Raw genomic sequence first — 55758 nt, forward strand, 5'->3', positions numbered from 1 at the left:
GTGCATGTCGTGGGCGCGGGCGTCATGGGCGGCGACATCGCCGCGTGGTGCGCGCTGAAGGGCATGACGGTCACGCTGCAAGACCAGGACATGGCGCGCATCGCGCCCGCCCTCGGGCGCGCCGCCGCCCTGTATGCGCGCCGCCTCAAAGACCCGCGCGCCGTCCGGGCCGCGCTCGACCGCCTCGTCCCCGACCCGCAGGGCGCGGGCGTGCCGCGCGCCGATCTCGTCATCGAGGCCATCAGCGAGAACCTGCAGGCCAAGCGCGCGCTCTACGCCGCGCTGGAGCCGCGCCTGAAAGACGACGCGCTGCTGGCCACCAACACGTCCAGCCTGTCGCTCGAGGCCCTGCGCGAGGGACTGGCCCGCCCGGAACGGCTGGTCGGCATTCACTTCTTCAACCCCGTGGCCAAGATGCCGCTGGTCGAAGTCGTGCATGCCGGCGAACCCGGCCCCGCGCATGCGCGGGCCTGCGCCTTCGTGGGGCAGATCGACAAGCTGGCCCTGCCCGTGCGCAGCGCGCCCGGCTTCCTGGTCAACGCAGTGCTGGCGCCGTACCTGCTGCAGGCCATGCGCGCCGTGGACGAAGGTCTGGCTCCCGAAACCGTGGACGCGGCCATGACGCGCTTCGGCATGCCCATGGGGCCGCTGGAGCTGGCCGACACGGTGGGCCTGGACATCGCGCAGGCGGCCGGCGCGCAGCTCGCCGGGGGCGCCGGGCCGCCGCGCTGCCTGGCCGAGCGGCTGGCGCGCGGCGACCTGGGCAGGAAGTCGGGCAAGGGTTTCTATGGCTGGAAAGACGGCAAGCCGGTCAGGAGCGCGCGGCCGGGCCAGGCCGCGCCGGCGGGCCTGGCCGAGCGCCTGATCCAGCCGCTCATCGACGCCACGCGCCGGCGCATGGACGAAGGCGTGGTGGCCGATGCCGACCTGGCCGACGCGGGCGTCATTTTCGGCACGGGGTTCGCGCCCTTCACGGGCGGCCCCTTGCATTACCAGCGGCGCGCCGAGCGGGGCGCCCAGCGCGGCGCCGCCGCGCGCCAGCCAGAATAAACGGCCCATGCACGCCTTGCGGATGGCACGAGCCCACAAGACCGGAACCCGAAACCGGCAACACCAGAAAACCACTCCGTTCCCAACACGAGGAGGCAGTACCATGAGCAGATGCACATTGACCCTGGGCACCTTGTCGGCCGTCATCGCTGGCCTCGGAGCGTGCGCGGGAGCGCACGCGGCGGGCTTCCAGCTCCTGGAGCAGAACGCCAGCGGCCTGGGCAATGCCTACGCCGGCTCGGCCGCCAATCCCGAAAACGCCAGCATCATCTACTACAACCCCGCCGGCATGACCTACCTGCCCGGCTTCAACATTTCCGCCGGGGTCAATCTCATCAAGCCATCGTTCAAGTTTTCCGACAACGGCGACAGCCGTAATCCCAGCGTGCCGGGGCTGCCGGGCACGGGGCTGGGCGGCGCGCGCCCCACCGGCGGCGAGGGCGGAGACGCCGGCAATCTCGGCGTGGTGCCCAATCTGTACGCCTCGTGGCAGCTCAACGAACAGTGGTACCTGGGACTGGGCGTGGGCGCGCCTTTCGGCCTCATGACGGAGTACGACGACGACTGGGTGGGCCAATACCACTCGAACAAATTCGAGATCAAGACCATCAACGTCAACCCGTCCATCGCCTACAAGGTCAACGACCAGTTCTCCATGGGCTTCGGGCTGAACTGGCAGCACATCGACGCCAACTACAAGAAAAAGACCGTGGTGCCGCTGCCCGGCCTGCCCCTGGCCAGCACCGGCGACGCCGACCTGAATCTCAAGGGCGACGCGTGGGGCTGGAACGTCGGCTTCATGCTGCAGCCCACCGAAGACACGCGCATCGGCCTGTCGTACCGCTCCAAGATCACCCACCGGGCCAAGGGCGATACCGACATCACCAGCATCTACCCGACCGGCAGCTCGGTGTCCTTCGACGCCAAGACCCGCGTCACGCTGCCCGATACGCTGGTGCTGAGCGCCACCCACCAGCTCAACGAAAAATGGGAACTGCTGGGCGACGTCTCGTGGACGGGCTGGAGCAGCATTCCCGACCTGAAGATCCGCAACTCGGGCACGGGCGCGCGCGACGACGACCTGCCGCTCAACTTCCGCGATACCTGGCGCGTGGCCATCGGCGCCAACTACAAGTTCGCGCCGGCCTGGAAATGGAAATTCGGCCTGGCCTTCGATCAATCCCCGGTGCACCACGCCGAAGACCGCCCCACCTCGCTGCCGGACAACGACCGCTACTGGTTCTCCACCGGCGTGCAGTGGCAGGCCACCAAGAACACCACGCTGGACGTGGGCTATACCTATCTCTATCTGCGCAAGACCGACATCGACACCACTTCGGGCAACCAACTAACCAAGGGCCGCGTGGCGGGCACTTACGACAGCAGCGGCCACATCTTCGGCCTGCAGGTGTCGTCGCGCTTCTAAACGTCCCCGGGCGGCGGCCGGCGCCGCCCGCATTCTCAGGAGACAAACGTGAGCAAGTTCGCCGTCAAACACGTCGCCGTACTCGGCGCGGGCGTCATGGGCGCGCAGATCGCCGCCCATCTGGCCAATGCCGGGGTGCCGGTCCTGCTGTACGACCTGGCCGCCGCCGAGGGCGACCGCAACGGCGCCGTCAGGAAGGCCATGGCCGGCCTGGCCAAGCTCGAACCCGCGCCCCTGGCCGGGGCGGCCCGGCTGGCCCTGATCACGCCCGCCAACTACGACGACGACCTGGAGCGCCTGCGCGGCTGCGACCTGGTCATCGAAGCCATCGCCGAGCGCATGGACTGGAAAACCGCGCTGTACGAACGCATCGCGCCGCACGTGGCCCCGGACGCCATCGTGGCCTCCAACACCTCGGGCCTGTCCATCGACGCCCTGGCCCATGCCCTGCCCGAGAGCCTGCGCGAGCGGTTCTGCGGCATCCATTTCTTCAACCCGCCCCGCTACATGCGGCTGGTGGAAATCATCGCCGCCCCGCATACCCGGCCTCCGGTGCTGGACGATCTCGAAACCTGGCTCACGACGCGCCTGGGCAAGGGCGTGATCCGCGCGCTGGACACGCCGAACTTCGTCGCCAACCGCATCGGGGTCTTCTCCATCCTGGCGGCCATGCACCACACCGAGCGCCTGGGCCTGGGCTTCGACGAAGTGGACGCCCTCACGGGGCCGCGCATCGGCCGGCCCAAGAGCGCCACGTACCGCACCGCCGACGTGGTGGGGCTGGACACCCTGGCCCACGTGGTGGGCACCATGGAGCAGAACCTGCCCGACGACCCGTGGCACCGGTATTTCCGCCTGCCCGGCTGGCTGTCGGCCCTGATCGCGCGCGGCGCGCTGGGCCAGAAGAGCGGCGCCGGCGTCTACCGCAAGGCGGGCCGCGAGATCCAGGTGCTCGACCTCGCCGCGCAGGACTACCGCCCCAGCGCGGGCAAGCTGGCCGACGAGGTGGCCGCCCTGCTCAAGGAGCGCGACCCCGGCAAGCGGTTTGCCGCGCTGCGCGCCAGCGCCCATCCGCAGGCCCGGTTCCTCTGGAGTCTGTTCCGCGACATCTTCCACTATTGCGCGGCGCAGCTCGGCAGCGTGGCCGGCAACGCGCGCGACCTCGACCTGGCCATGCGCTGGGGCTTCGGCTGGTCGCAGGGCCCCTTCGAGACGTGGCAGGCCGCCGGCTGGCAGGCCATTGCCCAGGCCGTGGCCGAGGACATCGCCGCCGGCCGCGCCATGAGCGACACGCCGCTGCCCGCCTGGGCGACCGACCCGTCGCGCCAGGGCGTGCACACGCCCGAAGGCTCGTACTCGGCGCGCGACGGCAAGCTGCATCCGCGCTCCGCGCTGCCCGTGTACCGCCGCCAGCTCTACCCCGAGCGGGTCTATGGCGAAGCCCCCGACTCCCGCGGCGAAACCCTGTGGCAGAACGAGGGCGTGCGGCTGTGGCGGCTGCCCGAGGCCGACCCGGGCATCGCCATCCTGTCGCTCACCTCCAAGATGCACACCATCGGCGGCGAGGTGCTCGACGGCATCCAGCGCGCCATCGCGCTGGCCGAGCGCGACTTCGACGGGCTGGTCATCTGGCACGAGGCGCCCTTCGCCGTGGGCGCCAACCTGGAGCAGGTGTCGCAGGCCTGCGCCGCCGGCCAGTGGGACATGCTGGAAGCCATGGTCGAAAAATTCCAGCGCACCTCGCTGGCCTTCAAGTACGCGCAGATTCCCACCGTGGCCGCCGTGCAGGGCATGGCGCTGGGCGGGGGCTGCGAATTCCTGATGCACGCCTCGCACCGCGTGCTGGCGCTCGAAAGCTACATCGGGCTGGTGGAGGCCGGCGTGGGCCTGATCCCGGCCGGCGGCGGCAGCAAGGAGTTCGCCGCCCGCGCCGCCGCGCTGGCGGCCCGCACGGCCACGCCGGCCGAGGTGTTTCCCTACCTGCAGCCGGTGTTCCAGACCATCGCCATGGCGCAAGTGGCCAAGAGCGCGCTGGAAGCGGTGCAGGCCGGCTTCGCGCGCGAACACGACATCGTGCTGTTCCACCCCGACGAGCTGCTGCACGTGGCGCTCGCGCAGGCCCGCGCCGCCGCCGATGCCGGCCATGCGCCGGCGCCGCCGCTGACCGGCGTGCCGGTGGCCGGCCGCGCCGGCATCGCCAACTTCGAGATGATGCTGGTGAACATGCGCGAAGGCGGCATGATCAGCGCTCACGACTACCGCGTGGCCCGCAGCGCCGCCGTGGCGCTGTGCGGCGGCGAGGTCGACGCCGGCACGCGGGTGGACGAGGAATGGCTGCTGGCGGTGGAGCGCCGCGAGTTCATGGCGCTGCTGCGCACGCCCGAAACGCAGGCACGCATCCGCCACACCCTGGATACCGGCAAGCCGCTGCGGAACTGACACCGTCCCGCGGCCCCATGGACGCATGAGGAATGATATGAACACGCAGATTCAAGACGCCTACATCGTCGCCGCCACGCGCCTGTCGGTCGGCAAGCGCAACGGCGCCTATGCCCACACCCGGCCGGACGACATGCTGGCGGCCGCCCTGCGCGGCGCGCTGGCCCAGGCGCCCGGCCTGGACGCGGCCCGCATCGACGACGTGATCACCGGCTGCGCCATGCCCGAGGCCGAACAGGGCATGAATGTCTCCCGCATCGGCCTGCTGCTGGCCGGCCTGCCGCAAAGCGTGGCGGGCGTGACCGTGAACCGCTTTTGCGCCTCCGGGCTGCAGGCGGTGGCCGACGCGGCCGCGCGCATCCGCATGGGCGAGGCCGACATCATGATCGGCGCGGGCGCCGAATCCATGAGCGCCATGCCGCAGATCATGGGCAACAAGGTCGCCATGAACCCCGCCATCTTCGAGCACGAGGAAAACCTCGGCATGGCGTTCGGCATGGGCCTGACGGGCGAAAAAGTCGCCGAGCGCTGGAACGTATCGCGCGAGGACCAGGACGCCTTCGCGCTGGCCTCGCACCAGAAAGCCTGCGCCGCCATCGCCGCGGGGCATTTCAAGGCCGAGATCACGCCCTATGAAACGCTGCGCCGCCAGCCCGGGCCCGGCGGCGCCGTCGCCGAAACGCGGCGACTGGTCGAGGTGGACGAAGGCCCGCGGCCGGACAGCACGGCCGAGGCCCTGGCCAGACTCAAGCCCGTGTTCGCCGCCCGGGGCAGCGTCACGGCGGGCAACAGCTCGCAGATGTCCGACGGCGCGGCCGCCGTCATCCTCGCCTCGGAGCGGGCGGTCAAGGAGTTCGGGCTCGCGCCGCTGGCGCGCTTCCTGGGCTATGCGGTGGCGGGCGTGCCGCCCGAGGTCATGGGCATCGGCCCCGTGGCGGCCATTCCGAAGGTGCTGCGGCGCGCGGGCATCGCGCAGGACGCGCTGGACTGGATCGAGCTCAACGAGGCGTTCGCCGCGCAATCGCTGGCGGTGATCCGCGAACTCGGCCTGGATCCCGCCAGGATCAACCCGCTGGGCGGCGCCATCGCCCTGGGCCACCCGCTGGGCGCCACGGGCGCGATCCGGACCGCCACGCTGGTGCACGGCCTGCGGCGCACCGGCGGCAAGTACGGCATGGTCACCATGTGCATCGGCACCGGCATGGGCGCCGCCGGACTGTTCGAGGCGCTGTGAAACCGCACTGGCTCACGCGCGTTCCGCCGGCGTGGCGCGCGCGCCTGATGCGGGTGGGGTTCAACCTGCATCCGGCGTTCCGCGCCACCGGCGGACGGGTGCAGTACGTGTCGCCCGACTTCCTGCACGTGCGGATCAAGCTGCCCCTGCTGCGGCGCACGCGCAACATCGTGGGCTCGATGTACGGCGGCTCGCTCTTCGCGGTGACCGACGGCGCGCACCCGACCATGCTGATGGCCGCGCTGGGCCCGGATCACATCGTCTGGGACAAGGCCGCGTCCATCCGCTTCCGCAAGCCCGCCTACACCACGCTGTATGCCGATTTCCGGATCGAGCCCGGCGAAATCGCAGAAATCCGCCGCATTCTGGCGCGCGATCACGAAACCACCCGCAACTACACGGTGGAACTGAAGGACAAGGACGGCGTGGTGTACGCCGTCGTCGAACGCACCATCTACATCGCCGACAAGGCTCATTACAAGCGCAAGACCCAAGGAGGAGACTCATGCCAGTCTATTTCGGACGAAGGCTCGCGGCGCTGACCCTGCTGCTGTCCGCCGCGCTCGCCGCTCCCGCCTGCGCCGCGGCGGAGGTCGCGGGCGTGGCCGTTGCGCCTGAGGTGCAGGCGCAGGGCCAGACCCTGGCGCTGGTCGGCGCGGGCCTGCGCAGCAAGTTCATCGTCAAGGTCTACGTGGCGGCCCTCTATGCCGCCCGGCCCGGCCGCGACGCGCGGGCCCTGATCGAGAGCCCGGCGCCGCGCCGCCTGCGCCTGCAACTGCTGCGCGACGTCGATGCCGCCACGCTGGACGAGGCGCTGCAGGAGGGCCTGCGCGACAACACCGCCGCAAACGAACTGGCCGCGATGCAGCCCTCCGCCCGGCGCCTGACCGGCCTGCTGACGGCCCTGGGAACGCTGCGCGAGGGCGACGTGATCGACCTGGACTTCGACGCGCGGGGCGTCGAGGCCGCCCATGGCGGCAAGCCGCTGGGCCGCATCGACGACCCCGCGTTCGCGCGCGCCCTGCTGCGCGTCTGGCTGGGCGACAAGCCCGCCCAGTCCTCCCTCAAAAAGGCCCTGCTCGGCGGCTAGGGCCGGCCGACACTAGGAATCCGCGCCCCATGGAAAGAATCTGGCTCAAGAGCTATCCGCCCGGCGTTCCCGGCGAGATCGACCTGGACCCGGCCGCCACCCTGGTTTCGCTCGTGCGCGACAGCTGCGCGCGCTTCGCGGCGCGGCCGGCGTACCTCAGCATGGGCCGCACCCTGACCTATGCCGGGCTCGACGGGCTCACGCGCGATTTCGCGGCCTGGCTCAGGCAGCAGGGATTGCGCAAGGGCGACCGCGTGGCCCTCATGATGCCCAATCTGCTGCAGTATCCGGTCTGCCTGTTCGGCATATGGCGCGCCGGGTGCGTGGCGGTCAATTGCAATCCGCTCTACACCGCGCCCGAGCTGCATCACCAACTGGTCGATTCGGGCGCCCGCGTCATCGTGGCGGCCGAGAACTTCGCCGCCACGCTGCAAGCCGCCTTGCCCGGCACGGCGCTGGAGCGGGTGGTGCTCACCTCCATCGGCGAGCTGCTGGGGCCCGTCAAGGGACGGCTGGTGGATTTCGCGGTGCGCCGTGTCAAGCGCATGGTGCCGCCCTTCCACCTGCCCGAAGCGGTGCGCCTGCGCACCGCGCTGCGCGCGGGCGCGGCCGCGCCTTTGCGCGAGCCCGAGCTTGCCCAGAGCGACCTGGCCTGCCTGCAATACACGGGCGGCACCACCGGGGTTGCCAAGGCGGCCATGCTGTCGCACGGCAATCTCATGGCCAACGTGAGTCAGGCTCATGCCTGGGTGGCGCCCCTGGTCCGCGAAGGCGAGGAATGCATCGTCACGGCGCTGCCGCTCTATCACATCTTCGCGTTGACGGCCAATTGCCTGACTTTCCTGAAAATCGGCGCCAGCAATCTGCTCATCGTCAACCCGCGCGACATCTCCGGCCTCATACGCGAAATGTCCAGGACGCCCTTCAGCGCGTTCACGGGCGTGAACACGCTCTTTAACGCGCTCCTCAACCATCCGCAGTTCGCCAGCCTGGACTTTTCGCGCATGCGCCTTTCGATGGGCGGCGGCATGGCCGTGCAGCGCGCCGTGGCCGAACGCTGGCGCGCCGTCACGGGGCGCTCGCTGGCGCAGGCTTACGGCCTCACCGAAACCTCGCCGGCGGTGACCATCAACCCGCTGGACGTGCAGACGTTCACGGGCTCCGTGGGGCTGCCCGTTCCTTCCACCGACCTGTCCGTCCGCGACGACGAAGGACGCGAGCTCGGCATCGGCGAATGCGGCGAAATCTGCGTGCGCGGGCCGCAGGTCACGCGCGGCTACTGGAACCGCCCCGACGAAACCGCCCTCGTCATGCATCCCGACGGCTATCTGCGCACAGGCGACGTGGGCTATGTGGACGAGAACGGCTACGTCTTCCTGGTGGACCGCAAGAAAGACATGATCCTGGTGTCGGGCTTCAACGTGTACCCCAACGAGGTGGAAGATGCCGCCGCACTGCATCCCGGCGTGCTCGAGGTGGCGGCCGTGGGCGTGCCCGACGAGCGCTCCGGCGAGGCGGTCAAGCTCTATGTGATCCGCCGCGACCCGGCGCTGGACGCGGAAACGCTGATCGCCCACTGCCGCACCCAGCTCACCGGCTACAAGGTGCCCAAGTACGTCGAGTTCCGCGACGCGCTGCCGCGCTCCAGCATCGGCAAGATCCTGCGCCGCGAGCTCAAGCCCGAAGCCGCCGGGTCGGCCGCCCGACCCTGATCGCCGGGGCCCCGGCAGCGTCCGACGCGCCGCGCCGTCCCGCGGCCGGGCGCTGTCGCATCCGCCCGACAGTGGGGCGCGCGCCAGCACCCGGCCGCGGGACGGCGCAAGCCCTTGAAAGACAATCGCTTTCATCCCCCGGACCAGGCGGACCGGCGGTTTTTTTTACATCTGCTTGCCCGGCCGGAACGCCGCAATGATTCCTTCTACGGTTGAGACTCATTACGATTGCCATTCGCAATAATTTCAGATTATTCCGAAGGCAACACCGCTTCTGGAGCTCCCCATGCCGTTTTCCTCCCATCCCTCCCCGCGCGGGCTGCAATGGGCCGCGCTGGCCGCCTGCCTGGCCGCCGCGCCCTTGCGGGCGCAGACCGCCGCCGACGCGACCACCGTGCTGCCCGCCGTGCAGGTGACCGCCACGGGCGAAACCGCCACCGGCCCGGTGCAAGGCTATTCCGCCTCGCGCAGCGCCGCCGGCACCAAGACCGACACGTCCCTGGCGGAAACCCCGCAGGCCATTACCGTCATTCCCCTGGACCAGATCGTCGACCAGGGCGCGCAGAACGTGCAGGACACCATGAACTACGCGGCGGGCGTGCGCCCCAATGCGTATGGCGTGGACAACCGCGGCGACTATGTGCGGGTGCGCGGCACCGAGCCGGTGCAGTACCTGGACGGCCTGCGCCAGTACATCGGCAGCAACAATCCGCGCACCGAGGTGTACGGCCTGGAGCGCGTGGAGATCCTGCGCGGGCCGGCCTCGATGCTCTACGGCCAGGGCAGCACCGGCGGCGTGGTGAACCTGGTCAGCAAGCGCCCCCAGCCCGAGGCCATGCGCGAAGTCGGCGTCAGCGTGGGCAATTACGACCGGCGCGAGATCCGCGCCGACCTGACCGGCCCGCTGACCGAGGACGGGCAGTGGCTCTACCGCATCGTGGCGCTGGGCCGCGACAGCGGCACGCAGATGCAGCATACCGACGACGACCGCCTGTACGTCGCCCCTTCCCTCACCTGGCGGCCCAGCGCGGCCACCTCGCTCACACTGCAGGCCAGCTGGCAGAAAGACCGGCTGGACTCCACCCAGGGATTCCTGCCCTGGGACGGCACCGTGCAGGAAAACGTGAACGGCCGCATTCCGACCCGCCGCTTCACCAGCGAGCCCGGCTTCGACAAATACGACACCGAGCAATTCAACGTAGGCTGGCTCTTCGAGCACAAGTTCAACGACAACTGGACCTTCCGCCAGAACTTCCGCAATAGCGTCAGCCGGGTCGATTACGAAAGCATGTACCCGAACGTGTACGGCGCGGCCCGCGGCAACCCGTATATCGACGCGGCGCAGCAGACCGTGGACCGCTACTTCTACATCAACAGGCCGCACATGCGCACACTGCTGGCCGACCAGAACGTGGAAGGCCGGGTGCGCTGGGGCGCCACCGAGCACACGGTGCTGGTGGGCCTGGATTACTCCCGCTTCCGGCAGACCAGCCAGAGCGCGAGCGGCCTGGGCACGCCGCTCAATCTCTACCACCCGGTCTACGGCAACCTGCCCGATTACGCGCTGTCGGACGCGCCCAAGCAGAAACAGCAGCAGATCGGCTTCTACGCCCAGGACCAGATCCGTTTCGGCCGCAACTGGATCGTGGTGGCGGGCATTCGCCGCGACCGCGCCGACAGCACCACCGAAGGAGAAAACCGCGAAACCGACTTCGCCACCACCAAGCGGTTCGGGATCATGTATGCGGCCGACAACGGCTGGTCGCCCTACCTGAGCTACAGCGAATCGTTCACGCCGATCGCGGGCGCGGACTTCTACAACCAGCACTGGAAGCCCATGCGCGGCAAGCAGTACGAGGCCGGCATCAAATACATGCCCGCCGACGGCGCGCTGTCGTTCACCGCGGCCGCCTATGACCTGCGCGAAAAGAACCGCCAGACCAACGACCCCGACAACCCCCAGAACCAGGTCCAGACCGGCAAGACCCGCACGCGCGGCGTGGAACTGGAACTGCGCGGCCGCGTCACCAAGTCGGTGGACGTGATCGCAAACTACATCTACACCGATATCGACCCGCAACTGGAAAGCCTGCCGCGCCACATGGCATCGGTATGGAGCAAGTACCGCTTCAACGTGGCCGGCATGGAAGGCTTCGCCGTGGGCGCGGGCGTGCGCTGGCTGTCGGCCTTCCGCGACGGCGGCGCACCGGAAACGCCCTCGGTCACGCTGTTCGACGCCATGGTCAGCTACGACCACGGCCGGTGGCGCTATGCGCTCAACGTGAACAACATTGCCGACCGCAGCTACGAAACCGTCTGCCTCGACCGGGGCGACTGCTTCTACGGCGCGCGCCGCACGGTGATGCTGAGCGGCGCCTATCGGTTCTAGGCGCGCCATCTTCCGGGCCGGAACGCCGCGCGGCGTCCCGGCCCCGCCTACCACTGTCCGAAAAACACGCCCGCCCGCTTGTGGGCGTTGGTGCCGCCCGCCACCGCCTCGTCGCTGATGGTGGTGCGGACGCGGCCGCGCAGCATCCATTCCAGCAGGCGGTGGCGCAGCTCGTCGCGCACGCCGGCGTGCGCCGAGCTCGCGCCCAGGTCCTGGAACTCTTCCGGGTCGGCGTGCAGGTCGTACAACTGCTCGGGCTCGTCCAGCCAGTACACGTAGCGCCAGCGGTCGGTGCGCACCGACCAGGCCCGCGCGTTGCGCGGCGTCTTGCCGCGGGCCAGCCGCGCCTGCCGGAAGCTGTAGTCCAGCTCCGAGAACACGCAGTCGCGCCAGCCCTGCGGCTGCGCGCCGCCGTGCAGCAGGTCCTGCAGTTCGCGCCCTTCGAGCCGGTGCCAGGGCCGGGGCACGTCCAGCGCGCGCAGCACGGTGGGCGCCAGGTCCACGCTCTCGACCATGTCGTCCAACGCCCGGCCCCGCGTGGCGTCGGCCGCCGCCGAGGGGTCCATCACGATGAAGGGCACGCGCTGCACCGTGTCGTAGAACAGCTCCTTCTCGCCCAGCCAATGGTCGCCCAGGAAATCGCCGTGGTCGGCCGTGAACACGATGAGCGTATTGCGCATCAGCCCCGCGCCCTCCATGTAATCGAACAGGCGGCCCAGGTGGTCGTCCAGCTGCCGGATGAGGCCCTGGTAGGCCGGCCGCACCGTGCGCACGCACTCGTCGCGGGAAAAGCTGACGCTCTCCTCGTGCTGGCGGTACGCCGCCACCACGGGATGGGCCTGCTCCAGCTCGGCGCGGTTGCGCCGCACCGGCAGGCACTGGTCGGCCGTGTAGCGCCGGTGATAGGGATCGGGCGCCATATAGGGCCAGTGCGGCTTCACGTAGCTCAGGTGCAGCACCCAGGGCTGCGAACCGCGGCGCTTCATGAAATCCAGCGCCTGGCCGGTCATGTAGGCCGTCTCCGAATGCGCCTCCGCCACGCGCGAGGGCAGATGCACGTTGCGCATGTTCCAGCCGCTGACCACCTGGCCCGAGGCGTCCACGCCAGCAATGACGTAGTCCGTCCATGGGTCGGAACTGTCGTAGCCGTGCCGACGCAGATAGGCCGGATAGCCGCTCTCGGCGCCGGGCTCGTGATGGCCGTCGTAGCGGTCCAGCTCCACGAAGCCGCCGCGTTCGAGCAGCACGCCCAGCTCGGAAGCGCCGTCGATCGACAGGCGCTCCATGCCCGCCCGGTCCGGAATCACGTGGGTCTTTCCGGCCAGGGCCAGCTCGCGCCCCTGGCCCGCCAGGTATTCGCCCAGCGTGATTTCGTTGATCGACAGCGGCACGCGGTTCCAGGTGGCGCCATGGCGCGAGGGATAGCGGCCGGTGTAGAAGCTCATGCGCGACGGGCCGCAGACGCCCGAGTTCACGAAAGCGCGGTCAAAGCGCACGCCGCGCGCCGCCAGCGCGTCCAGGCTGGGCGTTTCCAGATAAGGATGGCCATAGCAGCTCAGGTGGTCGGCCCGCAGCTGGTCGGCCATGATGAACAGCACATTGCGCACCTCGCTCATGCCCGTCCCCTCATTGCTCGGCCTTGAAACCGGATGCCCGCACGACCGGCTCCCATTGCTTGCGGTAAGCCTCCAGCGCGGCGGCGGTGTCGGCCGGGCCGGCCGACACCGGCTCCAGGTACGCGGCCCGCACCACCTCCTGCAGGGCCGGCTCGCGCAGCGCCTCGGCGATGTCGCGGCCCAGACGCTCGACCTTGGCCTGCGGCATGGCGGCCGGCGCGAAAAAGGCGTTCCAGCCGTCGGCGGCCAGGTCCACCCCGGCCTCGCGGAACGTGGGCACGTCTTCGAGATCGGGGTCGCGCGTCTGGCCCGAGGTCGCGAGAATGCGGATCTTGCCGGCGCGGTGCTGCGGCAGCAGCGTGTCCAGCGTGTCGATGCCCTGCGGCAGGATGCCGCCGATCAGCTCGGAAATCAGGGGCGCGGACCCGCGGTAGCCCACCACTTCCGGCGTCTGGCCGAGCGCGCGCCCCAGCATCAGGGCGAAGAAATGCGGCAGGCTGCCGGTAGCCGGCACGCCCACGGCGAACTCCCCAGGGTGGGCCTCGAGCGCCCGCCGCAAGCCGGCCACGTCCTTCACCGGCGAGCTGGCCGCCACCGCCAGCGCGAACTTGTACCGGCTCACGAGCGAAACCGGCTTGAAGTCGGCCCTGGCGTCGTAGCCGGGCTTGTCGTAGACCAGCGGCGCCACCACCATCACGGCCGGATTGGCGAGCATCAGCACGTTCTGCCGCGCATCGGCCGCGCGCAGCCCCTGGGCGGCGATGCGTCCGCCCGCGCCGGTCTTGTTCTCCACCACCACCGACACGCCCACCCTGTCCTTGAGGCGCTCGGCCACCAGCCGCGCAATGCGGTCGGAGCTGCCGCCCGGCGGGTAGCCCACCACGATGGTCAGCGGTCCGTCCAGGGGCGGGGACGACGCCTGGGCATGGGCCGCGGGCGCGGCGGCCAGCAACGCCAGCGCACAGGCCGCGGCCCATTTCTTCATACGTTCTTGCATGGTCTTCTCCTTGGGGGCCGCGCCGTCCGGGCCGGCAAGCGGCTTATCGTTCCGGCATGGGCGCGATGGCTTTGTCCATGCCTGGCCCATTCGCAAATAGGCAAAATGAATTTAGCAATGCGGGCTTTTGTTGATCTAATCCAGTACTTTCCATAACGACATGCATGCCTGCCCGCCGCCGGCGCGGCCCCATGCGCGACGGGAGCGCCCAGGGCGGCGCGATCCGAGAGGAGACGCCATGACCTCGCCCTCCCAACCCTGCCTGTCCGACATGCTGATGTACCGGCTGTACCAGGCCTGGTCCCAATCCAACCCGGTATTCGTGCGCCTGTGCGAAGGCCGCTTCGGCATCACGCGGCGCGAATGGCGGCTGCTGGCCTGCGCCGTCGAAGGCGGCATCATGAGTTCGGCGGAGCTGGCCGCCGCGGCCAAGCTCGATCTGGTGCGCACCTCCCGCACGCTGGGCGCGCTGTGCGAAAAAGGCTGGGTGCGCCGGCTGCATGCCCAGGCCGACCGGCGCGTGGTGCTGGTCGAGGCCACCGAAGAAGGACGCAGCCGCTACCGCGCCCTGCTGCCCGAGGTGGCGCGGCTCAATGACATGCTGGTGCAGGACCTCAGCGAAGCCGAGGTCGGAATGCTGCGCGACTTCCTCGGCCGCATCGAGCAGCGCGGCCGGCGCATGGCCGAAGAGAACATCGTCACCGACAAGGCCAGCCGCCGCGCCGGCGGCACGCGGCGGGCCCAGTACGCCTAGGCGTGCGGCGAGGGTTCCCCGCGCGCCCGGGCCGGCGCGCCGCCGGCCAGCCGGCGGGCCAGCGCCTTGCGGTCCACCTTGCCCACGGCGTTTTCCGGCAGCGCGTCCACCCAGTGCACCTCGCGCGGCACATAGATGCGGCCCAGGGCTTCGAGCACGGCGGCGCATATCGCCGGCGCCTCGGGCGCGGCCGCGCCCGGCGCGCGCGTCACGAAGGCCACCGGCGCCTCGCCCAGGTCTTCGTCCGGCGCGCCCACCACGCAGCAGGCCGCCACGCCGGGCAGTGCCGCGATCACGCCTTCCACCAGGGCCGGCGAAATGTTCTCGCCGCCGCGGATGATGACGTCCTTGATGCGGCCGGTGATGCTCAGATAGCCGTCCGCGTCGAAGCGGCCCAGATCGCCCGTGCGCAGGATGGCGGGCCGGCCGCCCGTGGCCTGCGCGCCCAGGTAGCCCAGCATGAGGCTGTCGCCCTCGATGCAGATTTCGCCTTCGCCGCCGGGCGGCGCGAGGCTGCCGTCGGCCAGCCGCAGCGTGACCGCCTGTCCCGCCAGTACGGTGCCCACCGTTCCCACCCGCCGCGCGCGCGGCGGATTCATGGTGGAGGTGCAGGTTGCTTCCGACAGCCCGTACGACACCACCAGCGGGCATCCCAGCAACGCCTCGATGCGCCGGTGCAGCGCCTCGGTAATCGGCGCGGAGCCGCAGCGTGCGAAACGCAGACCGCGCAGGCTGGCCGGGTCGAATTCCAGTTCCAGCATGCGGGCGTACATTGTGGGCACGCCGGTCACGATGGTGGGCCGGAAGCGTTCCAGCAGGCCCGGCATGTCCTCGGCGCGGAAACGGCCGGCCAGGACCACGCGCGCGCCGGCCAGCAGGGGCGTGAATATCTGGTTGTTGAGCGCGTTGGTGTGATGCAGCGGCATCACGTGCAGCAGCACGTCGTCCGGCGTCAGCCCGGTGTGCGCCAGCACACCGCGCGCGTTGTTGGCGATTCCCCGGTGGCTGAGCAGCACGCCTTTGGGATTGCCGGTGCTGCCCGAGGTGAAGAGCAGCAGCGCGGGCGCGTCCGGCGCGATGCCCGGCGCCGGCCAGTCTGCGCCTCGGCCCTCCAGCGCGTCATGGCGGATCCGCCGTGCGGCGGGCAGCCCGCTTGCTTCGGCCAGCGGCGCATGGGCCTCGTCGTGCAGCAGCCAGCGCAGGCCCGCAGCGTCGATGCGGCGCGCCGTCTCCCCGGCCGAAATGCGCGGCTCCAGCGGGCAGGGGCAGGCCCCCGCCGCCATCGCGCCCAGCAAGGCGATCACCAGTTCCAGCGAACGCTCCATGGCCACCGCCACGTAGTCGCCCGGTTCCACGCCGGCGCGCGCGAGCCCCTGCGCGGTCCGGCCGACGGCTGCGTGAAGCTGCCCATAGCTGAGCGTGCGCGCCGCATCGGCCAGGGCGGGACGCGCGCGCCAATCCGGATGGCGCCAGCGCCCGGCCCAGGCCCGCACCAGCGTCTCGTGCGAGTCGTCCATGGCCGCCTCCTCAGCGCAAGGACACCGCGGCGTCGCGCTCGAACCGTCCGTCGGGGTCCAGTTCGCGCAGCGCGCGCGCCTCGGCGGCGGTGGGCAGCGCGGTGGGCGCGGCGTCCTGGGCGTCGAACGCGAATCCGGTGCGCTCGCGGACTTCGTCGATGCTGGAATCCGGATGCCAGGATTGCAGCGCCAGCCGCCCGTCGCGCTTGACGAACACCGCGATAGGCGTGACCACGCCGTGAAAGCCGCCCCAGGACGTCATGAAATCCAGGCGCTGCACGAAGGTGCGGCGCGAGTGCTCGGTGCGCCAGGTGCAGGCGCGCCGCGCCGTGGGCAGCATGACCGCGCCGCCGCCCCCGCCAGGCAGGCGGACCTTGGGCGCATGCCAGTCGCCGATGCACGAGTTGTTGGCGCAGCCCGCGCCGTCGATCTGCGCCGCGCCCAGGAAGGTAAGGTCCATGCGGCCGCGCGTGCAGAGGTCGTAGAAATCCTCGTTGGAGAAGATGGACGCGGTGTGCTCGGCCAGCACCGGGTCCGAGCTGGACAACGGCACCTTGGACGGGCGCGGATTCACGCCGCCGGCCACGTTGATGTAGACGAAATCCCAGTCATAGGCGCGCTTGGCCAGCAGGCAGGCCAGCATGGGCAGGGTGGAGTTGACGCCGCTGAAGGTGATCTCGTCCGGCCGGATGAACCGCGCCAGGTTGGTCACGATGTACGAAAAGCCCGACCATTGCTCAGCCATGCGCCACCTCCCGCGCTTCGGGCGCTGCATCCAGGTGCGCCTGCAAGTCGCCGTTTTTGTCCATGTAGGCTTCCACGGCCGGATAGTCGATTTCGTAGTCGGGCCAGCAGGAGCCGGGCCAGGCGCCCCGCGGCGCCACCGCGTAGGCCTGCACCATGAAGAACGGCACCAGCGTGGCCTCGGGCTGGGCCTCGAACACGGCGCTGTCCACCTGCTTCTCGGCCACCACGAGCACCGAGCGCGCCGCGCGCGACATGATGCGGTCCCAGTGCGCGGTGCCGTGCACGCGCACATTGCCCTGCGCGTCCACCTCGCAGGCGTGGATGACGGCGAAGTCCGGCCGGATGGCGGGCACCACCCAGGTGCGCTCGCCGCTGCCATAGGGATCGTCCAGGCATTTCCAGCCGTTCAGCTCGGGCAGGCCGCTGCCGTGCAGCCCGCCGCAAGGCTGGAACGGCACGCCGAAGGCCGCCGCCCGCAGGCCAGCCGTGAGGCTGGCGCAGGCATGCTCTTCCAGGCGGATCTCGCCGCGCTCGACCGCCTTGCGGTACCAGGGCGCCAGCCCGAAATTGCCTTCCATGGCCACGATGCCGGCGCGCACGCGCGCCAGCACGCCGGCCCGGCACAGAATGTCGACGTCGTAGCCGGGCGACTGCTTGATCAGCTCCAGGCCGCGCCGCTTCTGGCGGATCAGTTCGCGCACGAAGGCAAACGGCCCCCGGTGCAGAAAGCTGCCGCCCAGCGCGACCGAGGCGCCGTCGGGCACCAGCGCCGCCAGTTCCTCCAGCGAGCGCAGCTTGTTTTTCTGGTTGAATCCGGAACTCATGTTGTCTCCTTTGCCTGCCCGTTTTCTTTGCCGCCGCGCGGTGGGCGGCATGCGCTAACGGGCCTCCAGATACCGGGCGATACGCTGCTTGAGGCCGGGCTCGGCCGCCGAGCGAACCAGGCGCGCGAGGTCGCCGTCCGGGTCTTCCGCGTCCAGCGCGGCGTACAGCTGCGCGCGCGCCGTGACGGCCAGCCCGCCCGCCACGCGCGCGGCCTCGTCCACTATTCCATCCCATGCCGCCTGCGCGGCCAGCCGGGTGAGAAAGCCGTCGCGCAGCGCCGTTTCGGCGTCGAACGTGGCGGCCTGCTCCAGCACGGCGCGGGCGCGCTCGGCGCCGACCAGCGCGGCATACCGGCGCGTGCCCAGCACCAGCCCGAACTTCAGGCCGGGCATGCGGAAGGTGGCGCCCGCCTCGCCCACGCGCCATTTGCAGGCGCCGGCCAGGTCCACGCCCGCCCCGAAATTGCGCCCGTGCGCGAGCGCCAGCGTGAGGCAGGGCGAGGACGCCAGGCGCTGCAGCAGCGTCTCGATGCGCACGAAGCGCAGCAGCAGGTCGCCTTCGCTCTGCGTTTCCCAGCCGCCGAAATCGAAGCCCGCGCTGAAATTCCTGCCCTCGCCGCGCAGCGCGATGAGCCGGACGCCCCGCGCCGCAGCCTCGTCCACCGCGGCGATCAGCGCCTCCACCAGTTCCGCCGACAGCGCATTCATCTTCTCGGGCCGGGCCAGCGTCAGCATGCACACGCCGTCGCGCCATTCGACCCGCAGCGGCGCGGGCGCGGCGCGGCCCGCGGTTGCGCTCTTCGATCCGCCGGGCTGCGTCATGCCTCTGCCCCCTGGGCCGTATCGCCGCGCCCCAATCCGGCGCGCAGCGCGTCCAGCACTTCCGCATTGTGTTCGCCCAGCGCCGGCGGCCGCAGGCGCACGGCGCTGGTCTGCCCGTCGAAGCGGACGGGCGGGCCGAAGGTGCGCGTGCGCGCGCCGTTGGGCAGATCCAGCGGCTGCACCCAGCCCATGTGCGCCACCTGTTCGTCGGCCAGCACCTCGGAATACGTGTTGATGGGCGCGCAGGGCACGCCGGCCTCGCGGAAGCGCGACAGCCAGTGCGGCGCCTCGTGGGCCGCGAATACGGTTTCCAGAATGCCGCGCAGCTCGGCCTGGTTGCGCGCGCGCGCGCTGGTGTCCACGAAGCGCGGATCGGCAACCAGGTCGGCGCGGCCCACGACCTGGCAGACGCTCTTCCATAGCGCGTTGTTGCCCGCCGCCATGCCGAAATAGCCGTTCTTGCAGCGGAACGCCTGGTAGGGCGCGTTGCGCGGATGGGCGGACCCGAGCTTGGCCGGATCCTTGCCGCTGCCGAAGAATTCCGAGGTCTGCAGCGCCGCGATGCCCAGGGTGGCGCCCAGCATGGGCACGTCGATGTGGGTGCCCTGCCCCGTGGCCGCGGCCGCGCGCAGGGCCGAGGCGATGGCGAACGCGCCGTACAGGCCGGCGGAGAAATCGGCCAGCGGCACGCCGCATTTCACGGGCTCGCCGCCCGGCTCCCCCGTGACGCTCATGATGCCGCTCATGGCCTGGATGGTGAGATCGAAGCCGCCCTCCTGCGCGCGCGGCCCGGACTGCCCGTAAGCGGAAATCGAGCAGTAGACCAGGCGCGGATTGCCGCGCGACAGCGCGGCATAGCCCAGGCCGAGGCGGTCCATCACGCCCGGCCGGTTGTTCTCGATCAGCACGTCCACCGAAAGCGCCAGGTCGCGCGCCAGCGCCAGGTCGCCGGGATGCTTCAGGTTCAGCGTCACCGAGCGCTTGTTGCGATTGAGCGAGGCGAAGTTCTCGCTGTAGCCGTCGGAAAAAGGCGGCCAGCTGCGCAGGGTGTCGCCGCCTTCGGGGTTCTCGACCTTGATTACGTCCGCGCCCATGTCCGCCAGCAGCATGCCGCAAAACGGGCCCGCCGCCACATTGCATATCTCCAGCACCTTGATGCCGGCCAGTGCCGCACTGGGTGTCATGTCTGACCTCTCGTTATTAAAAATCAATATTTGGGATGAACAAAACAATCTAAAGCGCCGCGGCGCAGCAGTGCCATGATCGGGCCTGCTCTCGAACGACTGCAAGGATTCCCCGGGGAAATTAGAACATTCCCTAGGTCGCGTGCTTATTTGTTGACCAGCATATCATCGTGTGGAATTCTTAGTAAAACAATTATTGAAATTTAAGTCCTAAATTTTAGGAAATAATAAGAGGCCGTACACGCGTCAAGCCGCGCATGCCGGCCCGCCCATGCCAAGGAGACGAAAGATGAAGATCCTGTTGCGCCTGGCCCTGGCGGGCGCGGCGCTGGCCCTGGCGGCCGGCCCCGCGGCTGCGGACACCTGGCCGTCCAAACCCGTGCGCATGGTCGTGCCGTTTCCGCCGGGCGGCGCCACCGACGCCGCGGCCCGCATCTACGCCCAGCACCTGGGCGACGAGATCGGCCAGCCCGTGGTGGTGGAGAACAAGGGCGGCGCGGGCGGAGAGATCGGCGCCGAGTACGTGGCCAAATCCGCGCCCGACGGCTACACCCTGCTCATGGGCGCGGTGGGCAGCCACGCCATCCATGCCGCCCTGCCGGACAAGCCGGGCTATGACTTCGCCACCGCCTTCGTCGGCGTGTCCATGGCGACCAGCATGCCCATGGCGCTGGCCGTCAACGCCAGCGTGCCGGCGCGCAATGCGCAGGAGCTCATCGCCCTGGCCAAGCGCAAGCCCGGCACGCTCACGTTCGGCTCGGCGGGCAACGGCACCTCGCAACACATGGCGGGCGAACTCTTCCAGGTCGTCACCGGCGTCCGCCTCATGCATGTTCCGTACCGTGGCAGCGGGCCGGCCATTACCGACCTGCTGGGCGGGCAGATCGACCTCGTGATCGAGACCCTGCCCGCCTTGCTGCCGCAGCTCGCCAGCGGCAAGATCCGGCTGCTCGGCGTCACGACCGCCACGCGGGCCACGGCGCTGCCCGACCTGCCCACGCTGGCCGAGCAAGGCGTCAAGGACTATTCCGTGGCCACCGCCTATGCGCTGCTCGCGCCCGCGGGCACGCCGCAGGCCATCGTGGACCGGCTCTCCGAAGGCATGCGCAAGGCCGCCGCCCTGCCGGCGGTGCGGCAGGCCGCGCTCAGGCTGGGCGCCGACGCGGTAGCGACCACGCCGGCCGAAACCACCCGCGTGCTCAGGCAGGAAGTCGCGCGCTGGGCCGACGTGGTGCGCCTGTCGGCGGCGCGCCGATGAATCCACCGGGCGCGGGCCCCGTGCCGTCAAGCCGGTGCCGTCGACGCCACCCGCTTTTCCCCGCGGGCCGCGGCGACGCGGAAGCGCGCCTACTGGCCCAGATAGCCGCCCCGGTAGCCCATGCCCCGCGACACCGCCTGCGCACAGGCGGCCACCTCGGGAGCCAGCTGCTTCATCCGGGCCGGGCCGAGGCGGTCCAGCGGACCGGAGATGCCCACCGCCGCCACGGGCTGGTCCAGGCTGTTGAGGATGGTCACGGCCAGCCCGCCCACGCCTTCGCGCCACTCGCCACGGTTCACGGCGTAGCCGGCCCGCGCGATCTTGCGCAGCTCTTCCTTGAGCAGCGGCAGCGAAACCAGCGTGGCGGGCGTGTGGCGCACGAGCTGGTCTTCGTAGCGGTCCACATAGCCCTCCGGCTGGTAGGCCAGCAGGGCCTTGCCCGTGGCCACGGCATAGGCCGGCGCGCGGCCGCCTATCATCGAATAGGCGCGGATGGGCTGCGGGCTGTCGATCTTGTCCACGTACACCACGTCGAAACCATCCAGTACCGACAGGTGCACGGTTTCGCCGGTCAGGTCGGCCAGCGCCCGCATATGCGGCGCGGCCAGCTTGCGCACGTCGAGCTGGGCCAGTTGCCGGGCGGCCAGTTCGAACAGCCGGATGGCGCCGCGATAGCCGCCGCCTTCCTCGTCCTTGACCACGTAGCCGGCATGGATCAGCGTCTGCAAGGTGCGGTGCGTGTTGCTCCGGGTGAGTCCCACGCGCGCGGCCAGCGCGTCGATAGTGCGCGGCGGATTGTCCACGTCCGTCACCGCTTCGAGCACCATCAGGCCCTTGAGCAGGGTTTTGTCCATGTTTGCATGTTTCCCAATATTTAGGACATGAACATAGCATGACCGCGGCCCCCGCGATAGCCGCCCTGCTTCCGGGCTTGCGGCGCGGGATCAGCGCAGCGCGGCGCGCACCGCTTCCGAGCGGTCCCAGAGATTGGGCAGTTGGGCGGACGAATAGCCCGACACGAAGGGTTTGGCCTGGCCGGTGGCCGGGTCGTATACGTGGCGCGCCACCGCGCCGATATTGCCGCCGTACATGTGCACGCTGATCGAAACGCGGTCGGCGTGCGCGTTGGAAACGCGATGGATGTCGCCCTCCTGCGGCGACAGGCGCGCCACCTGGCCGGGGCGCAGGGTCGCGGGCTCGCCCCGCGGCGCAACGCGGCCGTCCGGCAGGCGCGCATAGCGCTGGTCGATCTCCGCGCCGCGCAGCATGCCCACGTAGCCCCATACCTCATGGTCGTGCACGGGCGTGGACTGGCCCGGCCCCCAGACGAAGCTCACCACGCAGAAACGCTCGAGCGGATCGCAATGCAGGAGATATTGCTGGTAATACTGCGGATGCGGCTGGGCACAGGCGGGCGGCAGCCAGTCGTCGTGGCTGACCAGCTCGGCCAGCGCCGCCTCCAGGCGCGGGCTTTGCGCCAGCCCTTCGGGCGTTGCCAATCGCGTGGCCTCGGCAATAAAGCGGCGCAGCCGCTCCAGGCCGGCGGGCGTCTCGGGCATGCTGGGTCTCCGGGCCGCGGTCGATGCGCGGCAATCAAGGTAAGGAAGCGATGAAAAATCCTACATGAAAGACGGGCCGGCCACGATCCGGGATATCCGCCTCCCCCTCGACGCCGGCACCGACCGCAGCGCGCCGCGCGACGCCGCTTGACAGCCGCCAGCCGTCCGTGCAGCGTATCGCACGCACGACAAGGCAGGAAATGACAACTACGCATCAGGACATTCCCCCGGCGCTTGCCCGCGCGCTGCGCGAAGCGCGGCGCATCGTTGTCTTCACGGGCGCCGGGGTATCGGCCGAAAGCGGCATCGCGACATTCCGCGACGCGCTCACGGGGCTGTGGTCGCGCTTCGACGCGCAGGCGCTCGCCACCCCTGAAGCCTTTCGCGCCCACCCCGACGTGGTCTGGGGCTGGTACGAATGGCGCCGCGCCCAGTCGCTGCGCGCCCGGCCCAATCCCGCGCACCTGGCCATCGCCGAACTGGCCCGGCGCGGCGCCGAGGTAACGGTCGTCACGCAGAACGTGGATGACCTGCACGAGCGCGCCGGCAGCGCCGGCGTGCTGCACCTGCACGGCAGCCTGCACGCGCCGCGATGCTCGGCCTGCGGCCAGCCCTGGCGCCCGGAAGCGGACCCGCCGGAAGACCCCGGCGAGGGCAGACGCATCATGCCGCCGGCTTGCGGCGCCTGCGGCGCGCCGGTGCGGCCGGGCGTGGTGTGGTTCGGCGAAAGCCTGCCGGCGCGGGCCTGGCAAGAAGCGCGCGGCGCGGCCGAGCGCTGCGACCTGCTGCTGAGCGTGGGCACGTCAGCGCTGGTGTATCCGGCCGCGGAACTGCCCCTGCTGGCGCTGTCCAAGGGCGCCGTGGTCGCGCAGGTGAACCCGGCCGCCACCCCGCTCGATGCGCGCGCCCACCACAATCTGCACGGCCCGGCGGCGACGCTGCTGCCCGCGCTGCTGCGGGCGTCGGGACTGCGACATTCCGGCTGAAAACCGGGGGCGCATCGAGGCGCGGGGAAACCCCAAATCCCAGCTGGCCCGCGCGCGGCTACATTGGCGGAAAAATCTGGCACGGAGGCCTATCATCACGTTTTCCTGGAGACTGCCCGACGTTTTCGTGCGCTCGGCCGACGGTGTGCTGCACCGTGTGATCCGCCACGCCACGACGCGGGAAACCATTGCCAAGCTGGAAAGCACGTCCAGCAATCTGCACCTGGACTGCGAATGCCGGCTCGACAACGGCGAGCCGCTATGCTGGATCGGCGGCAACCAGTATCGCCAGGTGCGCGGCAACGCGATCTACACGGCCGACGCCGCGCCGGGCCCCCGGCAGCGTGAAGTGCGCAACAGCATGGCGCCGCGCAGGGACGCGCCCGCGCGCCGGCGCGACACCCCGCTGGCGCGCGGGCTTCCGCGGGCGGTGCTGAGTCTCAAGACCGGCAACGACTGGAGCCTGATCCGCGCATGGCGGGAACATCTCAACATCAGCACGCAGGAAATGGCGACCCGGCTGGGCGTGGATCATTCGATCTACGTCGACCTGGAGCGTCCCCGGCCGCAGCCGCGGCCCTCCGTGCTGGAACGCGTTTCACACGCGCTTGGCGTCGCGCCCGAGCAGCTCGATGACTCCCAACTGGGCGAGCATCGCTGACGCCCCGCCCCCGCGGCTGGAACCTTTTCCCTCCAGCCCGCGGGCGGGCTTTCTTCCTCTCCCATGAACCCGACGTGGAGGTAGCAGGAATGCACGGAACCGCAAGACGACTGACGGATGTACTGGCAACCGCCCCCGACGGCACGCTCTACCGCATCGAGCGTTTTGTGGCAGACCCCGACGCCTATTCCGCGCTGGGCACGTCCCGTTTCGATCCCAGCACCCATTGCTACTGCCGCACCAGTTCCGGCGAGAAAGTGGCCTGGCTGGGCGGCCAGGTCTACCAACTGCTCAAGAGCGGCACGTCGCTCACCGCGCTCGACCGCCGGGTCGTCTGACCGCGCGCCAGCCTGGCCGGCCGGGAAACGTCGCGGCATGGACATGCGGGAACGACGCTCGCGGCTGCCGATCGGGATTGCCCGTCGAGGTTGCCGGCCGGGCTTGCCGGCCGGGGCTTGCCGACCGGGGCTTGCTGTTACGGGGTTGGCCAGTGCGGGGCTGCCTGCCGGGCACAGCCCATTGATGACGCGGCGGGCGCATCGACGCGCCAGGCTCGCCTGCGGAACAGGGATATGCAGGCGGAAAGAGGGGTGGCGCGCCCGGCAGGATTCGAACCTACGACCCCCTGGTTCGTAGCCAGGTACTCTATCCAGCTGAGCTACGGGCGCGCTAAAGAGGCGTGTTTATACCATGTCCGCGCGCCAGCGGGCAAATCAGACAGGACGGGCGCGCCGGAGCTTGCGCGAGATCAAAGGCCCGCGGCCCATCCGTGGTTACGCTGGAACCAGCCCCGCCGCATGACATGACTTCGGCCGACGGCCGGAGATTTCCGCGCGAGCCGGGCGCGCGCAATCCTGGATCGCCGAAATGGCCAAGAAATTCCCACTGCATCCCAAACACCCCGAACGCATCTGCTGGGGCTGCGACCGCTACTGTCCTACCGAATCCCTCGCCTGCGGAAACGGCTCGGGCCGCACCATGCACCCGGCCGAGCTGCTGGGCGAGGACTGGTACACCGTGGGCGACTGGGGGCTGGACGAAACGCCCTGCGACGAACCCGAGCCGCCGCCGGCCCACGCGCCCTCTCGCTAAGGGTTAGCCATTGGCAGGCTGGCAGGCGCGGTTGCGCAGAGCCGCGACGCCGCGGCGCGGCAACCGCATCAGTCTCGCGCAAAACAAAAAGGCCTTCGATACGCAATCAAAGGCCTTTTTCGATTTTGCCGCGGGATTCCCTCGGCTCGTCTTGCAGCTTAATTTTCAGCTTGCTTCGCAAGCTTATTCTCGCGCTTGTTTTTCTTCTGCTTGCTCGTCTGGTTTTGCTTTTCTTTTGCTCTTTGCTTATGTGGCGCGCCCGGCAGGATTCGAACCTACGACCCCCTGGTTCGTAGCCAGGTACTCTATCCAGCTGAGCTACGGGCGCTCCGGCAAAGAGGCAAAATTATATCAGAAAAATAATCATGCCATCGTTGCTGCATAATCAATCAGGCATTTCCGGCTGCGCACCGATTTGATTCGGGTGATTCGATTCATCATTCGATCGAACCGGCGCCGCCTGCTCTGCTTTCCTGATTTCTTGTTTTTCAGCCACATCAAAAGAAATGGCGCGCCCGGCAGGATTCGAACCTACGACCCCCTGGTTCGTAGCCAGGTACTCTATCCAGCTGAGCTACGGGCGCTTGAAAAAGCAAGCTTTGAATCATAGCGGTATTTCACCAACTCCGCAACTGGTCAAAAGCCGCGCCCTTCTCCCGCGTACAGCCTGCGGACAGCAATCGGTCATACCGCCAGGGCCTTGAGTCTCTGGTTCTTGAGTCTCTCGTCTTAAGGCCGTTCGATGCCGGCCGTCATCCGGCGAGCCCGCGGCGCAATGACAGGGCGCCGCTTTCCGCGCAAGGTCCATCCTGCGCCTGGGCACGCGCGGGCAGGGCTTGCGATGAACGGACAGGCTGTCCTGGGCGCTACCCGGCCCGCGCCAGCTCCGCAGGCACTTTCCAGGAATGTGAGCGGGTTCCCCCGAAGCGCCTGCAAGAGTACCGGCCGATATGGTGAGTTATCCAGGAAGGAGCGGGGACAACGTGAGGCAAAGAAAAACCCGCAGAGCGTTAGCTGCTGCGGGTTTTGAGACATCGCGGTTCAACGCGGCATCCGTATTTGGCGGAGACGGTGGGAGCAAATTCTAAAACAAAATCAATAGCCTAAAATTTAAATACCATGAATCATGCCACATATGCAACGCAAACCGTATCCGACCCGATACGCATACCTCCACACGGAGCTCAACGGCGAGCCGGCGGTGCAGTGGTGCAAGCTAGGAACGCTCAAGCACGGTTGCGTTCTCTGGCGTAGCCCGCCGAGTTTGGTCCCGTTGATTTGTCCACACAGTCGCGTAGTCACGAGTGACACCCTTGGCATGCCCGTAACCGTCTGAATCAAAACTTCGGCGGCGCGCTCTTCGCGCCCCGTGGATAACACAGCAGCAACGCTGCACACCCCTTCCCAACGCCGGCCGCTCCCCTGGCGGCATTCCTGCCCCCCCGCGGGCAACCCAGGATTTTCCCATGAGGCATCCACACGTGGCGGGCGCGCGCGCGCCCCGCAGCTTTGACGCGCCCTATGAATTCCCCTCCACCGCCCGCGCCGCCCGGCACGCCGCCCGGCTCTGGTTCCAGACGGAAACCGAGCTGACGGCCGCTCAGTTCCGGGACGAGCGTTTCCGGGAGCACTGCGCCGGTCGCAAAGACAGCCAGGTGGAGTACCGGATCCGCCGGGCGGCGTTTCACCGGGCATTCGCCGAGGCCATCGGACATATCGTCGTGGAGGAGGGCCGATTCCATGCGGCAACTGCTTGAATGCCCGGTAACTTTTCGCCTGTCTGCCGATGCTCATCGCCGGTACGAGGCAGCCGCCAAACACTCAGGCATGAGCCTGTCGCAGTATCTACGAGCTCGGCTGGAAACTGAAGACACGGTCGCGGACCAGGTGGCGCAGCTCCGGCTGACCCTGCTGGATGCAGGGCCAGACGCGGCCCAGCCTGAACGCGCCGGCACGGCACCGATTCTCACGGAGCTTCTGCTGCTGGCACGCCGCGCAGCCGCGCCGGGCGATCTGCGAGCTGTCCACGCCGAACTCGAACGCCAGGGCGTCCGCCCTTGGACCCCTGACCGGCACCAGGAGCTGCCGGAATAACCGCCTGGCCAGTCCGGCCGACATATCCCTGGAGTAATCATGCAAGCCAAAATTCTGGCCACCGCCTTCACGGTGGCCTGCCTTCTCTCGGCCTGCGGTTTTGTGCCGCCGGCCCCTCCGATGCCCGACGACAGCAATCGGGTGGCCATTAATCACGGCGATCCGCGCAAGACGCAGGACGCGGACAAGTTCGCCTCGGCCCCCGCACCTGCCGAGCCGGTCAAGATTGCGCTCGACCAGACCGCCCAGGCGAGTCCATCGGCCACCTCGCCTGTGCCGGCGGCTTCCACACCCGTCTCCGGCAAGCCGCAGCCCCCTGCGATCCCTGTGCCGCCGGCACCGCCCAAACCGCATACGCCGGCCGCCGCTCCTGCGACCTCCGACAAAGCACTCGCCACCACGCCGACCGACGCCGTCCAACCGATGGCTGAAACGAACGCGCCCATCGTGGCCAGCTCTGCTCTCGTTCCGACGACAGACGCCCTGGCGAGCCTTCCGACGAGTGCCGACAGCACGCCGGCGCCGCCTTCGGCACCGGAGCCCGCACCGCAACCGATCGTCGTCAAGGAGGTCTGGCACCTCAGTCCCGATGACGGCACGGTTCGCCAGGCTCTGACGCGCTGGGCGGCCAAGGCGGGTTGGACCTTCGGTCCCGATCAGTGGGAACTCAACTTCGACCTTCCCATCCAGGCACCGGCAGAGTTCGAAGCCGAATCGTTCCAGGAAGCCACCCAGGCGCTTTCGCAGGCCATTGCCATGACCGAATCGCCCGTGCGGCCATGTTTCTATGCCAATCGCGTGCTGCGTGTAATCCCGTTCACCCGCAGCTGCAACCGCGCCCCAGCCGCAACGCTGCAACCCTGAGCGCGGCCCCCCAAAACAGGAATCCCCAATGACCGCTTATCGCAAAGTGGCGGCCTCGCTCGCGCTTCTCGTGCTAGCCGGCTGCTCCGCCCTCCAGGCCACCGATCGCATCGCCGAGCGCGCGGATTCCGCCCGCTCCAGCAGCTACGAGAAACTCGATGCGTTCAGGGAGCAGGTGCGTGACCCGGAGCGCGCCAAAGGCCAGACCGTCGACCTTCCCTGGGTTGCAGGCCGGCCCCAACCGCTGGCCCGGGAAGTCTCCTTGCCGCCCGCACTGCGTGCCAACGTCAACACCACCCTGCTGTTCGAAGGCGGCGCCACCGACCTGAGCACCCTGGCTGAACGGATCCAGCTCGCCACCGGCATCCCGACCCAAGTCGCGCCTGATGCGTTGCTGCCGCGGGAGTACTTCCTGCCGCGCCTTGGCTCCGACCAGATGGCGATCACTGCCCGCGAGCTCGCCCCGGCCACCGCCGACACGCTCGTTCCTGCCCTGGTCCCCGAGACCGGCGTGGACCGCATCGCCGGCCCCGCTCTGCCCCCGGGGGTGGCACGCACGAAGATGGAGCCCTTGCCGGCAGGCAAGGCCCCGCTCTCCACAATCCTGGACTCCGTCGCGCTGCGCCTGGGCGTCTACTGGCGCTATGACGACAAGGTCGGTGCGATCCGGTTTTACCGAACCGAAACGCGCACGTTTTACGTCAAGGCCCTGGAGCTGACCGGGGAGACCAGCCTTGAATTGGGCCTGTCCGGCAAGAGCGGCTCGCAAGGCAATGATGGACAGTTCGCCTCGCAGAACCGGTCGAAATACTCGACCGCAGGGCAAACACCGCCGGCCGAAGCGGTGTTGACGAAGGTGAGCCAGTACCTGACGCGGGCCGGGGTGGTCAAAGCGGCCGCCGGCGCGGCCAACAGCATCGTCGTCACCGACACGAAGGACGCACTCGATGCCGTGGCCCAATTCCTGGAAGCCGAGAACCGAATCATGTCGCGCAGCGTGCGGATGCTGTTCGAGGAAATCACGGTCCAACTCGACCAGACCAGCCAGGCAGCCCTGGACTGGCACCTGATTTACAACAGCCTGGGCCGAGGAAACGCTGCGGCGGGCGACGCGCCTGGTGCCCTGCTGGACGGCACCAAAGCGGCCGGCTCCCTCGGAGGCACTGTGGGAAGTGGACCGTTTGCCGGATCCAAGCTGCTCATGAGTGCGCTGAATGAGATGGGCACGGTCGTGCGGCACACGAGCATTCCGATTCTGGCCTCCAATCTCCGACCCGCCACTGTGGCGGTGCGGCAGAACATTCCATACGTGAAGGATCTGCAGCAGACACAGAGCTACTCGGACGCGTCGGGCCCGACCGTAAGCGTTACCCAGGACGAGAAGACAGTTGGCACCTTCCTCACGGTGGTGCCGAACGCCCAGGATGATGGTCGCGTGCAGCTCACCGTCTCGTACGACGACACACGGATGATCGGCGCACTGCAGAAGCTGGAATTCGGCTCGCCGGATTACCCCTCCTTCGTGCAGCAGGCCAACATCGGCGGTCAGGGCGCGATCCAGCAGGTTGAGCTTCGCCCTGGACAGCCGGCCCTCATCGGTGGGTTCGAGCAGTCCGCCGGCACCAGCACGCGCCGCCGATTGGACGACAAAGCGCCGATCGCCCTCGGGGGATCGGACGCCGCGCAGGATAAGAAGCAGATCACGCTGCTTCTGATGACTGCCATTCCCGAAGAAGGATATTGATCGTGGCAAGGCAACAGCGCTATCAAACCATCCCCATCGCCGGCACGCACAATGCGCTCGTGGTCGGCATGAGCTGGCAGGCGGTGCTGGGCCAGGATCTCACCGCCGCGGCCATGAAGGCCGCGCACCAGGCCGGCGCCACCCATTTCACGCAGGCGGGTCCGCGCAGCCTCGTGGTCGGCCTGCTGATCGCCCAGGGCCGCGACCGTCGGGCCAAGGCAAAAACCCGCCTGTACTCGGCGGCCGCTGCCTTCGCCCAACTGTACAGGCACGGCACGCACATCGCGTTCGCCGAACTGCCGCAGGGCGGCTTCTGGATCACCGTCGCCGTCGATGGCACGGTACAGACAGGCGGCGACCGGATACTGCCGGATGCCGATGCGGCGAATCAGGCGCTGGAAGGTCTACTGCAGCGTTACCGGGACGCCGTCCTGCACGGCACGGACCGACCGGGTGCTGCACCCTTCCAGTTCAATCAGCTGGCAAGCCAAGCCAACACACAATCGTCGTTGCGCAGAGCGGCATTCCGGCTGTCCATGATTTCGCCCATGTGGTGGGTCGTGTTCGGATTGATCCTCGCGTATGTCGCGTGGGACACCGTCCAGACCTGGTGGCAAGAGAAACAGGCCCAAGAACGTCAGCGGCTTGAAGCGATGCGTACCGCAGTCGATGCGCATGCGCTTTGGAAGCAGGCGCTGGACAGCTGGGCGCGAAGCACCAAAGCGGATGGAGAGGCCGGCCTGAACCGCCTGTTGAACGCGGTGGCGGATGTCCCCGTGAACCCGGGGCGGTGGCAATTGGCCGAAGCGTCCTGCCAGCCTGCTGCGGGCTCGTGCTCCGCCGAGTACGTGCGAGGCCTGCTGGCAGATAACAACTCGCTCAGGGCCGCGCTGCCTGTCTCCTGGAAGGTGTCCTTCCCCACACTGGGCACGGCCAAGGCCAGCTGGCCCATGGATGAGACAAGAACCACCAAGCCCTTGGCGCTGGCCGCAGTGCCCGTCGCCGGTGATCTGGACCGCATCTGGATTCCCAGCTGGCAGGCCCTCAGTCCCGCGCTGCAGGATGTGAAGCTCGACCCCCCGAAGGCCGTGCCGATCCGGGTGCCCAACATCCAGTTACCCAATGGCCTGGAACAGCCCGTACCACTGCCTGCGGACATGACGGTCCCGGCCATGCGCAGCTTCACGATCAATGCACCGTTGCGCTCGTTCTATGGCCTCGCGCTGCCCGATAGCACCGCGCTGACACAGTTGCAGGTGCGTTACCAGCCGGACACGCAGCCCAAGCTCACCGCGAGCAGCTTTGCTGCCACGCTCGAAGGAGTTCTTTATGTTCAACCCCGTTAGTTCGGGATTCGTCCGCCTGTCAGCGGTCTTCGGGCTGCTGGCTGCCCCTGTTCTGCCGATGACCACCTCCGCTGAATCCATCAACCTGCAGGTCGTTCCGGCCCCGCCGCCGGCGCCGCCGGCGCACCTGGTCCGGGAGCTGCTGGAGGAAGACGCACGACGGGCTCTGGCCAATGAGCGGCTTGCCCAGGGCCATGCCGCCAGCACCAGAGCCAGCGTCTCCGCCACGAACCAACTGCAGGTGACGACAGCAGCTCCTGATTCCAATCCCGGCGACGCCAGTGAGCCTGTCGAGCCGCCGAAGCCGCGGCCACGGGCGGCGCGCCTCAAGGGCATCGTCGGCGTGGGCGGAAGTATCTCGGCCATCGTCGACGTCGATGGTCGCGACGTAATGTACCGAGCCGGCCAGCGCCTTCCGGCCATGGGCCACGATCCAGGCCTGCGCCTGGTGAAGATCGCAACCCCGTGCGCCATCTTCATTGACAACCGTCACGAAACCGAAAAGCAGACGCAGATTTCCGTGTGCTTGAACGAGGTTCACCCATGAGATCGCTGGTTGAATGGTTCCGCCAGCTGGCCCCGCGCCTGCTGGCCGAAGGCAGCCCTACCACCGCCGAAGCCGAAACGCCTTTGATTCACGACCCCGCAGACCCGGACGTTCGCCCGCCCGATGAGCCGCGCGGCGACCTGGGCACGATGAAGGACATCGCAGATCTGCATCCGCGTTTCCGGGCGCTCAAGGTCGACTGGTCCGGTCCCGACGCCGCGATCATTGCCTGCGTCGCCGAGCTGGAGGGTGACCAGTACGCCGTATTCGTTAAGCGCGGCCAACTGGATTCCGATATCTTCCGGGCCGTGCTGGAACGTGCCAAACATGCCGACCGGCACGGCCGTGGTGTCGTCATCTACACGGTGGCACCCGTCGTGCTCCTCACCCTCGTGCGCGAGCGATTGGGAGCCAAAGACCTCGCTGCCAAGCTGGTGACCGAAGGCGGTCGGTCCGCAGTCCGCACTGGCCTTCACGACTTGATCGCCTGGCAAATTCGCAACGGCGCCAGCGACCTCCACTTGAACATCGACATGACGAGCACGCTGTCCAAGGTGAGCGCGACGATCGACGGTCAGTACGTCACGCCGGCCCATCTCGTGATGCCCACCGATCGGATGCTGGAAATGGCCCACGTAGGCTGGCAAGACGTCTCCGGCGGCAATGGTGCGGTGTTCAGCACCAAGGTCGAGCAGCAGGGACGATTCTACGAGGTGATCGATGACCGCAATTACCTGTTGCGCTGGGGATCGTTCGTCGCTGACACCGGACCGTCCATTACCATCCGCGCCCTTGACCTCGATGCCAAGGTCGAATCGGTCGATTTCGCCAGCCTCGGATTCCTGCCGTCGCAGGTCGAACAGCTCGAGCGGGCGATGCAGAGCCTGGGTGGCGCCATCGTCATAGGCGGCGTACCGGGCTCCGGCAAAACGACCACCATCGGTCAGCTGATCGTGCGACTGCCCCCCACTCGCAAGAAAATGTCCATCGAAGATCCGGCCGAACAGCGGTTCCCCGGCGCACTACAGGCCAGCCTGTCCCGCAGCCACACCGACGCAGACAAGGAAGCATTTCAGGCCAAGCTGATGGCGCTCAAGAGGGCCGCCGCAAGCGACGTGTTCCTCGGGGAAATCCGGGACACGCTGACTGGCCAGGCATTTCAGGACATCACCCAGGCCGGATCGAGTTGCTATACGACGCTGCACGTGGGCGGTGCGCTCAGCATCCCGCAGCGCTTGGCATCCGTGCAGATCGGCATACCTTGGGATGTACTCGGATCCCCCCGCTTCCTGAAGCTTCTGGCTCACCAAACGCTCCTGCCGGTGCTGTGCGAGTGCGCGTTGCCGGCAAACGCCCTTTTCTCGGGAGCGGCGGACCCCATCGGGGTGCAACGGTCGGGAGATTGGTGGAGACGATACATGGCTCGCATAGAGCGACTCTACCGGATCGGCCACGACAGCATTCGCATACGGAACCCTGAAGGCTGCGCGCATTGCCGGCAAAAGGCGATTCCAGAGCTGTATGGCTATGCCGGTCGGACGGTTGTGGCCGAGATCTTCGAGCCGGGCGTGGATCCCGAGGCCCTGCGCGCCATTTCGCACGGAGATGAACTGCGGCTGCTGCAGATTTTCCAGGCGCAACGCACCGCGGCCTACGACGATCCCAACATGCATGGCAAGACCGCAATGGAATGCGCCGTTTACAAGATGAGCCAGGGGGCCATCGATCCGCGCGACCTCGAGCAGCATTTTGTGGCCTTCGCCACCCTGGACATGGAAAAGGCGCCATGAGATCTCTCCTTGGGCGGCTGCGCGTAAAGCTGGCAGCCAATCAGTTCGCTAAGCATCGAGCGGACTGGTACGACTACCTCGCGGACATGATCGCGGACAGTGCCGGACAGCGGACCCTGCTGCGCATGTTCGAAGCTGACGCCCGCCGCTACGGTCCGCGAACGGCCCGCGGCTTCCTGTCTGCGCGCTGGGCGTTCAATCTGGCCGATGGCGGCGAGCTTGGACAGGCGACCCTGGGCACGCTGCCGCAGCGGGAAGTCGCTGAACTCGCGGCACTTCAGCACAGAGGGGATGCCATTCTCGTCGAAGGCCTGCGGGACATCGCCGCGCTGGTACGCCTGACAAGAACCCTCGCCGATATTCTCAAGTGGACACTGCTGGCCGGTGTGGTTTCGCTGATCGTGTTCTGGCTCGTGGCCATGGTCGTGGTTCCCTATGTGTCGGCGCCAGAACTGCTGGCGGCCTTCCCGCCCGTGGATCAACGGTTCTACGGACCGTTTGCACGGTCGTTCTTCGCTTATGCGGAGTGGGTTCGAGAACACGGCATCATCTTGTGGCTCCTGTCGGCGGGACTTGTCATCGCTCTGCCTCTGTCCTTTCCGCACTGGGACGGCAGGATCCGACGATGGCTCGACACCTGGGGGGTATACCGCTTGTACCGTGATATCCAGGCTGTAGCTGTTGTCAGCTCGCTGGCAACGGCATTGAAGCGACGCGCTGGCGTTTCCGTGCCACTGCGCGAGGCAATCAACGCCCAGCGCGCCGGCGCTTCCCGTTGGCTCAACGCTCGACTGCAGGCAATGATCGCCAAACTCGATGATTCCACCGATGGCGCCTCGATTCTCGACGTGGGGCTGCTGGATCGCGAAAGTTATTGGTATCTCCAGGATCTGACCGATGCGCTGGGTCTGGACGTGGCGCTGCAGAAGACCCGAGCGCGGCTGGAGCGCTCCATGCTCCGCCGCATCGAGCACCGAGCGGTCGTCATCCGCTGGGTTCTGCTGCTCATATCCGTGGCCGCGCTGCTGGGCTTCCTCGCCTGGCACTATGCCGTCATCTTCGACTTGCGCAGCGCCATGTTGCTCGGCGCTTTCTAGGCCGGCGTGCCTGCGGGCCTTCCCGAAAACGCTACCCCCTCCACCGAACCCCGCTGAATCGGGGTTTTCGTATTTCTATCTCCCGCAATGGAGTGTCTTGCATGAATGCATCTTCCCAATCGCAACACCCGCGCCCGAAACTCGCCACGTCGAGCGTCTACCGGCTCAACTCGAACCTCGCGCGTCGCAACCCGGCAGCCTACCGCCAACTGGGCCAATTCAGCCTGGCCGAAGTGGTCATCGTCGTCGCGATTACGCTGCTGGCGCTCGTCTTCGGTGTTCCGGCTGTCAACGGCATCGTGACCGAAATGCGTGTACCCGCCGTCGCCGGCGAGCTGCAGCGGTTCATGGCGCGAACGAAAGTTCTTGGAGAATCCGATAACGTCACGCCCTACGCCAACATCACCACCGTCGACAACCTGATTCCGGCGCTGCAAGGCTCCTCTGTTTTCAAGGTGTCGACCACCACTGTGGCCCACCGTCTGGGTGGATCCGGCACCGGCAGCAACGGCACCATCACGCTAGCCCCGGCCGCTTTGGGCGGCGGCGCGATGGGTAGCGCCTTCTCGCTCACCCTCACCAACGTCAATGCAAAGGCGTGCCCGACGCTCGCCTCAACGTTGGCCGCGGTGTCCGAAACCATCTCCGTAAATGGAACGGCAGCCAAGACGCTGGGCAGCAACAACGAACCCGGCACCTTTGACCCGGCGACCGCGCAAGCTCTGTGCGAGAAGGGCGACTCCAACACGTTCGTCTTCGCCTCGCGGTAAGCCCGTGACCGAATGCGCTTCACCGCGTCCACGACGCGGTGAAGCGCCTACCAAAGGAACCAGATCGATGTCCCAATCTACTCGTGCTCACATGGCGCAATTCAAGCGCAGACGCCGTCAGTTGACACGAATCTTGCGCGTCTATCACAAGAGCTCCGTGTTCCGAGTTCTGTCGTCGCCTCGGGAAGATTTCGCCCGCCTCGTCGCGTTTGCCGTCGTGGTGGGAATGGTCGGCCTGTCGCACTTGGCGGTCGACAGCACGCCCAGCACCGCGTTTCTCATTGCTTTCTACGGCCTCGTCCTGCTCGCTGGCGTGGTGGCTCATCGGGTTGCTTTGCACTGGAGCAAGCGTCCCTGGACGTATGTATCGCTCCTGGACAACCTGCTGGCCCAATATGACCCCATCGACGTGACCGCCTACCAACACCTACAAGACGAAGCGCGAGAACTCGGCTCTGTTTCCCGGGCCAACGTGCCTGGTTGGCTCAAGATTGAGATCGCTCATCTCGATAAACAAGCTCCAGCTAAACAAGCTCCAGCCCACTTCTTGGACAGACAGCTATAGGACCGGCCCAGATCAGCTAAGTCCGACCCGTCAAACGAAGGAAATGCCTTGATTCCCGTCATCATCACAATCGTGGTCGCCATATTCGCGGCCATATTTGGAGCAGGCGAGATCAGCCGTGCCGTCGACGACAACGCTGCGGCCAGCACTGGACGCTACATGCTCCAAGTGCGTGGCGCGGTTGTCGACCTGCAGGTGAAGTATCAGTCCTGGCTCAGCAACGAGAACATTACTGGCGGCGACGGCGTCCCGGAGAATCTGTCCTGGGTGGGAGTCGCTGGCGGCCAAGTCGCGCGCGGTGGCGTCCCCGAATTGGTCGAGCTTGGCGTCCTGCCGGCTAACACACCACGCTATCCGGCGCTGGGCGACGCGGTGCGGTTCGCCCTTGTGCGGCAGGGCACGTGCCCCGGCGCCGACTGCCGAACGACAGCCTATGTCTATACATGTCACCCGATAAGCGCGCAGCGCAGTCAACGGCAACCCGGTGGCTGCACGGCTCCGGCAGGCTCACGCGCGCGTTATTCGCCGACGCTGTTGGCCAAGGTCATGATGTCCGCCGACGGATATGGTGGCCACGACGCGCGCGGCGGCACACAGGTGGTCGGCCCATTGGTCAATGTGCCGCGCACGTGGTTTGACTTCGGCACCGAAGTAGGACATGCGGTCGTCGCCGCAGGTCTGGATGCCACGCCGTTTGCCCAATTCGTCCGGCACGGGGAAACACGGCCCGTCACGCTGCAAAACACGCTGACGGTGGACAGGACAATCCAGACAAACCAAGGGCTGCTCCTCAACACAGCGGTCACGCCTGGTGCGGCCTGCACACCCGAGGGGCTGTACGCCTCGACGGCCGACAAGATGCTGGCCGTCTGCGTGAATGGTGCCTGGTTCTCCGCCACAGGCCATGTGGTAACCGGCGTGTACCCCAACTTGCCGAACAACGCGAAGGTGCCGTCTCTGGTCTGCCCGGCTGGCCTAACCCCCTGGCGCTATGTCTCCCTGCAGGGGCTTGGCGCCACCGTCACGGGATCTGACGTGAATGTTGCGGGCTCAGTGGGCGGCACGATTCAGGGTTCCGGCTATGTCAATGCTGCTGGCGCTGTCACGGTGAACGGCTCGTTCTCCGGCACCTTCCAGAATGCAGGGTCCAGCTACGTGCGGGTGGCCCAAACCGCGACGCTCTCGGGTGACCGCGTCATCATCACGCCAGCCGACGCGAACGCGCGTGCCGCTGTCATGCAAGGCTGCAAGAGCTAACGCCCACCTTTCAACAGGAGATAACCATGAAGTTCCGCACCATCGCGTGCTGGGGCGCGCGTGCGCTCGCCCTTGTCGGCCTGGCGCTCGCAGCGCTGGCCCATGCCCAAACTCAGGCCGATGTGCAGCTGCAGACCGACCTGCAACACATGTCCGTACAGGTGAACCAGGGCGCCCCTCTGCCCCCGGGCGGCTGCATCGCCGGATATTCCTGGCACACCGTCTATGGCGGCTGCAGGCGCGCCGAAACCCAGAGCGAGACGACTCAATGCCCTGACGGATACGTGGGAACGCAGGTGCGCTATCGCACCGCGTACATTCTGCAAGCCAATCCCGCAGACGTCGCCCATGAGGACTGGGGGCCCTGGCAGCAAAACTGCCAAGCGCCGCGCGGCGCCGGGGTCGTAGACACCGTCATCGCCAAAGCTCGGGGGGCCGAATACTCCGGCACCAACAACTTCAAGGGCACCGCAATCTCCTCCAGCACGCACAAGCAGATCTGGAAGGGGATGCAGGTGAACTACGGGACGATGTATGGCGTCACGCTGTATCGGCCCGCCGCCACGCTGACATGCCTGTGGGCGATCGGCTCCACCGCCGGAAGCGGCAACTCCACCGGCACTATCTGGAGCGGCTCGATCGCCTCGCCCGGCCAGTCGGTGACGAATGGCTATGCAGGGCACTGCCAGCTCTCCAACGGCGGCAAGACCGCGGAGCTGACTGGCAGCTGCGACAACTCGACCGGCGGCGACGCCGACATGTGCGAGTCGGCCACCCGGGTCGTGAACGTCATAGCCGTCGACGGATGCTCGGCCACAACCGAGACCCGCGAGGGCAAGCGCGTGGTGGCGACCAATTCCTACAACCTCTGCCTATAGGAGCTCCACCATGTCCATCCGACTCAAGCGCCTTCTGGCGTTTTTCGTGCTGACGCTCATGCCAGGGTTCGCGCCTGCGATGGCCAGCGGCGTCTCAGTCCAGTTGCCGCCTTCGGTAGACATCGACACTTCCCTTCTTACCGGCGACGTGCGCCTCGCATGCGAAGCATTGCTGTGTCTGTCCGGCAGTAGCCGCCCGTCCGAGTGCGGCGCTTCCCTATCCCACTTCTTCGGCATCAAGAAGAAGAAGCTCTCTGACACACTGGACGCTCGGCAGGCATTCCTCGCGCTTTGCCCGGTAGTCCGGGAATCTAGCGCGATGCAGGGATTGGCAAAGGCGCTTGCCCACGGCGCTGGTCAGTGCGACGCGAAAACGCTGAATCGAACCCTGGCCTACACCTATGGTCAGGGCGGCGATGCCGGTTACGACCGCACGGTCATCTCCGACAAGCTGCCGTCCTACTGCTCCGCGTACATCCTCCATGAGTACACCGACCTGCGCGGCGATATGCCTCGCTACGTCGGCACGCCGGAGGAGGACGGCTTTTGGGCCGAGGCGAAGGACTATGACCGCGCTCTGGCGAAGTACCAACGCGACCAGGCCGCCAAGAAGGCTGCGCGCGAGAACTACGGCGGAGGAAACTGACGATGGATTTTCCTGCACTGGCCCGCCAGTGCGCACCTGACGTCCATATCAGCACCTTGGCCGCCGTCGTGCGCCATGAATCCGCCTTCAACCCATTGGTCATCGGCGTCAACAGCAAGCCGCATCGCAGCATTCGGCCGAAGTCTCGCGAGGAGGCGATTGCGGAGGTCCGAAAGCTGATGGACCGGGGCGTCAACTTCGACGTGGGCTATGGCCAGATCAACGTGCGCAACTGGCAATGGCTCGGCGTAACGCCCGAAACCATCTTCGACCCGTGCGTAAACCTGGCCTCCGCACAGCGCGTGCTCGTGGAGTGCTACAGGCGCGCCGCGGCGTTGCACGGACCAGGGCAACCGGCCCTGTACGCCGCGTTCAGTTGTTACAACACCGGAAACCTGACCGATGGATTCAAGAATGGATACGTCGCCAAGGTCATCGCGGGCGCGGGTATGCCCGTTCCTGCGATTGTCAAGCAGGTCGCGGGAGCCGCCCGGCCGCCCGCCACCAGCGGGGTGAAGCGTCAGGATGCCTCCATGGCACCTCGGCCCGATGCCTTCGCTGCGCCTCGGCCCGACGCCTTTCACACTCCGCGCGCTGACGCCTTCACGTCACCTCGAAAAGACGCTTTCAACAGGCGAGCGGATGCCGTCTTCGGGGCACCAGTCCCCATGCGACCGGCCGCGCGCCCGCAATAGCGGCGCCCAGGGCGTTTAGCCGCTAAACGCCTCCTTCCTTGTTCTCTCGCCGTTCTGCCCCCGCAGGCTCGCGGCTCCCTTCTTCTACCACATTGCCGCCCGCACTCACGTGCTGGGTGGCGAATAGCTATTGGAGATTCCAATGTCGACCACGTCGCAACGTTCCTCGCGTCCCTTTGCCCTGCTCCCCTACTTCGCGTTGGGCGCGCTCCTGCTTGTCCACCCGGACCTGGCTTTCGCCCAGCTCGAAAAGGTGCAGGCAGCCGCGGAGAACTTCAGAGACTGGCTCTGGCTCGTCATTCCGGTAATTGCGTTGATCATCGCCGGCGCCCTGGGCCTCGCTTACTCCGCGGAGGTCATCCGCAAAGACCAGCTGATCCAGTGGGCTGGCGGCGTTGTGTTTGCCGGCGCTCTCGCCGGCGGCCTCATCAAGCTGATCTTCTGAATATGAGCGCCCCTGAAAAGGCGTCGCGCCAGCGCGGTGGGGCCGCGCCCGAGACGCCTGCCACAGCGTCGAGCGTTCCACCGAATCAGTACCCACTGTTCAAGGGAGCCACCCGCATAGCCACCATCAAGGGCGGCGTTCCGACCCGAGCCTTTGTTGGCCTGGTCTTCCTGACCGTCTCGGTCGCCATGTTCACCCTCTGGGGCTGGCTGCTCGGACCTGTCCTGTACCCGGTCGTGGCTGTGCTCAGCCGAAATGACGATCGCGCGTTCTGGATTTGGGAGCTCTGGGCAAAGACCAAGCTCTTTGCACCCAACAAACGGCACTGGGGCGCCGTTTCCCTGACCCCCACCCCATACGGCAAGCGCCGGCGTTGGTGCCGGCAGCTGGGAGATCGTAATCAATGACCCACCACGCTCCGGCGCTGCCCGCTAAAGAGCCGGCAGTCAGCAAGTATGTTCCATTTTCGCACCATGTCACCGAATCCATCATTGCCACTCGTGATTGGGAATATCTGTCGACCTGGCGCATCGACGGACGCACCTTCGAAGGTTACTCCGAAGCCGAGCAAAAGGCCTGGATCGAGGAGCTGAACAACGTTCTCCGTGGGTGGCCGAGTGGCTTCGGCCTCTGGACGCATTTGGTTCGGCGTCGTGTCTCCGAATACCCGGAAAGCAACTACCCCGACGCGTTCTCACGCGCTCACGACGCCGCCTACCGCAAGGTTTTCGATGGCAAGCCGCCGATGATCAATGAGATGTATCTGACGATCATCATTCGGCCGCAGATCGATCCCGCGCTGCAGCTGCTCTCAAAGTTCGAACGTCGCACAGCCCGTGACGCCCTGGCGTGGCAAACGCAGGCCATCGACCAGCTCGATGACATCAACCGCAAGCTGAGCTCCTCGCTCAAGCGTTATGGCCCAGAACTGCTCACCATCGTGAATCGGGCCACACCGCCCGATGAGGCCGGCAACCGCCGCGTCGGGCATTTCTCGGAGCCGGCGGAGTTCTTCGGGCTCTTGCTCAACGGCAAGATGTCACCCGTCCCCGTCGTCGACGCTCGCCTTTACAACTATCTGCCGGTCAGCCGCCAATTCTTCTCCACCCACGGGGAGCAGGCAGAAATGCGAGGCCCCGACTGGACGCGTCGTTACGTGATGCTGGAAATCCGCGAGTACTGCAATAGCACCAAGCCTGGCCATCTGAACTGCCTGCTGAATCAGCCGCACGAATTCGTGCTGTCGCAGTCCTTCGGCTCCATGTCGAAGGCCGAGGGCCTGAAAGCGCTGTCGCGCCAGATCAAGTGGCTACAAGACTCGGGCGACTATTCCACTTCGCAGATCAATGATCTCAAGACGGCGCGAGACGACCTGGCCGCCGGCAAGTTCGTCATGGGCGACCACCATGCCACCCTGCAAGTTTTCGGCGAGGATAGCGAACGCACGCTACGCGCCGCCGCCGAGCTGAGCGGCGCACTCGCCAATGACGAAGTGGTGGTCCGCCTGGTCGACCGCGCGCTCATCGCGGCTTGGGCCGCTCAACTGCCGGGCAACTGGAAATGGCGCCCACGCCCTGCCCCCATCACCTCGCTGAACTACTTGTGCTTCTCCTCGATGCACAACTACCTGTTCGGCAAGCCGGCGGGCAACCCCTGGGGACCGGCGGTGACGATGCTGAAGACCACAGGCGGTACTCCCTATTACATGAACTTCCACGCATCGCTCGCGGAAGTTGATGAGACGGGTAAACGCCGCTTGGGCAATACGTCGATCATCGGTCAGTCCGGAACAGGCAAGACTGTCCTCCTCGGCCATCTCATTTCGCAGGCTCGCAAGTTCAACTACACGGGCGCGATCTTCGACAAAGATCGTGGCTTGCAGGTCGCCGTGATGGCCATGGGCGGGAAGTATTTTTCGATGCAGCTGGGCCTGCCGACCGGCTGGAACTACCTGCAACTCGAGCCCACCAAAACGAACACGGCCTTCATGGTGAACTTGACTCGCCAGCTGGCGGCCGATGGGGGAGAACCGCCGACAATGGCTGAACAGAAGCAGATCGAGGCTGCAGTACACAAGCTGGTGGAGTATATCGAACAGCCGCAGCGACGATTGTCGACCCTGCTCCAGTTCCTCCCGTCAGCCCCGTCCGAGGGAGCCTCGCTCAGCCTGCGCGAGCGGCTGCAACGGTGGTGCACAGGCTATGAGAACGGCTGGCTCCTCGACAATGAGACCGATGAGCTCGATCTGTCACGCACGGATCTCTTCGGCTTCGACTTGACCGAGTTTCTCGACCATGGCGAAATTCGCGACGCGGCCATCACCTATCTGCTTCATCGGACCGAGAACATGATCGACGGTCGGCGCTTTGCGTACTTCTTCGATGAGGTTCAGCACCCGCTCAAGGTGCCGTACTTCCAAGACTTCATGCAGAACAAGAGCCGCACGATCCGCAAACAGAACGGCGTCTTCGTGTTCGCCACACAAGAGCCGGAGGCGATCAGCGGCAATCCCGTCGGCCGCTCGATGATTCAGCAATCGGCAACGCAGATCTTTCTGCCCAACCCGAAAGCGTCCGAGGCGGAGTACATCAACGATTTCAAGCTGAGTCCCGCCGCGTTCAAGCTGGTGCAGAAATTGGGCGAATTCAGTCGCCAGTGTCTGATCAAGCAGGGCGATTCCACGGTGACCGCGGAACTCGACCTGTCCACGTGCCCCGATTCCCTGCTGGTGTTCTCCGGCTCGGCAGACATGGCCGAGCTGGCGGAGGGGGCCATCGCAAAGTACGGGCCCGACCCCGAAGTCTGGCTGCCCCATTACCTCACGCTCGCCCGAGAGGCGACAAGGAGCTAACCATGTACCGTGCTAAGCAACCTTGGCGGCGCTACGCCGCCTTCTCCCTCGCGTCAGCCATGCTTTTCAATGCAACGACGGCAACGCACGCCAGCGGCGGCATTCCCGTGGTCGACGGTGCCAGCATCGCCGATCGTGCGGTCAAGCATGCGGAAACTATGCTCAAGTATGCCGAGCAGATTGGGGTGCTCAAGGATCAACTCGACAACCAGCGGCGGCAGCTCGAGTCGATCACTGGCGTACGCAACCTGGGCGATATTCTGAACAACCCGGCCATCCGCTCCGCGCTTCCAGTCGATGCCCGGGTGATCCTGCGCCAAGCCGAGAGCGGAGATTTCGAAGCTATCCTGCGGCGCATCGAGCGAGAGGAACGCCTCACAGGCAACTACGAGACCGACCGCAAGAATCTCGACAACCGTGCAGAGCAGCTGGCGCTGCGCAGCCAAGCCATGAGCGAACAGATCCAGAAGGGCATGACGGCCCGTATGCAACAGATCAACCAGCTGCAGGCGCAGATCAACATGACGCAGGATCCGAAGGCCATCGCCGACCTGCAGGCCCGCCTGATGGTTGAACAGGCGAATGTGCAGGTGGACCAAACCCGCGCAGACATGTTGCAGCGTCAGCTCGAAGCGGAAAAGGCTCTGCTGGAGGCTCAGGCCGAAAAAATCGCTGCGAGTTCTCTTAGCATCGACGCGATCCACGCGCCGCTGCCGGGAGTACGCTAATGGCTGGGTCTTCGGTCACCCTTACAAGCTTGGGGGGCATTGCCAACTGGGTTGACGAATCGGTAACCACCATGCTGACCGGCGTTGTGACGCCAATGGTGGCCTCGATTACCGAGAAGATTATGCCGGTCGTTGCCGTCGGCTTGTCCATCTCGCTCATCTGGTACGGTTGGCTCATCATGACGGGGGCCATTCAGACGCCAGTATTGGAGGCTGCTCGGCGTGTCGCCACTATAGGAGTAATCGTCGGCATTGCTGGTGCTGGCGGTCTGTATCAACAACAGATCGCTGGCGTCATGTTGGATCTGCCGTCATCCGTTGCACAGCTGTTCACTGGCTCTCAGAAAACGCCTTCAGAGATGATGGACGAGGCGGCCAACAAGGGCGCTGAGATTGGCACCCGCATTCAGGATCGTGCGCCTTCTGGCGTTGGCAACATCGGCAGAGCCTTTGGCTTCTGGGTCATCGCATTGCTCATCGCGATCATCTCGGCATTCATGAGCGCCGTCGGGATGATTGTGCTGATCACCGTAAAGGTGGGCATGGGCATAGTCGTGGTGCTCGGGCCGTTATGCATCCTGGCCCTGCTGTTCGAGCCGACGCGAGACTTCTTCAAAGGGTGGCTGCGCCAGGCCATGTTCTATGCAATTTACGCCGGCCTATTCTTGTTGATCTTCATGTTCATCATGGGTATGTTCGGCATGTTGCAGAAGGGACTGCTTGATCTCACGAAAGCGGACCAGATCAATGTTTTCTCCATGTTGACAGCCATCGTATTGTTCGGACTGTGCGCGAAGCACATGATGGCTCAGGTGGCTGACGTCGCACGTGCGATCACCGGAGGTAACGGCAGCGGAACATCTGTGCCCTTTCTAGGCAAGTTGGGGTAACATACACTTACCATTGGTGCGGTTACGCCTTCTGATTGCTGAACCGATGAATTGATGAGGTTCTCTAATGGCTCCACTTACTCCTCTGGGCAAGCCCCTCTCGCAACAGCCCCTCGTGGGTGAGCATGTCGCGACCGGCTCCACGCTTCATGGCGTGTCCGCCGAGCAGCCTGTAACCGCCTGGCAGTGGGTGAGCCTCGCCCGAGCAACCTGGACGTGGATCATCCGGCCTCTGTGGTACATGTTTTTCAAATGGCCGAGCAAACTCTTACTGCCCCCGCCGCTCACGGATGCTGAATACGAGGAGGAGCGGCGTCGTGCCGTAGAGGAATGGTACGCACGCCGACAGAGAGAAAGAGATGCTGAATACGAGGAGGAGCGGCGTCGGAATCGCGGCTGGTGATCCATCGTCCGGCCAGCGTTCATTGATCGCTCGCCGGATGTGTATTGTTGGAACTTCTCTTCAGGGCACAGCATTCGCTGTGCCTTTCTATTTCCGCTCGGTGCTAGCCGGGCTCCCCTGATCTAACCCCCCTTTTTCTTCTCTACGGAGAATCGATGAAGCACGCCTACGTGGCCGCGCTTGGCGCGGCTCGCCCTATTTCGTCCGTACGGTTCGTACGTCCGCCCGCCCCGCTTTTCAGTTGGCTGGGAGGTTGCCATGGCCGCCGATGACCCGAAGCTTTCGCTCCAGCAGGAATTGGAGCGCACCCGAGGACTCGAACGGGATCTGCTGACCGAGCTGCTCACGTCGAGGCGCGCTGCTTGGCGCGTCGCGGTAGGCTCTTTCGTCATTGCCATCCTTTCCGCCGGAGCGCTCGCCTCCATCTTCCCTTTCCAGAAACCCCCGCTGCCCTACGTCGTACGCGTCAACGATGCCACAGGCGAAATCGAGCACGTCACGCAGCTGGGCAACGGCAAGGAGGACTACGGCGAGCGAATGGACAGGTATTTCATTCAGCAGTACGTCCTGGCATGCGAAAGCTACGACTGGAACACCATCCAGAACGCCTACGACCGCTGTGGCCTGTTCAGCGCGCCCGACGTGCAGCGCGCCTACTTCGCCAAGTTCCAGGACAACCCGAAGACGGGCCAAGAGGCACTGGACAAACGCTACGGGAAGCACACACGCATCATCGTGAGTGTTCGCAGCATCACACTCGGCCCCAATCGCAGCGCCACCGTGCGCTTCACTCGAAAACTGGAAGGCTCCGACGTGTCGCCAGCGCCGGAGCAATTGGTGGCCACGCTCGCCTATCGATATGTCAACGCCCCGATGACAGAGAGCGTACGCCGCGAGAATCCCCTGGGCTTCCAGGTCATCACCTACACCACCGACGTCGAAACACTGAGGTAATCGCCATGAATAAAGAGCAGATCAACGAGCTGGCCCGTCGCCTGGAGAACGCTCACCGCCTCACGCCTGCAGAGCAAGCTGCCCTGTACCGCGATCTCGAACGCTACGCGAAGGTCGATCTTTACGGTGCCGATCGCCTGGTCAAGGACCACATGCGCAAGGACGCAGACTTTCGGCTGCCCAGCATCGTGGCGGCGGCCAACCGGATCGCGAAACACTTCGAGGAGCGCATTCGGGAAGCGCGCCGGCCGATCGAAATGTACGGCGAGCGGGATCGCCAGATTCGCCAGCCCGAGGACGGCCGCGAATACCGTGGCCCCGTGGTGGGCACCACGCCCAACTGCCTCATCCAGCTGGACCGCGACACGGGCGACTTTATCGTGCACGCGCGAAACTCGTTGAATCGGTCGTTCGAGCTGACGGGTCAAGAAGAATCGCTCTCGATCAGCTATCCCTTCAAGGCCGTGGGCGGCGTGGGCCTGGTCCGCGATCCCGCGCGCGACAAAGAGATGGGAGTCGGCCTGGAGCATGCGCACAGCCGCACCCACGAGCACAACCACGGAATGGAATACAGCCGATGAACACTCGCCTGAAAGCGTTGGCCGCGGCGGTGCTTGCGGCCGCGCTCTGCGGCGCCGCCCCACCCGCATGGGCGCTGGACCGGCCGCAGGCCTCGCCGAAGGATCCGCGCATCCGCTGGACCGATTACGACCCGGCAGACGTGATCCAGGTGGACACCACCTTGGGGGTAGCCACCCAAATCCAGCTCAATGACGACGAAGAGTATGTGACGCATGGTTTCGGCGACTCGGCCGCCTACGATTTCCAGCAAATCGGCAAGCACCTCTTGCTCAAGCCCATCGTGGAACAGGCCGACACCAACCTGCTGTACATCACCACGAAGCGCACCTACTCCTTTCTGCTCAAGTACGCCAAGGAGCGCAAAGGGCGAGAAGTGTTCCGGCTCGTGCTGCGCTATCCGGACGCCGAGCACGCCAAGACGGTGCAGCAACAAGAGCGGGAGCATGTGCAACGGGAGTTGGCCGCGGCTGACTTGGCCATCAACTGGCAGGGATACACCATGAGCGGCGACACTGGCATTGGACCCGAGGCGGCTTGGGACGATGGTGCCCAGACTTGGCTGCGTTTCGCACCGGGTCAGGATCTTCCGACGGTCTACTTCGTGGACGCCGACGGCAACGAAGTCATCGCCAATCGCCACATGGAAGGCAATCGGACGATCGTGTTGCATCGCGTCGCCAAGCGCTGGCATCTTCGATTGGGCGACCAGGTCGTGGCGGTTCACAACGAGGGCACGCTCTCTGCCCGCTCGCTGTCGACGGGAACGGTATCGCCGGCAGTGGAGCGCGTGCTGCTGGAGGAGCCGAAACCATGAGATTCTTCAGACGCCGGCGCGCCGCGCGTAAAAGCATCGACGCGGTCGCCGAAATTGAACGACAACAGGCGCATATCGAGGGGCGTGGCGCACCAGACCTGCAAGGAGCCGCTCGTCCGACGGCAGCTGGTGCCAAGGCGTTCTTCTCATTGGTAGTGCTCGGTGGCATATTACTGGCGGGCACCGCGATATGGCGTGCCATGATTGCCAGTCCGGATGGCAGCACCCAACTGGATGCTGTGGCGCAAGCCAAGATAGAGAACATCCTGCCCAAGCTCAAGCTGCCCGAGGACAAGCCTGCGCCGCCACCGCCGCCTCCACCTGAGCCGAATCGAGCCTCTCTCCCTGACCTGACTGCTCCGCCGCCGGCGACCGGCAACCTGGGCAGCCTGGTGCAGTCCGTGGTCGAGGATCCCGTCGTCAAGCGCCGCCTGACGAGCGGTCTGCAAGCCGGGAAGGACGGCCAGGGTGAACGCCGACAGCAGGCTCCGACCCAGGCAGCCACACGCGAACCGGACAGCGGCCCCATGTCCGACCGGCTCAAGCCCATGAAGCTGACCGCCGCTCGAGCCGGCACGCTCGGCAACCGCGACCTGCTCATTACGCAGGGAACAATGATCGACTGCGTCCAGGACACCAGGTTCGTCAGCGCCCAGGCGGGCATGATCACCTGCTACGCGCCGCACGACGTTCGCTCAACCAGCGGCCGTGTCGTCCTGATCGACGAAGGAACGAAGTTCATAGGCTACCAACAGGGTGTGCTGTCGCAAGGGCAGCCTCGCATTGGCGTGGTCTGGTCCCGGCTGGAGACGCCCAAGGGCGTGGTGATCCACCTGGATTCGCCGGGCACTGGCGCGCTGGGTGAAGCCGGCCTGGATGGCCACATCGACACGCACTTCGCCGAACGCTTCGGCGGCGCGATTTTGGTCAGTCTAATCAGCGACTTCGGCGCCTGGGCTTCCTCTCGTGGCGACAACAGCAGCGGGTCGATTCGATTTGATTCGACGGGCGACGCCGCGCGGGACGCCGTCAGCACAGTGCTGGACAACTCGATCAACATCCCGCCGACGCTGTATCGCAACCAGGGCGGGCGCATCGGTATCTACGTGGCCCGGGATCTGGACTTCAGCTCGGTCTACGCCCTGCGCCCTGTGTCGCGGTAGGTCGCCAAACACCCTTTGACCACCTCGCTGGCCTGCCGCGTCCCGGCCAGCACCTTCTATTCTGATCACTATGAAAGACTCCCATAGCGCTCCGCCCGCTGTGGCGGTGGCCAACGACATTGCATTGCGCCAGCTGCTGCGCCCGGTCGCCCACTACATGGCGGACGATGCGGTGCGCGAGATCACGATTCCGCGCCCCGGCCTCATTCTGACCCGGCAGAACGGCCGCTGGCACGAGCACGAAGACGCGGCCCTCACGTTCGGATACTTGGACGCCCTCGTGTCCGCCATGGCCAGCTACAACAACGTGAACTTTACCCCCATCATGTCCCTGGTGCTGCCGGATGGGGAACGGGGCCAAGTTGCCAGGCCTCCAGCCGTCATTGATGGCACGTTGTCCATCAACATTCGCAAGCACAGCAGCCTGGTCAAGACGCTCGACGAGCTGCAGGCCGAAGGCGCGTTCGAGAAGTGGGTGGACGTCAGCGGCGGCGGCGATCACGCAGCGGCGGCGGTGACCCCTCAAGATCGGAAGCTGCTCGAGCTCAAGCAGCAACGGCGCATGCGCGAGTTTCTGGAACTTGCCGTCAAGAGCTGCAAAAACATTATCGTGGCCGGCAAGACCGGATCGGGGAAGACCACCTTCGCGCGTAGCCTGATCGAATGCGTGCCGGTCACGGAACGGATTCTGACGATCGAGGACGTGCACGAACTGTTCCTGCCTAACCATCCGAATCGCGTTCACATGATCTACGGCACTGGCGCGGGGCGCATGTCGGCCACCGACTGCATTGCAGCCGCAATGCGCAGTTCGCCAGATCGCATCTTCCTGTCCGAGCTGCGCGGTCCAGAAGCCTGGGACTACCTGAACGCGCTCAATACGGGCCACCCTGGATCGGTAACCACGACCCATGCCAATAGCGCAGCCGATACGTACAGCCGTGTAGCGCTGTTGGTTAAGCAATCCATAGCCGGTAATGCCATGGATCTCGACACGATCCTGCGCTACTTGCATTCGACCTTGGACATCGCGCTCTACTTCGCTGACTACAAGCTCGTCGAAGTCTATTTCAACCCCGGCGCCAGCGCCGGCCTTTGATTGTCCCTGCCCTCGACGCATCCGCGTCGTCCCGCATTCCCCGGAGACTTCCATGACCCACGCGAACCGCCAACGCGGCGCGCAGGAAGCGCGCACCCGCATGGCGTACAGAATCATGCAGCAAGTGTACGAACGTGGCCAAGCCGAAGGCCAAACGCTCGAGCAAATTCATCTCGCGATCCGCGACGCCTATCCCTGGGGCGAGCGCCGCGCCTGGCCGTACAAGGCCTGGCTCCTGGCTCGCCGCGAGTTCTACGAAAGACACGGCCTGCCGCTGCGGCCGCGCGCCTCGATCGCTGAAACGGTGCAGGAGGATGGCGCGTGAGCGGCCCGAGCTGGACAAATCCTTTACCCGGTAAGAATCTGCTGCAGCACAAGGGGCGGCCATGAGCATTGAAGCAACAAAATGGGCCAGGTTGGCCAACGTCGAAAAATCATCGTCCAAGCTCATCCTGCTGAACCTCGCCATGTTGGTGCGCTACGACGCAGAGGAATGGACCGTGTTTGCCTCGATCGAGTACCTGAGCAAGGTCACCCACCTGAATCGCAAAACGGTTATCGAAGCGCTGGGCCGGTTGCGCAAGCTGGGCGCCATTCAGGATACCGGACACCGTACGGGCGAGAACCGCAGCTGCATCGTCTATCGATTGTGTCCCAACGCCGTGCCGCTCGTGGGCCTGCCCCCTGCATTCGGTGTAAACGCAGGCAATGTCAGTGCGTCAACGCAGACCGAACCAGACGATGGCGGAGCCGGGCCAAGCAATGAACCCGATGGAGAGCCTGACCACGACCGCCGAGTATCCGAGGCGGTCACGCCTGCGGAGATAGCGAGCGCGGCGGCCGAAGAGGTGCACGAGATAGGATGCGCCGCGGTGGCCACAGGCGTGCGGCAGGCGCTTGTCAAGACAGATCATGAACCTACGGCTGCAGAACGACCTGGCCGGCTCCGGCATGGCCAGCACGCAGCCGCCGCCGGTGCCGCACCCACGCGGCTGCCCGCGGGATGGACACTGCCAGAGCGCTGGCGCGTTTGGGCAGCGCGCGAACGGCCGCACTGGAATCCGGAGAAGATCGACGCCATGGCGGCCACCTTCGCGGCGTACATGCGTTCACGCCCTGGTGACGCTGGCATGTCGTCGGACTGGTTCGAGTCGTGGCGGCTTTGGGTCTTCCGGGAATGGGAGCCCAAGGCTTCGCGCACTCCGTGGCATGCCACCTGGGGCGGCATTGTCGCCAAAGGCAAGAGCCTCGGACTGAGCATTCGCCCGAACGAGCCGGAAGCCTGGTTCAAGCAGCGCGTATTCCAAGCTGCCGGCATGCCACCGCCGCACTGAACGTTATCCACAGCATGGACCAATTTTGGAACTAGTCCCAAATTCGGGCCAGGCCCAAAAAGGTCTTTCGCCCGGCCCAATTTTGGCAGCGGCCAGGCCCAAAAACGGCCTGATGCTAGTCCCAAAAACGGTACTCAATAGGTATTTATAGGTTTTATAGGTTTGAGAGAGAGTCGCGCGCGAGGCGCCGGCCGCAAATTGAGCGCCGATCCGCCTACCCCTCCGGTCGCTTCGCTCCCTTCGCCCCGCCGCCTGCGGCGTCGGCCTGAAACCCATAGGTTCAGTCCCCCTCCCCGCCGGCGCTGCGCGCCGCCGGGCGGGGGAAAGGTAGCCCCCCTGGGCGCTGGCGAGCCGATGGCCTCGCCGCGCCCTGCCCACAACCGCCTTTTCCCGTAGCCTCCAAGGCGGCCTGCCAAGGCCCCTGCGATTCGGCCAGGCACGACGTTGTACGTGGCAATCCCAAGAAGGCGAGTCCCCATCCCGGCGGCAACACCGGCCGGCGGGATGGGGATGCATGGCCCCCAAGCGCGGGGGCATGCTGCCCCCCTGGCCGGCCGCCTGTCGGCGGCCGCGCTTCCGACCCCCCGGGGGAACCGCAACGGTTCCCCCACGCCCGCAAGCGGGCGCGGCTCCCCCTCCTGTCAACCCCGTATCCAGCCCGGTTCCCCCGGGCATTTCACCATGCAGAAAAGAAGCACTCCTCCTGACGGCGTGCACGTGGACATCGTTCGGCAGCTGAACGCGCTTGAGCATGCTGAGCAGCACGCCAGAATCCGGGCCCTGTTACCGGTGATTGACCACCTTGTCAGCGTCGGCGTGTCACACGCCGCGATCGTTTCCACGTTGGCGAACGCCGGCGTCCCGATGACAAGAGGTGCCTTGCGAAAGGCGCTCTATCGCTGGCGCAAACGGCAGGCGGCGGAACCCGCGTGCATGCCTTCGCCTGCCATTTCCGCCCCATCGCCACCCGTCCCTGCGCTGCCGACACCCACGGCTGCCACTACCGGCGGCGGCCTCATGAGCAAGGCTGACCTCGTCCGCCTTCGCACTTCCAACGACATTGACCTCAACGAGCTGGCCGAGATCGGCCGGCAGAAATAGGAGTAAGCCCCCATGAACGAAGCCATTCTGGCCACCCAGACCCCGCTGAAAATCGCCGTCCTCAACTACTCCGGCACCGTCGGCAAGACCACAGTCACGAGCCACGTGCTCGCCCCGCGTATCCAGGACGCGGAAATCATCGCGGTGGAATCCACCAACGAAAGCGCGGCTGATCTCGGCCTGGACGTCGAACAGATTCGCGGTGGCCATTTCGGCCGCCTGTTTCGCAAGCTGCTGATGGCCGAGGCCGCCATCGTCGACGTGGGTGCTTCCAACATCGAAGACTTCCTGACTGAACTGGTGAAGTACGATCAGGCACACCTGGAGATCGACTACTACGTGCTGCCGGTGATCCCGCTGGGCAAAGCCCAGCGCGAAACCATCAAGACGATCCAGGCTTTGGCCGAAATCGGTGTTCCTGCGGAGCGCGTGCGCGTGCTCTTCAATCGCGTTGACGCCGATGTGAAGGAGGAATTCGCCGCGATATTCGGTTACGCCAGGAAGGCCGGCGGTTTCGTAGCCAACCCGGAGGCCGCCATCTTCGAGAACGAAGTCTTCGACCTCCTGGGCAACAAACGCACGACCATCAAGGAAATTCTGTCCGACCAGAAGGACTACCGGCAGGCTCTGCGGGAAGCGGCCCGCGACGACGTCAAGCTGATCTCGCACCTGAGCGACATGCACGCCCTGCAGTCGCTCGCTCGGCCCGTCGATCGCCAGCTCGACCGCGCCTTCAATGCGCTCCTCGCGTAGGAGGCCGCCATGTCCGATACGCAAATTGGCGGGCCGCCTCCTGCCGTGCCCGCACGCAGCAAGGTGGAGCTGCTCTACCAAGAAATCCTCCGGGAGAGCCACCAGCTTGTCGGGCGCATGGAGTTGCTGACGCAGCGCCAGGAGGAGATGCAGCAATCGCTGCAATCGCTACCGGCCGTCATCCGCCGGGCGGGACAGGAAGCCGCCAGCCAGGCGGCGGACCAGTCCACCCGCTCGATGTTGGAGGCTGGCCGAACGATTGCGCATCTCACCGGCGAACTGCGCGTGACCAGCCGTGCCGCCGCGTCCGCAGTGCCGGCCGTCGCTTGGCGCACGGGCTTGCTCTGCATGGCAAGCGCGTTCTTCGGAACCGCGCTCTGCACGACGCTGATCATGCTTTTCAACCATTCCTGACCAATGTTCCGGCCGGCGAGGCTCCGAAGAGCCCGCCGGCATCACATGCCACCTCGTGGCCCGTCCTCAAGGAAAACCATGGCACCGTACACCCGACGGCGAATCATTCGCTTCGCCATCCTCTTTCTGCCCTTGACCTTCTGGCTGCTGACCGCCAAGGTGATGTCGGGCGTTCCCTTCAGTCAAATCACATGGCTGGTTCTGTCCAACTGGATCATTGCCACCCCGTCCCATATCCTGCTGATTACTGCGCCTGTCGTTGGGCTGATCTTGGCAGTGAGCCTGGCCATCGCTCTGAAGCGCCATTCGAAAAAGAAGGGATTCGACGGAGCGGGATACAAGATCCACATACGCGGCACCAAGGTGGTCCCGATCAAGAAACTGCGCAAGCTGTGCCATGAACAGGGAGTTCAACAGATCAATGTGGCAGGCGTGCCGATGCCCACACGCGTCGAGAACCTCCATATTCTGCTGAACGGCGCAACCGGCAGCGGCAAATCAGTCCTTTTGAGAAACTTGGTTTTTTCCGCACTGGTTCGCGGTGATCGCATCGTCGCCGTCGATCCCAACGGAGACCTCTACAGCAAATTTGGCCGCCCCAGCGACGTCCTGCTCAATCCGTATGACCAGCGCACCCAAGGTTGGTCGTTCTTCAACGAGGTTCGTGCTGACTATGACTGGAAGCGCCTGGCACTGAATGTTGTGCCGTTGGGCAAGGATGCCCAGGCGGAAGAATGGAACGGCTACGCTCGGCTGCTACTGCGTGAAACCGCACGCAAGCTCTACGAGTTGGGCACGCCGTCCATTGATGAATTGTTCCGTTGGACAACCATCGCCTCGGACAAGGATTTACGCGCCTTTCTGGCAGGCACGCTTGCGGAATCGTTGTTCGCTGGCTCGTCCGAGGCCAACAAAGCGCTCACCAGCGCCCGCTTCGTGCTGTCGAAGTATCTGGCGGAACACTGCTCCATGCCAGCAGGCAAGTTCAGCATCCGAGACTGGATGGAGACCGGCACGGGCAGTCTGTTCATCACCTGGCGCGAGGACATGAAGGAGGCAATGAAGCCGCTCATCTCGTCGTTCGTCGACGTGTTCTGCTCCGCCCTCCTTTCGCTGCCTGAAGACCAAGCCCGCCGCTGGTGGCTCGTTATCGACGAGCTCGGCTCGATGGAGAAGATGGCCAGTCTCGAGGACTTCCTCACCAAGGGGCGAAAAAACGGAGGCCGGGCTGTGGCTGGGCTGCAGTCGGTTTCGCAGCTTGACGACATCTTTGGCGAGAAGATGTCGCAAACGCTGCGGGCCAGCTTCCGTTCGCTGGTCGTGCTCGGTGGCTCCAAGACCGACCCCGAAACGGCGCAGGAAATGTCCAAGGCTCTTGGCGAGCACGAAGTCGCGCGGCCTGAGTATACGGATAGTCGCAACCCGGGAAGCGCACGCAGCACAAGCGAACGCATGGAGCGCAAGACCGAACCCGTCGTGACAGCCGCACAAATTCAATCCTTGCCTGATCTCTGGGGCTGGATCGCTTTCGCGGGTGACCGGCCGATCGCAAAGTTCAAGCTTGAGCCCGTCAACTTCGCCATTCGGCATGCCCCCTTCATTGAGGCCAAGCGTGCGGGCGCTCACGGAGCTGCGCATCCAGCACCCAGCGAAGCTCGAGCTTGGTGGCAGGCAGAACTGCCTGAAGATCCCACGATCGCCGCCTAATGTTGTCGCACTGGCCGCCAGCCACCTGGCGGCCTTCTGATTTGGAAGCGAAATGATCTCTCTCAAGACGATTCACCGCAGCGCCGCCACCAAGGCGTCGCACTACTATGCCGACCAGAAGGACGACTACTACAGCCGTGACGGCGCGGCTGCCCAGTGGCAAGGCAAGGCCGCCCAGGCGTTGGGGTTGAGCGGCGTTGTGGATCCGGCCGACCTGCAACGGGCTTTGCGCGGCGAGTTCGGGCCGGGCGTGCGCCTTTCCCGATCCGTTCGTCATGATGCCAAGGCTCGGGCCGCGCTCGACATGACATTCTCCCCGCCCAAGAGCGTGAGCATTCAGGCTCTCGTCGGCAAGGACGGCTCCGTCATCGAGGCACATGATCGAGCGGTGAGCAAGGCGCTCGAATTCTTGGAGAAGGAGTTGGTGCGCGCCCGCCAGACGGAGAAAGGCGTGACCACGATGGAGCGGACCGGAAATGCCGCCATCGCCAAGTTCCGCCATGAAACCGCGCGGCCGACGCACGGAGCATACTCCGACCCCCAGCTTCACACGCACGCCCTGGTCCTGAACATTACCCAACGTGCGGACGGCTCCTGGACCGCCATGTCCAATGATGATGTCTATCGCCTGGTGTCGCTCGTGCAGTCCATCTACTCGGCCGAGCTGGCCACTGAACTGGAGCGGGTCGGGCACGCCATTCGATATGAAGGCAAGAACTTTGAGCTTGCCCACATCTCCCGTGAGCAGATTGAAGCGTACTCGAAGCGGTCCCAGGACATCAACGCCGAGCTGGCCGCCCTCGGCGAAAGTCGCGTCACGGCGAGCCCAAAACTTAAACAGACGATTGCGCTCAAGACGCGCAATGACAA

General features: G+C 66.2%; 53 protein-coding genes, 3 tRNA genes and 1 pseudogene (2 of these 57 only partly in view). 45 read left to right on the top strand and 12 right to left on the bottom strand.

Annotation, left to right across the window (positions count from 1 at the left end):
- The 8 genes from NGJ44_RS13295 to NGJ44_RS13330 all read left to right on the top strand — a co-directional run.
- On the top strand, window positions 1-1050 hold the 3' portion of the coding sequence (locus tag NGJ44_RS13295) for a 3-hydroxyacyl-CoA dehydrogenase NAD-binding domain-containing protein (RefSeq protein WP_251864210.1). Its footprint begins 918 nt before the window's first position; 1050 of the gene's 1968 nt are visible here — the last part of the coding sequence; the start codon falls outside the window, past its left edge; its stop codon occupies window positions 1048-1050.
- Between the two features lie 103 nt (window positions 1051-1153).
- Window positions 1154-2476: an OmpP1/FadL family transporter gene (locus tag NGJ44_RS13300; protein WP_053246192.1), complete on the top strand. Its 1323-nt coding sequence runs from the start codon at window positions 1154-1156 to the stop codon at window positions 2474-2476.
- Window positions 2477-2524: 48 nt separating this feature from the next.
- Entirely contained in the window at window positions 2525-4915 is a 2391-nt protein-coding gene (locus tag NGJ44_RS13305; protein WP_251864211.1) for a 3-hydroxyacyl-CoA dehydrogenase/enoyl-CoA hydratase family protein, read from the top strand.
- 37 nt (window positions 4916-4952) lie between these two features.
- Entirely contained in the window at window positions 4953-6149 is a 1197-nt protein-coding gene (locus NGJ44_RS13310) for an acetyl-CoA C-acyltransferase (RefSeq protein WP_251864212.1), read from the top strand.
- A 47-nt stretch (window positions 6150-6196) separates the two neighbouring features.
- Window positions 6197-6691, top strand: coding sequence for a DUF4442 domain-containing protein (locus NGJ44_RS13315; protein WP_502802130.1), 495 nt, complete (start codon window positions 6197-6199; stop codon window positions 6689-6691).
- Window positions 6655-7239 carry a chalcone isomerase family protein gene (locus NGJ44_RS13320; RefSeq protein WP_251864214.1) on the top strand — a complete coding sequence of 195 codons (585 nt, stop codon included), beginning with the start codon at window positions 6655-6657 and terminating at the stop codon, window positions 7237-7239. Before NGJ44_RS13315 ends, NGJ44_RS13320 begins: the two co-directional genes overlap by 37 nt.
- 29 nt (window positions 7240-7268) lie before the next feature.
- The gene (locus NGJ44_RS13325; protein ID WP_251864215.1) at window positions 7269-8951 is read left to right on the top strand and encodes an AMP-binding protein; all 1683 of its coding nucleotides are present in this window, start codon (window positions 7269-7271) and stop codon (window positions 8949-8951) included.
- Window positions 8952-9237: 286 nt separating this feature from the next.
- On the top strand, window positions 9238-11340 hold the full coding sequence (locus NGJ44_RS13330) for a TonB-dependent siderophore receptor (RefSeq protein WP_251864216.1): 2103 nt from the start codon (window positions 9238-9240) through the stop codon (window positions 11338-11340).
- A gap of 47 nt (window positions 11341-11387) precedes the next feature.
- Here the strand turns inward: NGJ44_RS13330 and NGJ44_RS13335 are convergent, their stop codons facing one another.
- Both NGJ44_RS13335 and NGJ44_RS13340 read right to left on the bottom strand, forming a co-directional pair.
- Window positions 11388-12956 carry a sulfatase-like hydrolase/transferase gene (locus NGJ44_RS13335; RefSeq protein WP_251864217.1) on the bottom strand — a complete coding sequence of 523 codons (1569 nt, stop codon included), beginning with the start codon at window positions 12954-12956 and terminating at the stop codon, window positions 11388-11390.
- A gap of 10 nt (window positions 12957-12966) precedes the next feature.
- Entirely contained in the window at window positions 12967-13941 is a 975-nt protein-coding gene (locus tag NGJ44_RS13340; RefSeq protein ID WP_251864243.1) for a Bug family tripartite tricarboxylate transporter substrate binding protein, read from the bottom strand.
- A gap of 250 nt (window positions 13942-14191) precedes the next feature.
- Between NGJ44_RS13340 and NGJ44_RS13345 the strand changes: the two genes are divergently transcribed.
- The gene (locus tag NGJ44_RS13345; protein ID WP_053246187.1) at window positions 14192-14707 is read left to right on the top strand and encodes a MarR family winged helix-turn-helix transcriptional regulator; all 516 of its coding nucleotides are present in this window, start codon (window positions 14192-14194) and stop codon (window positions 14705-14707) included.
- Here NGJ44_RS13345 and NGJ44_RS13350 read toward each other — a convergent pair.
- The 5 genes from NGJ44_RS13350 to NGJ44_RS13370 are packed head-to-tail and all read right to left on the bottom strand — an operon-like array spanning window position 14704 to window position 19801.
- On the bottom strand, window positions 14704-16224 hold the full coding sequence (locus NGJ44_RS13350; RefSeq protein WP_251864218.1) for a class I adenylate-forming enzyme family protein: 1521 nt from the start codon (window positions 16222-16224) through the stop codon (window positions 14704-14706). The two genes, NGJ44_RS13345 and NGJ44_RS13350, sit on opposite strands and share 4 nt — an antisense overlap.
- Window positions 16225-16234: 10 nt before the next feature.
- Window positions 16235-16969 (bottom strand): CoA-transferase subunit beta, encoded by a 735-nt coding sequence (locus tag NGJ44_RS13355; protein ID WP_251864219.1) that lies wholly within the window; start codon window positions 16967-16969, stop codon window positions 16235-16237.
- Window positions 16962-17795: a CoA transferase subunit A gene (locus tag NGJ44_RS13360; RefSeq protein ID WP_053245709.1), complete on the bottom strand. Its 834-nt coding sequence runs from the start codon at window positions 17793-17795 to the stop codon at window positions 16962-16964. The genes NGJ44_RS13355 and NGJ44_RS13360 overlap by 8 nt, the downstream gene beginning before the upstream one ends.
- A 54-nt stretch (window positions 17796-17849) precedes the next feature.
- The gene (locus tag NGJ44_RS13365; RefSeq protein WP_286012358.1) at window positions 17850-18617 is read right to left on the bottom strand and encodes an enoyl-CoA hydratase/isomerase family protein; all 768 of its coding nucleotides are present in this window, start codon (window positions 18615-18617) and stop codon (window positions 17850-17852) included.
- The gene (locus tag NGJ44_RS13370; protein ID WP_251864220.1) at window positions 18614-19801 is read right to left on the bottom strand and encodes a CaiB/BaiF CoA transferase family protein; all 1188 of its coding nucleotides are present in this window, start codon (window positions 19799-19801) and stop codon (window positions 18614-18616) included. The genes NGJ44_RS13365 and NGJ44_RS13370 overlap by 4 nt, the downstream gene beginning before the upstream one ends.
- 289 nt (window positions 19802-20090) lie before the next feature.
- Here NGJ44_RS13370 and NGJ44_RS13375 point away from each other — a divergent pair, with 289 nt between their 5' ends.
- A complete protein-coding gene (locus tag NGJ44_RS13375; RefSeq protein WP_053245708.1) occupies window positions 20091-21059 on the top strand; it encodes a tripartite tricarboxylate transporter substrate binding protein in 969 nt (322 codons plus the stop codon).
- Between the two features lie 89 nt (window positions 21060-21148).
- Here the strand turns inward: NGJ44_RS13375 and NGJ44_RS13380 are convergent, their stop codons facing one another.
- The gene (locus tag NGJ44_RS13380; protein ID WP_053245707.1) at window positions 21149-21913 is read right to left on the bottom strand and encodes an IclR family transcriptional regulator; all 765 of its coding nucleotides are present in this window, start codon (window positions 21911-21913) and stop codon (window positions 21149-21151) included.
- Window positions 21914-22003: 90 nt separating this feature from the next.
- On the bottom strand, window positions 22004-22618 hold the full coding sequence (locus NGJ44_RS13385; RefSeq protein ID WP_082308431.1) for a cysteine dioxygenase family protein: 615 nt from the start codon (window positions 22616-22618) through the stop codon (window positions 22004-22006).
- Window positions 22619-22818: 200 nt separating this feature from the next.
- Here NGJ44_RS13385 and NGJ44_RS13390 point away from each other — a divergent pair, with 200 nt between their 5' ends.
- The 3 genes from NGJ44_RS13390 (at window position 22819) to NGJ44_RS13400 (ending at window position 24603) form a co-directional block, all read left to right on the top strand.
- A complete protein-coding gene (locus NGJ44_RS13390; RefSeq protein WP_251864221.1) occupies window positions 22819-23604 on the top strand; it encodes an SIR2 family NAD-dependent protein deacylase in 786 nt (261 codons plus the stop codon).
- 127 nt (window positions 23605-23731) lie between these two features.
- Window positions 23732-24265, top strand: a complete 534-nt coding sequence (locus NGJ44_RS13395) for a helix-turn-helix domain-containing protein (protein ID WP_251864222.1) — start codon at window positions 23732-23734, stop codon at window positions 24263-24265.
- An 89-nt stretch (window positions 24266-24354) separates the two neighbouring features.
- Window positions 24355-24603, top strand: coding sequence for a hypothetical protein (locus tag NGJ44_RS13400; protein ID WP_200908048.1), 249 nt, complete (start codon window positions 24355-24357; stop codon window positions 24601-24603).
- 253 nt (window positions 24604-24856) lie between these two features.
- Here NGJ44_RS13400 and NGJ44_RS13405 read toward each other — a convergent pair.
- A tRNA-Arg gene (locus NGJ44_RS13405) sits at window positions 24857-24933 on the bottom strand.
- A gap of 199 nt (window positions 24934-25132) precedes the next feature.
- On the opposite strand from NGJ44_RS13405, the gene NGJ44_RS13410 reads away from it, so the two are divergent.
- On the top strand, window positions 25133-25357 hold the full coding sequence (locus NGJ44_RS13410) for a DUF3079 domain-containing protein (RefSeq protein ID WP_053245704.1): 225 nt from the start codon (window positions 25133-25135) through the stop codon (window positions 25355-25357).
- Between the two features lie 251 nt (window positions 25358-25608).
- Here NGJ44_RS13410 and NGJ44_RS13415 read toward each other — a convergent pair.
- Both NGJ44_RS13415 and NGJ44_RS13420 read right to left on the bottom strand, forming a co-directional pair.
- Window positions 25609-25685 (bottom strand) — tRNA-Arg (locus NGJ44_RS13415).
- A 179-nt stretch (window positions 25686-25864) separates the two neighbouring features.
- Window positions 25865-25941 (bottom strand) — tRNA-Arg (locus NGJ44_RS13420).
- Window positions 25942-26823: 882 nt separating this feature from the next.
- Here NGJ44_RS13420 and NGJ44_RS13425 point away from each other — a divergent pair.
- The 31 genes and pseudogenes from NGJ44_RS13425 to mobF form a co-directional block, all read left to right on the top strand.
- Window positions 26824-27114, top strand: a complete 291-nt coding sequence (locus NGJ44_RS13425; RefSeq protein ID WP_152967943.1) for a hypothetical protein — start codon at window positions 26824-26826, stop codon at window positions 27112-27114.
- Window positions 27098-27451 carry a hypothetical protein gene (locus tag NGJ44_RS13430; protein WP_235488640.1) on the top strand — a complete coding sequence of 118 codons (354 nt, stop codon included), beginning with the start codon at window positions 27098-27100 and terminating at the stop codon, window positions 27449-27451. Before NGJ44_RS13425 ends, NGJ44_RS13430 begins: the two co-directional genes overlap by 17 nt.
- Before the next feature lie 39 nt (window positions 27452-27490).
- Window positions 27491-28315 (top strand): toxin co-regulated pilus biosynthesis Q family protein, encoded by an 825-nt coding sequence (locus tag NGJ44_RS13435; RefSeq protein WP_251864223.1) that lies wholly within the window; start codon window positions 27491-27493, stop codon window positions 28313-28315.
- Between the two features lie 28 nt (window positions 28316-28343).
- Complete coding sequence (locus NGJ44_RS13440) at window positions 28344-30059, top strand: secretin GspD/PilQ domain-containing protein (protein WP_251864224.1); 1716 nt, start codon at window positions 28344-28346, stop codon at window positions 30057-30059.
- Between the two features lie 2 nt (window positions 30060-30061).
- Entirely contained in the window at window positions 30062-31405 is a 1344-nt protein-coding gene (locus NGJ44_RS13445) for a type IV pilus inner membrane component PilO (RefSeq protein ID WP_053243761.1), read from the top strand.
- Window positions 31389-31952: a hypothetical protein gene (locus NGJ44_RS13450; RefSeq protein WP_053243762.1), complete on the top strand. Its 564-nt coding sequence runs from the start codon at window positions 31389-31391 to the stop codon at window positions 31950-31952. The genes NGJ44_RS13445 and NGJ44_RS13450 overlap by 17 nt, the downstream gene beginning before the upstream one ends.
- On the top strand, window positions 31949-33742 hold the full coding sequence (locus tag NGJ44_RS13455; RefSeq protein WP_251864225.1) for an ATPase, T2SS/T4P/T4SS family: 1794 nt from the start codon (window positions 31949-31951) through the stop codon (window positions 33740-33742). Before NGJ44_RS13450 ends, NGJ44_RS13455 begins: the two co-directional genes overlap by 4 nt.
- On the top strand, window positions 33739-34839 hold the full coding sequence (locus NGJ44_RS13460) for a general secretion pathway protein (RefSeq protein ID WP_251864226.1): 1101 nt from the start codon (window positions 33739-33741) through the stop codon (window positions 34837-34839). Before NGJ44_RS13455 ends, NGJ44_RS13460 begins: the two co-directional genes overlap by 4 nt.
- Window positions 34840-34940: 101 nt before the next feature.
- Entirely contained in the window at window positions 34941-35609 is a 669-nt protein-coding gene (locus tag NGJ44_RS13465; protein WP_082308190.1) for a type 4 pilus major pilin, read from the top strand.
- 67 nt (window positions 35610-35676) lie between these two features.
- Window positions 35677-36174 carry a hypothetical protein gene (locus tag NGJ44_RS13470; RefSeq protein ID WP_235488645.1) on the top strand — a complete coding sequence of 166 codons (498 nt, stop codon included), beginning with the start codon at window positions 35677-35679 and terminating at the stop codon, window positions 36172-36174.
- A gap of 48 nt (window positions 36175-36222) precedes the next feature.
- Complete coding sequence (locus NGJ44_RS13475; RefSeq protein WP_251864227.1) at window positions 36223-37431, top strand: hypothetical protein; 1209 nt, start codon at window positions 36223-36225, stop codon at window positions 37429-37431.
- 26 nt (window positions 37432-37457) lie between these two features.
- Complete coding sequence (locus NGJ44_RS13480) at window positions 37458-38309, top strand: hypothetical protein (protein WP_251864229.1); 852 nt, start codon at window positions 37458-37460, stop codon at window positions 38307-38309.
- A gap of 10 nt (window positions 38310-38319) precedes the next feature.
- Entirely contained in the window at window positions 38320-38955 is a 636-nt protein-coding gene (locus tag NGJ44_RS13485; protein ID WP_053243768.1) for a TrbM/KikA/MpfK family conjugal transfer protein, read from the top strand.
- Between the two features lie 2 nt (window positions 38956-38957).
- Window positions 38958-39650: a lytic transglycosylase domain-containing protein gene (locus NGJ44_RS13490; protein ID WP_251864230.1), complete on the top strand. Its 693-nt coding sequence runs from the start codon at window positions 38958-38960 to the stop codon at window positions 39648-39650.
- A 142-nt stretch (window positions 39651-39792) separates the two neighbouring features.
- Window positions 39793-40095 (top strand): TrbC/VirB2 family protein, encoded by a 303-nt coding sequence (locus NGJ44_RS13495; protein WP_053243770.1) that lies wholly within the window; start codon window positions 39793-39795, stop codon window positions 40093-40095.
- A gap of 2 nt (window positions 40096-40097) precedes the next feature.
- Entirely contained in the window at window positions 40098-40502 is a 405-nt protein-coding gene (locus NGJ44_RS13500) for a VirB3 family type IV secretion system protein (RefSeq protein ID WP_053243771.1), read from the top strand.
- Entirely contained in the window at window positions 40499-42946 is a 2448-nt protein-coding gene (locus NGJ44_RS13505) for a VirB4 family type IV secretion/conjugal transfer ATPase (RefSeq protein WP_251864231.1), read from the top strand. Before NGJ44_RS13500 ends, NGJ44_RS13505 begins: the two co-directional genes overlap by 4 nt.
- A gap of 2 nt (window positions 42947-42948) precedes the next feature.
- Complete coding sequence (gene virB5 / locus NGJ44_RS13510; RefSeq protein ID WP_251864232.1) at window positions 42949-43674, top strand: P-type DNA transfer protein VirB5; 726 nt, start codon at window positions 42949-42951, stop codon at window positions 43672-43674.
- A 71-nt stretch (window positions 43675-43745) separates the two neighbouring features.
- Entirely contained in the window at window positions 43746-44564 is an 819-nt protein-coding gene (locus NGJ44_RS13515; RefSeq protein ID WP_251864233.1) for a TrbL/VirB6 family protein, read from the top strand.
- Window positions 44565-45225: 661 nt separating this feature from the next.
- On the top strand, window positions 45226-45921 hold the full coding sequence (locus NGJ44_RS13520; RefSeq protein WP_053243660.1) for a VirB8 family type IV secretion system protein: 696 nt from the start codon (window positions 45226-45228) through the stop codon (window positions 45919-45921).
- 5 nt (window positions 45922-45926) lie between these two features.
- Window positions 45927-46502 carry a hypothetical protein gene (locus tag NGJ44_RS13525; RefSeq protein WP_053243659.1) on the top strand — a complete coding sequence of 192 codons (576 nt, stop codon included), beginning with the start codon at window positions 45927-45929 and terminating at the stop codon, window positions 46500-46502.
- Complete coding sequence (locus tag NGJ44_RS13530; protein WP_251864234.1) at window positions 46499-47317, top strand: TrbG/VirB9 family P-type conjugative transfer protein; 819 nt, start codon at window positions 46499-46501, stop codon at window positions 47315-47317. The genes NGJ44_RS13525 and NGJ44_RS13530 overlap by 4 nt, the downstream gene beginning before the upstream one ends.
- The gene (virB10, locus tag NGJ44_RS13535) at window positions 47314-48480 is read left to right on the top strand and encodes a type IV secretion system protein VirB10 (protein ID WP_053243657.1); all 1167 of its coding nucleotides are present in this window, start codon (window positions 47314-47316) and stop codon (window positions 48478-48480) included. Before NGJ44_RS13530 ends, virB10 begins: the two co-directional genes overlap by 4 nt.
- A 70-nt stretch (window positions 48481-48550) precedes the next feature.
- Window positions 48551-49579: a P-type DNA transfer ATPase VirB11 gene (gene virB11, locus NGJ44_RS13540; RefSeq protein WP_053243656.1), complete on the top strand. Its 1029-nt coding sequence runs from the start codon at window positions 48551-48553 to the stop codon at window positions 49577-49579.
- Window positions 49580-49631: 52 nt separating this feature from the next.
- Complete coding sequence (locus NGJ44_RS13545; protein WP_251864235.1) at window positions 49632-49904, top strand: hypothetical protein; 273 nt, start codon at window positions 49632-49634, stop codon at window positions 49902-49904.
- A 61-nt stretch (window positions 49905-49965) separates the two neighbouring features.
- Window positions 49966-50913 (top strand): helix-turn-helix domain-containing protein, encoded by a 948-nt coding sequence (locus NGJ44_RS13550; protein ID WP_152967937.1) that lies wholly within the window; start codon window positions 49966-49968, stop codon window positions 50911-50913.
- A 681-nt stretch (window positions 50914-51594) separates the two neighbouring features.
- Window positions 51595-52014: a hypothetical protein gene (locus NGJ44_RS13555; protein WP_200907966.1), complete on the top strand. Its 420-nt coding sequence runs from the start codon at window positions 51595-51597 to the stop codon at window positions 52012-52014.
- A gap of 45 nt (window positions 52015-52059) precedes the next feature.
- Entirely contained in the window at window positions 52060-52767 is a 708-nt protein-coding gene (stbB, locus tag NGJ44_RS13560) for a StbB family protein (protein ID WP_053243696.1), read from the top strand.
- Window positions 52768-52776: 9 nt separating this feature from the next.
- Window positions 52777-53181, top strand: a complete 405-nt coding sequence (locus NGJ44_RS13565) for a hypothetical protein (protein WP_053243664.1) — start codon at window positions 52777-52779, stop codon at window positions 53179-53181.
- A 78-nt stretch (window positions 53182-53259) separates the two neighbouring features.
- Entirely contained in the window at window positions 53260-54888 is a 1629-nt protein-coding gene (locus NGJ44_RS13570; protein WP_082308179.1) for a type IV secretion system DNA-binding domain-containing protein, read from the top strand.
- A gap of 52 nt (window positions 54889-54940) precedes the next feature.
- Window positions 54941-55758 (top strand): annotated as a pseudogene (gene mobF, locus NGJ44_RS23195) (MobF family relaxase) (its annotated part continues 61 nt past the right edge of the window); the annotation flags it as partial.

Origin of the sequence: Achromobacter sp. Marseille-Q4962 (genome assembly GCF_943737005.1) — a bacterium.
In the GTDB taxonomy this organism is placed as follows: Bacteria; Pseudomonadota; Gammaproteobacteria; order Burkholderiales; family Burkholderiaceae_B; genus Achromobacter.

Excerpts from the sequence above, each read along its gene's own strand:
- NGJ44_RS13300 (WP_053246192.1), top strand. The coding sequence starts at position 1,154 with ATGAGCAGATGCACATTGACCCTGGGCACCTTGTCGGCCGTCATCGCT.
- NGJ44_RS13310 (WP_251864212.1), top strand. The coding sequence starts at position 4,953 with ATGAACACGCAGATTCAAGACGCCTACATCGTCGCCGCCACGCGCCTG.
- NGJ44_RS13315 (WP_502802130.1), top strand. The coding sequence starts at position 6,197 with ATGCGGGTGGGGTTCAACCTGCATCCGGCGTTCCGCGCCACCGGCGGA.
- NGJ44_RS13320 (WP_251864214.1), top strand. The coding sequence starts at position 6,655 with ATGCCAGTCTATTTCGGACGAAGGCTCGCGGCGCTGACCCTGCTGCTG.
- NGJ44_RS13325 (WP_251864215.1), top strand. The coding sequence starts at position 7,269 with ATGGAAAGAATCTGGCTCAAGAGCTATCCGCCCGGCGTTCCCGGCGAG.
- NGJ44_RS13330 (WP_251864216.1), top strand. The coding sequence starts at position 9,238 with ATGCCGTTTTCCTCCCATCCCTCCCCGCGCGGGCTGCAATGGGCCGCG.
- NGJ44_RS13335 (WP_251864217.1), bottom strand. The coding sequence starts at position 12,956 with ATGAGCGAGGTGCGCAATGTGCTGTTCATCATGGCCGACCAGCTGCGG.
- NGJ44_RS13340 (WP_251864243.1), bottom strand. The coding sequence starts at position 13,941 with ATGAAGAAATGGGCCGCGGCCTGTGCGCTGGCGTTGCTGGCCGCCGCG.
- NGJ44_RS13345 (WP_053246187.1), top strand. The coding sequence starts at position 14,192 with ATGACCTCGCCCTCCCAACCCTGCCTGTCCGACATGCTGATGTACCGG.
- NGJ44_RS13350 (WP_251864218.1), bottom strand. The coding sequence starts at position 16,224 with ATGGACGACTCGCACGAGACGCTGGTGCGGGCCTGGGCCGGGCGCTGG.
- NGJ44_RS13355 (WP_251864219.1), bottom strand. The coding sequence starts at position 16,969 with ATGGCTGAGCAATGGTCGGGCTTTTCGTACATCGTGACCAACCTGGCG.
- NGJ44_RS13360 (WP_053245709.1), bottom strand. The coding sequence starts at position 17,795 with ATGAGTTCCGGATTCAACCAGAAAAACAAGCTGCGCTCGCTGGAGGAA.
- NGJ44_RS13365 (WP_286012358.1), bottom strand. The coding sequence starts at position 18,617 with ATGACGCAGCCCGGCGGATCGAAGAGCGCAACCGCGGGCCGCGCCGCG.
- NGJ44_RS13370 (WP_251864220.1), bottom strand. The coding sequence starts at position 19,801 with ATGACACCCAGTGCGGCACTGGCCGGCATCAAGGTGCTGGAGATATGC.
- NGJ44_RS13375 (WP_053245708.1), top strand. The coding sequence starts at position 20,091 with ATGAAGATCCTGTTGCGCCTGGCCCTGGCGGGCGCGGCGCTGGCCCTG.
- NGJ44_RS13380 (WP_053245707.1), bottom strand. The coding sequence starts at position 21,913 with ATGGACAAAACCCTGCTCAAGGGCCTGATGGTGCTCGAAGCGGTGACG.
- NGJ44_RS13385 (WP_082308431.1), bottom strand. The coding sequence starts at position 22,618 with ATGCCCGAGACGCCCGCCGGCCTGGAGCGGCTGCGCCGCTTTATTGCC.
- NGJ44_RS13390 (WP_251864221.1), top strand. The coding sequence starts at position 22,819 with ATGACAACTACGCATCAGGACATTCCCCCGGCGCTTGCCCGCGCGCTG.
- NGJ44_RS13400 (WP_200908048.1), top strand. The coding sequence starts at position 24,355 with ATGCACGGAACCGCAAGACGACTGACGGATGTACTGGCAACCGCCCCC.
- NGJ44_RS13410 (WP_053245704.1), top strand. The coding sequence starts at position 25,133 with ATGGCCAAGAAATTCCCACTGCATCCCAAACACCCCGAACGCATCTGC.
- NGJ44_RS13425 (WP_152967943.1), top strand. The coding sequence starts at position 26,824 with ATGAGGCATCCACACGTGGCGGGCGCGCGCGCGCCCCGCAGCTTTGAC.
- NGJ44_RS13430 (WP_235488640.1), top strand. The coding sequence starts at position 27,098 with ATGCGGCAACTGCTTGAATGCCCGGTAACTTTTCGCCTGTCTGCCGAT.
- NGJ44_RS13435 (WP_251864223.1), top strand. The coding sequence starts at position 27,491 with ATGCAAGCCAAAATTCTGGCCACCGCCTTCACGGTGGCCTGCCTTCTC.
- NGJ44_RS13440 (WP_251864224.1), top strand. The coding sequence starts at position 28,344 with ATGACCGCTTATCGCAAAGTGGCGGCCTCGCTCGCGCTTCTCGTGCTA.
- NGJ44_RS13450 (WP_053243762.1), top strand. The coding sequence starts at position 31,389 with ATGTTCAACCCCGTTAGTTCGGGATTCGTCCGCCTGTCAGCGGTCTTC.
- NGJ44_RS13455 (WP_251864225.1), top strand. The coding sequence starts at position 31,949 with ATGAGATCGCTGGTTGAATGGTTCCGCCAGCTGGCCCCGCGCCTGCTG.
- NGJ44_RS13460 (WP_251864226.1), top strand. The coding sequence starts at position 33,739 with ATGAGATCTCTCCTTGGGCGGCTGCGCGTAAAGCTGGCAGCCAATCAG.
- NGJ44_RS13465 (WP_082308190.1), top strand. The coding sequence starts at position 34,941 with ATGAATGCATCTTCCCAATCGCAACACCCGCGCCCGAAACTCGCCACG.
- NGJ44_RS13470 (WP_235488645.1), top strand. The coding sequence starts at position 35,677 with ATGTCCCAATCTACTCGTGCTCACATGGCGCAATTCAAGCGCAGACGC.
- NGJ44_RS13480 (WP_251864229.1), top strand. The coding sequence starts at position 37,458 with ATGAAGTTCCGCACCATCGCGTGCTGGGGCGCGCGTGCGCTCGCCCTT.
- NGJ44_RS13485 (WP_053243768.1), top strand. The coding sequence starts at position 38,320 with ATGTCCATCCGACTCAAGCGCCTTCTGGCGTTTTTCGTGCTGACGCTC.
- NGJ44_RS13490 (WP_251864230.1), top strand. The coding sequence starts at position 38,958 with ATGGATTTTCCTGCACTGGCCCGCCAGTGCGCACCTGACGTCCATATC.
- NGJ44_RS13495 (WP_053243770.1), top strand. The coding sequence starts at position 39,793 with ATGTCGACCACGTCGCAACGTTCCTCGCGTCCCTTTGCCCTGCTCCCC.
- NGJ44_RS13500 (WP_053243771.1), top strand. The coding sequence starts at position 40,098 with ATGAGCGCCCCTGAAAAGGCGTCGCGCCAGCGCGGTGGGGCCGCGCCC.
- NGJ44_RS13505 (WP_251864231.1), top strand. The coding sequence starts at position 40,499 with ATGACCCACCACGCTCCGGCGCTGCCCGCTAAAGAGCCGGCAGTCAGC.
- virB5 (WP_251864232.1), top strand. The coding sequence starts at position 42,949 with ATGTACCGTGCTAAGCAACCTTGGCGGCGCTACGCCGCCTTCTCCCTC.
- NGJ44_RS13515 (WP_251864233.1), top strand. The coding sequence starts at position 43,746 with ATGCTGACCGGCGTTGTGACGCCAATGGTGGCCTCGATTACCGAGAAG.
- NGJ44_RS13520 (WP_053243660.1), top strand. The coding sequence starts at position 45,226 with ATGGCCGCCGATGACCCGAAGCTTTCGCTCCAGCAGGAATTGGAGCGC.
- NGJ44_RS13525 (WP_053243659.1), top strand. The coding sequence starts at position 45,927 with ATGAATAAAGAGCAGATCAACGAGCTGGCCCGTCGCCTGGAGAACGCT.
- NGJ44_RS13530 (WP_251864234.1), top strand. The coding sequence starts at position 46,499 with ATGAACACTCGCCTGAAAGCGTTGGCCGCGGCGGTGCTTGCGGCCGCG.
- virB10 (WP_053243657.1), top strand. The coding sequence starts at position 47,314 with ATGAGATTCTTCAGACGCCGGCGCGCCGCGCGTAAAAGCATCGACGCG.
- virB11 (WP_053243656.1), top strand. The coding sequence starts at position 48,551 with ATGAAAGACTCCCATAGCGCTCCGCCCGCTGTGGCGGTGGCCAACGAC.
- NGJ44_RS13545 (WP_251864235.1), top strand. The coding sequence starts at position 49,632 with ATGACCCACGCGAACCGCCAACGCGGCGCGCAGGAAGCGCGCACCCGC.
- NGJ44_RS13550 (WP_152967937.1), top strand. The coding sequence starts at position 49,966 with ATGAGCATTGAAGCAACAAAATGGGCCAGGTTGGCCAACGTCGAAAAA.
- NGJ44_RS13555 (WP_200907966.1), top strand. The coding sequence starts at position 51,595 with ATGCAGAAAAGAAGCACTCCTCCTGACGGCGTGCACGTGGACATCGTT.
- NGJ44_RS13565 (WP_053243664.1), top strand. The coding sequence starts at position 52,777 with ATGTCCGATACGCAAATTGGCGGGCCGCCTCCTGCCGTGCCCGCACGC.
- NGJ44_RS13570 (WP_082308179.1), top strand. The coding sequence starts at position 53,260 with ATGGCACCGTACACCCGACGGCGAATCATTCGCTTCGCCATCCTCTTT.